This window comes from Streptomyces sp. NPDC017056 (assembly GCF_044332485.1).
In the GTDB taxonomy this organism is placed as follows: Bacteria; Actinomycetota; Actinomycetes; order Streptomycetales; family Streptomycetaceae; genus Streptomyces.
This window is the reverse complement of the sequence record NZ_JBIRPD010000017.1, coordinates 1-56,255: the sequence shown is the minus strand read 5'-3', so window position 1 is coordinate 56,255 and position 56,255 is coordinate 1. Positions and strand designations below refer to the sequence as shown.

The 56,255-nt window shown below is 72.4% G+C and carries 51 protein-coding genes and 2 pseudogenes; 36 read left to right on the top strand and 17 right to left on the bottom strand.

Going from position 1 to position 56,255, the window contains the following annotated elements; translation table 11 throughout:
* Positions 1-2: 2 nt before the first annotated feature.
* Positions 3-1,235, bottom strand: coding sequence for a substrate-binding domain-containing protein (locus ACH4OW_RS28220; protein ID WP_398030630.1), 1,233 nt, complete (start codon positions 1,233-1,235; stop codon positions 3-5).
* A gap of 584 nt (positions 1,236-1,819) precedes the next feature.
* Here ACH4OW_RS28220 and ACH4OW_RS28215 point away from each other — a divergent pair.
* The 9 genes and pseudogenes from ACH4OW_RS28215 (at position 1,820) to ACH4OW_RS28175 (ending at position 13,093) form a co-directional block, all read left to right on the top strand.
* Positions 1,820-3,232 carry an ABC transporter substrate-binding protein gene (locus ACH4OW_RS28215; RefSeq protein ID WP_398030541.1) on the top strand — a complete coding sequence of 471 codons (1,413 nt, stop codon included), beginning with the start codon at positions 1,820-1,822 and terminating at the stop codon, positions 3,230-3,232.
* Positions 3,233-3,844: 612 nt separating this feature from the next.
* Positions 3,845-4,720, top strand: coding sequence for a carbohydrate ABC transporter permease (locus ACH4OW_RS28210; RefSeq protein ID WP_398030629.1), 876 nt, complete (start codon positions 3,845-3,847; stop codon positions 4,718-4,720).
* 152 nt (positions 4,721-4,872) lie between these two features.
* On the top strand, positions 4,873-5,631 hold the full coding sequence (locus ACH4OW_RS28205) for a carbohydrate ABC transporter permease (protein ID WP_398030540.1): 759 nt from the start codon (positions 4,873-4,875) through the stop codon (positions 5,629-5,631).
* 17 nt (positions 5,632-5,648) lie between these two features.
* On the top strand, positions 5,649-6,929 hold the full coding sequence (locus ACH4OW_RS28200; protein ID WP_398030539.1) for a glycosyl hydrolase: 1,281 nt from the start codon (positions 5,649-5,651) through the stop codon (positions 6,927-6,929).
* Positions 6,930-7,086: 157 nt separating this feature from the next.
* A pseudogene (locus ACH4OW_RS28195) lies at positions 7,087-7,236 on the top strand (hypothetical protein); the annotation flags it as partial.
* Between the two features lie 132 nt (positions 7,237-7,368).
* Complete coding sequence (locus ACH4OW_RS28190; RefSeq protein ID WP_398030538.1) at positions 7,369-10,443, top strand: alpha-mannosidase; 3,075 nt, start codon at positions 7,369-7,371, stop codon at positions 10,441-10,443.
* Between the two features lie 263 nt (positions 10,444-10,706).
* Positions 10,707-11,186: a hypothetical protein gene (locus ACH4OW_RS28185; protein ID WP_398030537.1), complete on the top strand. Its 480-nt coding sequence runs from the start codon at positions 10,707-10,709 to the stop codon at positions 11,184-11,186.
* A gap of 6 nt (positions 11,187-11,192) precedes the next feature.
* Entirely contained in the window at positions 11,193-12,485 is a 1,293-nt protein-coding gene (locus tag ACH4OW_RS28180; RefSeq protein ID WP_398030536.1) for an ATP-binding protein, read from the top strand.
* Between the two features lie 104 nt (positions 12,486-12,589).
* Entirely contained in the window at positions 12,590-13,093 is a 504-nt protein-coding gene (locus ACH4OW_RS28175) for a DUF1269 domain-containing protein (protein ID WP_360129339.1), read from the top strand.
* A gap of 50 nt (positions 13,094-13,143) precedes the next feature.
* On the opposite strand, the gene ACH4OW_RS28170 is transcribed toward ACH4OW_RS28175, so the two are convergent.
* The 4 genes from ACH4OW_RS28170 to ACH4OW_RS28155 form a co-directional block, all read right to left on the bottom strand.
* Positions 13,144-13,542, bottom strand: coding sequence for a GntR family transcriptional regulator (locus ACH4OW_RS28170; RefSeq protein ID WP_360129336.1), 399 nt, complete (start codon positions 13,540-13,542; stop codon positions 13,144-13,146).
* Between the two features lie 64 nt (positions 13,543-13,606).
* Positions 13,607-14,620, bottom strand: a complete 1,014-nt coding sequence (locus tag ACH4OW_RS28165) for an ABC transporter permease (RefSeq protein ID WP_398030535.1) — start codon at positions 14,618-14,620, stop codon at positions 13,607-13,609.
* Positions 14,617-15,618, bottom strand: coding sequence for an ABC transporter ATP-binding protein (locus tag ACH4OW_RS28160; RefSeq protein ID WP_398030534.1), 1,002 nt, complete (start codon positions 15,616-15,618; stop codon positions 14,617-14,619). The genes ACH4OW_RS28165 and ACH4OW_RS28160 overlap by 4 nt, the downstream gene beginning before the upstream one ends.
* A 112-nt stretch (positions 15,619-15,730) precedes the next feature.
* Positions 15,731-16,249: a GNAT family N-acetyltransferase gene (locus tag ACH4OW_RS28155; protein ID WP_360129327.1), complete on the bottom strand. Its 519-nt coding sequence runs from the start codon at positions 16,247-16,249 to the stop codon at positions 15,731-15,733.
* Positions 16,250-16,439: 190 nt separating this feature from the next.
* Between ACH4OW_RS28155 and ACH4OW_RS28150 the strand changes: the two genes are divergently transcribed.
* The 3 genes from ACH4OW_RS28150 (at position 16,440) to ACH4OW_RS28140 (ending at position 19,028) form a co-directional block, all read left to right on the top strand.
* Complete coding sequence (locus ACH4OW_RS28150) at positions 16,440-16,763, top strand: hypothetical protein (RefSeq protein WP_360129324.1); 324 nt, start codon at positions 16,440-16,442, stop codon at positions 16,761-16,763.
* 195 nt (positions 16,764-16,958) lie between these two features.
* Positions 16,959-17,759 carry an exodeoxyribonuclease III gene (locus ACH4OW_RS28145; protein WP_398030533.1) on the top strand — a complete coding sequence of 267 codons (801 nt, stop codon included), beginning with the start codon at positions 16,959-16,961 and terminating at the stop codon, positions 17,757-17,759.
* Positions 17,760-18,170: 411 nt separating this feature from the next.
* Positions 18,171-19,028: a barstar family protein gene (locus tag ACH4OW_RS28140; RefSeq protein ID WP_398030532.1), complete on the top strand. Its 858-nt coding sequence runs from the start codon at positions 18,171-18,173 to the stop codon at positions 19,026-19,028.
* 9 nt (positions 19,029-19,037) lie between these two features.
* On the opposite strand, the gene ACH4OW_RS28135 is transcribed toward ACH4OW_RS28140, so the two are convergent.
* Both ACH4OW_RS28135 and ACH4OW_RS28130 read right to left on the bottom strand, forming a co-directional pair.
* Positions 19,038-19,247, bottom strand: coding sequence for a DUF397 domain-containing protein (locus ACH4OW_RS28135; protein WP_398030531.1), 210 nt, complete (start codon positions 19,245-19,247; stop codon positions 19,038-19,040).
* On the bottom strand, positions 19,244-20,089 hold the full coding sequence (locus ACH4OW_RS28130) for a Scr1 family TA system antitoxin-like transcriptional regulator (RefSeq protein WP_398030530.1): 846 nt from the start codon (positions 20,087-20,089) through the stop codon (positions 19,244-19,246). Before ACH4OW_RS28130 ends, ACH4OW_RS28135 begins: the two co-directional genes overlap by 4 nt.
* Before the next feature lie 239 nt (positions 20,090-20,328).
* Here ACH4OW_RS28130 and ACH4OW_RS28125 point away from each other — a divergent pair, with 239 nt between their 5' ends.
* The 3 genes from ACH4OW_RS28125 (at position 20,329) to ACH4OW_RS28115 (ending at position 21,910) form a co-directional block, all read left to right on the top strand.
* Positions 20,329-20,526 carry a hypothetical protein gene (locus ACH4OW_RS28125; RefSeq protein ID WP_398030529.1) on the top strand — a complete coding sequence of 66 codons (198 nt, stop codon included), beginning with the start codon at positions 20,329-20,331 and terminating at the stop codon, positions 20,524-20,526.
* 5 nt (positions 20,527-20,531) lie between these two features.
* Complete coding sequence (locus tag ACH4OW_RS28120; protein ID WP_398030628.1) at positions 20,532-20,714, top strand: hypothetical protein; 183 nt, start codon at positions 20,532-20,534, stop codon at positions 20,712-20,714.
* Positions 20,715-20,830: 116 nt separating this feature from the next.
* Entirely contained in the window at positions 20,831-21,910 is a 1,080-nt protein-coding gene (locus ACH4OW_RS28115; protein WP_398030627.1) for a methyltransferase domain-containing protein, read from the top strand.
* A gap of 40 nt (positions 21,911-21,950) precedes the next feature.
* Here ACH4OW_RS28115 and ACH4OW_RS28110 read toward each other — a convergent pair whose 3' ends face one another.
* Positions 21,951-22,718 (bottom strand): MerR family transcriptional regulator, encoded by a 768-nt coding sequence (locus ACH4OW_RS28110; RefSeq protein WP_398030626.1) that lies wholly within the window; start codon positions 22,716-22,718, stop codon positions 21,951-21,953.
* A 248-nt stretch (positions 22,719-22,966) separates the two neighbouring features.
* Between ACH4OW_RS28110 and ACH4OW_RS28105 the strand changes: the two genes are divergently transcribed.
* From ACH4OW_RS28105 to ACH4OW_RS28095, 3 genes are read left to right on the top strand one after another with little or no spacing between them, the layout of a single operon-like run.
* On the top strand, positions 22,967-24,493 hold the full coding sequence (locus tag ACH4OW_RS28105; RefSeq protein WP_398030528.1) for a flavin-containing monooxygenase: 1,527 nt from the start codon (positions 22,967-22,969) through the stop codon (positions 24,491-24,493).
* On the top strand, positions 24,493-25,437 hold the full coding sequence (locus ACH4OW_RS28100; protein ID WP_398030527.1) for an alpha/beta fold hydrolase: 945 nt from the start codon (positions 24,493-24,495) through the stop codon (positions 25,435-25,437). The genes ACH4OW_RS28105 and ACH4OW_RS28100 overlap by 1 nt, the downstream gene beginning before the upstream one ends.
* A complete protein-coding gene (locus ACH4OW_RS28095) occupies positions 25,434-26,315 on the top strand; it encodes an SDR family oxidoreductase (RefSeq protein WP_360127299.1) in 882 nt (293 codons plus the stop codon). Before ACH4OW_RS28100 ends, ACH4OW_RS28095 begins: the two co-directional genes overlap by 4 nt.
* A 60-nt stretch (positions 26,316-26,375) precedes the next feature.
* Here the strand turns inward: ACH4OW_RS28095 and ACH4OW_RS28090 are convergent, their stop codons facing one another.
* Positions 26,376-26,960, bottom strand: coding sequence for a L,D-transpeptidase (locus ACH4OW_RS28090; protein WP_360127296.1), 585 nt, complete (start codon positions 26,958-26,960; stop codon positions 26,376-26,378).
* 33 nt (positions 26,961-26,993) lie between these two features.
* A complete protein-coding gene (locus tag ACH4OW_RS28085; protein WP_398030625.1) occupies positions 26,994-30,311 on the bottom strand; it encodes a S41 family peptidase in 3,318 nt (1,105 codons plus the stop codon).
* Positions 30,312-30,536: 225 nt separating this feature from the next.
* Between ACH4OW_RS28085 and ACH4OW_RS28080 the strand changes: the two genes are divergently transcribed.
* Positions 30,537-31,109, top strand: a complete 573-nt coding sequence (locus ACH4OW_RS28080; RefSeq protein ID WP_360127293.1) for a TetR/AcrR family transcriptional regulator — start codon at positions 30,537-30,539, stop codon at positions 31,107-31,109.
* Positions 31,110-31,247: 138 nt separating this feature from the next.
* Complete coding sequence (locus ACH4OW_RS28075; RefSeq protein ID WP_398030526.1) at positions 31,248-33,455, top strand: MMPL family transporter; 2,208 nt, start codon at positions 31,248-31,250, stop codon at positions 33,453-33,455.
* A gap of 173 nt (positions 33,456-33,628) precedes the next feature.
* Here ACH4OW_RS28075 and ACH4OW_RS28070 read toward each other — a convergent pair whose 3' ends face one another.
* The gene (locus ACH4OW_RS28070) at positions 33,629-34,825 is read right to left on the bottom strand and encodes a serine hydrolase domain-containing protein (protein ID WP_398030525.1); all 1,197 of its coding nucleotides are present in this window, start codon (positions 34,823-34,825) and stop codon (positions 33,629-33,631) included.
* Between ACH4OW_RS28070 and ACH4OW_RS28065 the strand changes: the two genes are divergently transcribed.
* Positions 34,803-35,138: a Scr1 family TA system antitoxin-like transcriptional regulator gene (locus ACH4OW_RS28065; RefSeq protein WP_398030524.1), complete on the top strand. Its 336-nt coding sequence runs from the start codon at positions 34,803-34,805 to the stop codon at positions 35,136-35,138. The two genes, ACH4OW_RS28070 and ACH4OW_RS28065, sit on opposite strands and share 23 nt — an antisense overlap.
* Positions 35,135-35,356 (top strand): DUF397 domain-containing protein, encoded by a 222-nt coding sequence (locus ACH4OW_RS28060; protein WP_398030523.1) that lies wholly within the window; start codon positions 35,135-35,137, stop codon positions 35,354-35,356. Before ACH4OW_RS28065 ends, ACH4OW_RS28060 begins: the two co-directional genes overlap by 4 nt.
* 17 nt (positions 35,357-35,373) lie before the next feature.
* Here the strand turns inward: ACH4OW_RS28060 and ACH4OW_RS28055 are convergent, their stop codons facing one another.
* Entirely contained in the window at positions 35,374-37,416 is a 2,043-nt protein-coding gene (locus ACH4OW_RS28055; RefSeq protein ID WP_398030522.1) for an MFS transporter, read from the bottom strand.
* A gap of 149 nt (positions 37,417-37,565) precedes the next feature.
* Between ACH4OW_RS28055 and ACH4OW_RS28050 the strand changes: the two genes are divergently transcribed.
* The 7 genes and pseudogenes from ACH4OW_RS28050 (at position 37,566) to ACH4OW_RS28020 (ending at position 43,643) form a co-directional block, all read left to right on the top strand.
* Positions 37,566-38,720, top strand: coding sequence for an energy-coupling factor ABC transporter permease (locus ACH4OW_RS28050; RefSeq protein ID WP_398030521.1), 1,155 nt, complete (start codon positions 37,566-37,568; stop codon positions 38,718-38,720).
* A gap of 1 nt (position 38,721) precedes the next feature.
* On the top strand, positions 38,722-39,483 hold the full coding sequence (gene cbiQ, locus ACH4OW_RS28045; RefSeq protein WP_398030520.1) for a cobalt ECF transporter T component CbiQ: 762 nt from the start codon (positions 38,722-38,724) through the stop codon (positions 39,481-39,483).
* Entirely contained in the window at positions 39,471-40,277 is an 807-nt protein-coding gene (locus tag ACH4OW_RS28040; RefSeq protein WP_398030519.1) for an energy-coupling factor ABC transporter ATP-binding protein, read from the top strand. Before cbiQ ends, ACH4OW_RS28040 begins: the two co-directional genes overlap by 13 nt.
* 89 nt (positions 40,278-40,366) lie before the next feature.
* Positions 40,367-41,584 carry a serine hydrolase domain-containing protein gene (locus ACH4OW_RS28035; protein WP_398030518.1) on the top strand — a complete coding sequence of 406 codons (1,218 nt, stop codon included), beginning with the start codon at positions 40,367-40,369 and terminating at the stop codon, positions 41,582-41,584.
* 94 nt (positions 41,585-41,678) lie between these two features.
* Positions 41,679-41,843 carry a hypothetical protein gene (locus tag ACH4OW_RS28030; protein WP_398030517.1) on the top strand — a complete coding sequence of 55 codons (165 nt, stop codon included), beginning with the start codon at positions 41,679-41,681 and terminating at the stop codon, positions 41,841-41,843.
* A 73-nt stretch (positions 41,844-41,916) separates the two neighbouring features.
* The gene (locus tag ACH4OW_RS28025; protein ID WP_398030516.1) at positions 41,917-42,723 is read left to right on the top strand and encodes an SDR family NAD(P)-dependent oxidoreductase; all 807 of its coding nucleotides are present in this window, start codon (positions 41,917-41,919) and stop codon (positions 42,721-42,723) included.
* A 44-nt stretch (positions 42,724-42,767) separates the two neighbouring features.
* A pseudogene (locus ACH4OW_RS28020) lies at positions 42,768-43,643 on the top strand (IS5 family transposase).
* On the opposite strand, the gene ACH4OW_RS28015 reads toward ACH4OW_RS28020, so the two are convergent.
* Positions 43,598-43,993 (bottom strand): MerR family transcriptional regulator, encoded by a 396-nt coding sequence (locus ACH4OW_RS28015; protein ID WP_360127258.1) that lies wholly within the window; start codon positions 43,991-43,993, stop codon positions 43,598-43,600. The pseudogene ACH4OW_RS28020 and the gene ACH4OW_RS28015 overlap by 46 nt on opposite strands.
* A 62-nt stretch (positions 43,994-44,055) precedes the next feature.
* Between ACH4OW_RS28015 and ACH4OW_RS28010 the strand changes: the two genes are divergently transcribed.
* Positions 44,056-44,781, top strand: a complete 726-nt coding sequence (locus ACH4OW_RS28010) for an SDR family oxidoreductase (RefSeq protein WP_398030515.1) — start codon at positions 44,056-44,058, stop codon at positions 44,779-44,781.
* An 87-nt stretch (positions 44,782-44,868) separates the two neighbouring features.
* Here the strand turns inward: ACH4OW_RS28010 and ACH4OW_RS28005 are convergent, their stop codons facing one another.
* The 4 genes from ACH4OW_RS28005 to ACH4OW_RS27990 form a co-directional block, all read right to left on the bottom strand.
* A complete protein-coding gene (locus tag ACH4OW_RS28005; protein WP_398030514.1) occupies positions 44,869-45,714 on the bottom strand; it encodes an EamA family transporter in 846 nt (281 codons plus the stop codon).
* A 145-nt stretch (positions 45,715-45,859) separates the two neighbouring features.
* On the bottom strand, positions 45,860-47,521 hold the full coding sequence (locus tag ACH4OW_RS28000) for a penicillin-binding transpeptidase domain-containing protein (RefSeq protein WP_360127250.1): 1,662 nt from the start codon (positions 47,519-47,521) through the stop codon (positions 45,860-45,862).
* A 124-nt stretch (positions 47,522-47,645) separates the two neighbouring features.
* The gene (locus ACH4OW_RS27995; RefSeq protein WP_360127247.1) at positions 47,646-47,993 is read right to left on the bottom strand and encodes a hypothetical protein; all 348 of its coding nucleotides are present in this window, start codon (positions 47,991-47,993) and stop codon (positions 47,646-47,648) included.
* Between the two features lie 311 nt (positions 47,994-48,304).
* On the bottom strand, positions 48,305-50,029 hold the full coding sequence (locus ACH4OW_RS27990; protein WP_398030513.1) for a dolichyl-phosphate-mannose--protein mannosyltransferase: 1,725 nt from the start codon (positions 50,027-50,029) through the stop codon (positions 48,305-48,307).
* A 114-nt stretch (positions 50,030-50,143) separates the two neighbouring features.
* Here ACH4OW_RS27990 and rsmI point away from each other — a divergent pair, with 114 nt between their 5' ends.
* From rsmI to ACH4OW_RS27960, 6 genes are all read left to right on the top strand, one after another.
* Positions 50,144-51,013, top strand: coding sequence for a 16S rRNA (cytidine(1402)-2'-O)-methyltransferase (rsmI, locus tag ACH4OW_RS27985; RefSeq protein WP_398030512.1), 870 nt, complete (start codon positions 50,144-50,146; stop codon positions 51,011-51,013).
* A gap of 172 nt (positions 51,014-51,185) precedes the next feature.
* Positions 51,186-51,656, top strand: coding sequence for a hypothetical protein (locus ACH4OW_RS27980; protein WP_398030511.1), 471 nt, complete (start codon positions 51,186-51,188; stop codon positions 51,654-51,656).
* A 58-nt stretch (positions 51,657-51,714) separates the two neighbouring features.
* Complete coding sequence (locus ACH4OW_RS27975) at positions 51,715-52,593, top strand: TatD family hydrolase (RefSeq protein WP_398030510.1); 879 nt, start codon at positions 51,715-51,717, stop codon at positions 52,591-52,593.
* Between the two features lie 126 nt (positions 52,594-52,719).
* Positions 52,720-54,252 carry a ubiquitin-like domain-containing protein gene (locus tag ACH4OW_RS27970; protein ID WP_398030509.1) on the top strand — a complete coding sequence of 511 codons (1,533 nt, stop codon included), beginning with the start codon at positions 52,720-52,722 and terminating at the stop codon, positions 54,250-54,252.
* A gap of 28 nt (positions 54,253-54,280) precedes the next feature.
* Positions 54,281-55,192 carry a 16S rRNA (adenine(1518)-N(6)/adenine(1519)-N(6))-dimethyltransferase RsmA gene (gene rsmA, locus ACH4OW_RS27965; RefSeq protein ID WP_360127230.1) on the top strand — a complete coding sequence of 304 codons (912 nt, stop codon included), beginning with the start codon at positions 54,281-54,283 and terminating at the stop codon, positions 55,190-55,192.
* Entirely contained in the window at positions 55,189-56,088 is a 900-nt protein-coding gene (locus tag ACH4OW_RS27960) for a 4-(cytidine 5'-diphospho)-2-C-methyl-D-erythritol kinase (RefSeq protein ID WP_360127227.1), read from the top strand. The genes rsmA and ACH4OW_RS27960 overlap by 4 nt, the downstream gene beginning before the upstream one ends.
* Positions 56,089-56,255: the final 167 nt, after the last annotated feature.

The window sequence follows — 56,255 nt, the reverse complement described above, 5'->3', positions numbered from 1 at the left end:
GGTCAGGGGGCGTGGGTGGTGCTGTCGCGGAGTTCCAGGTGGGGCAGCTCGGCCTGGAGGCGGCGGGTGGGCGCGCCGTCGAGTAGGGACAGCAGTTCCTGGGCGGCCAGGCGGCCGAAGCCGGCGGTGTCGCGTACGAGTGAGGTCAGCCGGGGGTGGGTGACGCGGCACAGCGGGGAGTCGTCCCAGGCCACGATGGACAGGGCGGCGGGTACGGGGACGCCGCGCCCGGCGGCCACGGCGACGCCTGCCACGGCCATCACGTCGTTGTCGTAGACGATCGCGGTGGGTGGGCGGGGGGCGGCGAGGAGGCGGCGGGTCACCTCGGCGCCCTGTTCGTCGGAGTAGTCCGTGGACACGGAGCGGACGTCGGCCGGGTCCAGGCCGAGGCGGGCGGCCTCGGCGCGCAGGGCCGCGACGCGGCGGTCGGTGTGGGCGAGGCCGGGCAGGCCGGCGATGTGCACGATGTGGCGGTGCCCCAGTTCGTACAGGTGGTCGATGATCGACCGCATCGCGGCGGCGTCGTCGGCCCAGATGGTGGAGAGGGGGGCGGGGGCCGACACGGACGCGGCCGTTGCCCCGGCGGTGGTCCGGCTTGGCTCGTCGGTTGTGCCCGTGGTCTTGGCGGGTTCCGGGCCCGGTGTGTCGGCCGTGCCCGTGGTCTTGGCGGGTTTTGGGTCCGGCTCGTTGGTTGTGGCTGTTGCCTCGGCGGGCTCCAGGTGCGTTTCGCCGGTTGTGGCCGTTGTCTCGGCGGGTTCCAGGTCCGTTTCGCTGGTCGTGCTCGTTCTTGTGTCGCCGATGATGACCGTGGGCAGGGCGAGGGAGGCCAGGAGGGCGGGGCGGGGGTCGTGGGTGCGGGGGTCCACTACCAGGACGCCGTCCACGCGGCGTTCGGCCCACCAGCGGCGGTAGGTGGCGCACTCGTCCGCCAGGTCCTCGACGACCTGGAAGAGGAGCGCGGTGCGGTGGGCGGAGAGGGTCTCCTGGATGCCGGAGACCAGTTGGAGGAAGAAGGACTCGACGCCGAGGGTGTGGGCGGGGCGGGCGAGGACGAGGCCGACGCAGCCGGAGCGTTCGCCGGACAGGGCGCGAGCGGCGCTGTTGGGCTGCCAGCCCAGTTCCTCGGCGACCTCGCGGATGCGGGCGCGGGTGGCGGGGGAGACGCCGTCGCGGTCGTTCAGGGCGAAGGATACGGCGGAGGGGGAGACGCCGGCGCGTTCGGCGATGTCCTTCATGGTGGGGCGGCGGCGCGGGGGAGCCGTGGGGAGGCGGGAGCCGTCGGCGTTCGCGGCCGGCGTGCCGGTGGTCATGTCGTCCGTCAGCTCCTCCGGTCGGCCCGGTTCCCGTGGCGGGGTGCCCGTGGTGGGGCGACCCTGCGGCTAAACCGCATTAGTCGGCCGGGCTAAAACGCATTAGGTGGTTCAGGATCACGGCGCGCGTGCGGGAAGTCAATCGCTGTGCGTTAGGTGGCGGGAGGGGGGAACTCCCGTCTCTCGTTACGGAATTGAGATGGCGAGTGCGGGGTGGGTTGGCTTTAGCGCATTAGTGCAGGCGGGGAGGGGGGTGGGGGGAGGGGGCCGGGAAGTGAAGTGAAGGGGGCGGCGGGAAAGTTGGGGCTGGTGGATTGACGGGAGTGGGGGCGGACGACAACGTTGGCACCGCTATCCGGCGGCGCGGCCGGACATGTGCCGGTCCGTGCGTGGCTTTTCGCTGCTTCCTTGCTGTTTCCTTGCTGTTTTCGCGGTTTCCCGACGCGGGAGCGCTTCCTTACGGGGGCGCGCCTCCCGGGCACAAGCGTTTCCCCGACGCAGGAGTGACCATGACGCGCAAGCACTTGGCTCCCGTACGCAACGTCCGTCGCGACCGTCCCCGTACCGCCCTCACCTCGGCCCTCGCCGCCGCTCTCGCGACCGCCCTGATGTCGACGACGGCCGCGTGCGGCGTCGGCGGTGTGGAGGGTTCCTCGGCCGCCGAAGGGCAGCCGAAGCGGACCGGGAAGGTCTCCGGCGAGATCACCTTCCGCACGCTCCAGCTCAAGCCGACCTTCACCACGTATGTGCAGGGCGTCATCGACGCGTTCGAGAAGAAGTACCCGGGCACGAAGGTGACCTGGGAGGACGTGCCGGGCGACGGCTACAACGAGAAGCTGGTCGCGGACGCGCAGGCCGGCGGGCTGCCGGACGTGGTCAACCTGAACACCGACTCGTTTCAACTGCTCGGCGACCGGGGCATGCTGGCGGACGTCGCCAAGCTGGACCCGAAGGTCGCGAAGGAATACGTACCGGGCGCCTGGGAGCAGTACAAGCTGCCGGGCGAGGGGGGCGGCGTCTACGCGTATCCCTGGTACGTGACGCCGGAGATCCTCACGTACAACAAGGAGCTCTTCGCCGCGTCCGGGCTCGACGTGGACAAGCCGCCGACGAGTGTCGAGCAGTTCTTCGACTACGCGGAGCGGATCGCGAAGGCGTCGGGCGGGCGGTTCAGCGCGTTCATGGCGGATCCGAAGGGGCGGTTGCCGGGCGACTGGCAGAAGATGGGCGTGCCGGTCCTCGATCGGGAGAAGAAACGATTCACCTTCGATACGCCCAAGGCCGTCGAGTGGGTACGGCGGATGAAGAAGCTGTACGCGATGGGCGCGATGCCGAAGGAGTCGCTCACCAAGGCCGACGACCTCGCGCAGCTCTACGGGGCGGGAAAGCTGGTGTTCGGGCCCGGGTCGCCCGGTGTCATCAAGGACGTCCGGCGCAACTCCCCTTCGGCGTACGCGAAGACGCAGGTGGCCAAGGCCGTCACGGGGACGCTGGGGCACATCGGCATCTACACGCAGTCGCTGGGCATACGCAAGAACACCAAGCACCCTGACGCGGCGGCGGAGTTCGCCAAGTGGGTGACCAACGGGCCGAACCAGGTCGCGTTCTCGAAGCAGGTGACGATCTACCCGTCCAGCGCCAAGGGGCTCGCCGACCCGTACTTCGCGGACCGGGGCGACGGCAAGGACCCCGAGACCCTGGCGCGGAACATCGGCGCCGAGGAGCTGAAATCGGCCCAGCTGGACGCGAACACCCCCGTGGAGTGGACCACTCAGGTCGGTGACGCGGTGGTGCGCGAGATGCAGAAGGGAATCAAGGGGGAAGAGGCTCCCGAGGCGGCGGTGAAGAACGCGCAGGACGCGGCCAACAAGATCCTCGCGCAGCAGCAGGCGCAACAGCAGTCCGAGCAGAAGCGACAGTGATCGGTGATGGCAGACACCGAGCGCGTGCGGGGTGCCGCGGCGGGCGGGTCGCGGGCGGAGCCCCAAGCCCCGGCAGACCCGACAGCTCCTGTGCCTCCTACGTCCCCTGCACCCCCGAAGCCTCCAGCGGCCCAGATGCCTCCAGCAGACCCGACGTCCCCAGCAGCCCAGGTGCCTCCAGCAGACCCGACGTCCCCGGCAGACCTGACGCCACCGGCCGCCCCGAAGCCCCCGGCAACCCAGACGTCCCCCACAACTCCGGTCTCCCCAGCAGACCCGGTAGCTCCTGCGCCCCCTGCATCCCCGACGCCCCCAGCGCCCCCGGGACCTCCGACACCCCCGGCACCCCCGCCAGCCAAGACGTCACCCGCCCCCAAGACGTCACCCGCCCCCAAGACGTCACCCGCCCCCAAGATGTCACCCGCCTCCAAGATGTCACCCGCCCCCAAGACATCGCCCGCCTCCAAGACGTCACCCGCCTCCAAGACGTCACCCGCCCCCAAGACATCGCCCGCCTCCAAGACGTCACCCGCCCCCAAAAAGTCACCCACCCCCGCCCCCAGCCGTCGCGCCGCCCGGCGTCGTCGCAAGGAACTCGGTGCGGAGACCGGGCTGGTGCATCGCCGTTGGTGGGCGCCGTACCTCTTTCTGTTGCCTGGGCTGGTCATGGTGGTGCTGTTCAGCCTGTGGCCGTTCGTCAACACCGTCATCCTGTCCCTCACCGACGCGCAGATCCTCAGGGGCGGCCGGTTCGTCGGCCTGGAGAACTACGGCCGGGCGCTGGACGACCCCGACTTCTGGACCGCGACGCTCAACAGCGTCCTGTACCTGGCCGTTGTCGTGCCCTGCCTGGTGCTGCTGCCGCTGGCCCTCGCGGTCCTCGTGCAGCGCAAGGTTCCCGGGATCGGCTTCTTCCGCTCGGCCTTCTACACCCCCGTCATCGCGTCGGCGGTCGTCGTAGGGCTGATCTGGCAGTGGGTGCTGCGGAGCGACGGGCTGGTCAACACCGTGTTCGAGAAGCTGCATCTGATTTCCGGACCGGTCCCGTTTCTGACCGACTCCACGATGCTGCTGGTGTCCGCCATGATCGTCACGATCTGGAAGGGCCTGGGCTACTACATGGTCTTCTATCTCGCGGCGCTGGGGAACGTACCCGGGTCGCTGTACGAGGCGGCCGCGCTGGACGGCGCGGGTGCCGTACGCCGTTTCCTCAGCATCACCATCCCCGGCGTGAAGCCGATGATGCTGCTGGTCGGAACGCTGTCGGCGATCTCGGCGCTGCGGGTCTTCACCGAGATCTACATTCTCGGCGGGGAGAGCGGCGGCCCCGGCGGCGGCGCCCGGACGCTGCCGTTCCTGATCCGCCAGGTCGGCCTGGGCTTCGCGGGGGAGACCGGTTACGCGGCCGCCGTATCGATCCTGCTGTTCCTGCTGACGCTGGTGTTCAGCTTGCTGGGACACCGGTTGTCGAAGGGGGACGAGAGGTGAGCGCGCTGACCTCGCCAGATGTACGGGGAGCCGGTGGCCGCAGCAGTGGTCGTGGCCGCAGCCGTGGTCGAGGCCACAGCCGTGGCCGCAGTCGCAAGGCGGCCATCGGGCTGGCCGGCCGCTACCTGACGTTGTGCCTGATGCTCGTGGTGATGCTGGGGCCCATTGTCTGGCAGTTCCTGACCTCGCTGAAAGGGCGCGGCGAGGACGTCTACGGGGGCGTGCTGCCCAGTCAGCCCACCCTGGACAACTACGTACGGGTCGCCGAGTCCTTCCCCCTGGTGCAGTACGTCGGCAACACGCTGATCGTCGCGGCGCTGGCCGTCACCTCCAACTGCGTGTTCGCCGCGATGGGCGGCTACGCGCTGTCGCGGGCCGGGTGGCCGGGGCGGCGGGTGGTCTTCACGGTGCTGGTCGCGACGCTGATGTTCCCCTTCGAGTCCGTGATGATCTCGATGTTCCTGACGGTCCGCTCGATGGGGCTGGTGGACACGCTCATCGGGGTCTGGCTGCCCGGCGCGGTCTCCGTGCTCAACCTGATGATCATGCGCGCCGCGTTCCTCGCCGTGCCGAAGGAGGTGGAGGAGGCCGCGGTCCTGGACGGGGCCGGCGAATGGCAGCGCTTCACGAAGGTGTTCGTGCCGGCCGCGAAGGGCGCGCTGGCGGTGGTCTGCCTGACCAGCTTCATGGGCGCCTGGGACGACTTCCTGTGGCCGCTGATCGTGCTGACCAACAGCGATCACTACACGCTGCAACTCGGTCTGAAATCGCTGGCCGGAGCCACCACCGTCAACGACCAGCGGCTCATCGCCGCGGGGGCGATGGCCGCGCTGCTCCCGATGATGGCGCTCTTCTTCGCCCTCCAGAGGTTCTTCTTCCGGGGCGTGGGCGAAGGGGCGTTGAAGACGTGAAGGGAAGCGATGTGACGATGCCTGCCGGAGGTCCGCCGGCCGACCCGTCCGGTGCGGTGCCGCGCCTCGGGGCCAACTACACGCCCAGCCGGGGCTGGTTCCACCACTGGCTCGACTTCGACCTCGACGACGTACGCCGCGACCTGGACTCGCTCGCGGCACTCGGCCTGGACCACCTGCGCGTCTTCGCCCTCTGGCCGGTCTTCCAGCCCAACCGGTCCCTCGTACGCCCCCGCGCCGTCGAACAGCTCGGTCAGCTCGTGGACGCCGCCGCGCAACGCGGCCTGGACGTCGCCGTGGACGCCCTCCAGGGCCACCTGTCCAGTTTCGACTTCGTACCGTCCTGGCTGCGCACCTGGCACCGGCGGAACCTGTTCACCGACCCGGAGGCGTTCGAGGGCGCGGCCCGCTATCTGGAGACCCTCGCGTCCGCCCTCGCCGGGCGTCCCAACTTCCTGGGTATGACGCTGGGAAACGAGGTCAACCAGTTCTCGGGGCCGCCGCACCCGGACCCCGACCCGTGCACGCACGAGGAGGCCGGGCAGTGGCTGGCGCGGCTGCTGGAGGTGTGCGAGCGGGCCGCGCCGGGGCGGCTGCACACCCATGCCGAGTACGACGCGGTGTGGTTCCAGGACGGCCACCCCTTCACGCCCGCGCAGGCCGCGCGGCTCGGCCGGGCCACCACCGTCCACTCCTGGGTCTTCAACGGCACGGCCCAGCGGCACGGCCACGACGGGACGGCGACGGTGCGGCTGGCCGAGTACCTGATCCAGGTGGCCGGGGCGTGGGCGGACGACCCGGCGCGCCCGGTGTGGCTCCAGGAGGTCGGCGCGCCCGCCCCGCTCGTACCGCCGGAGCACGCCGCCGGGTTCGCCACCGCCACCATCGAAAACGCCCTGACCTGCGAGGGGCTTTCCGGCATCACCTGGTGGTGTTCGCACGACGTGTCGCGGGAGCTGGCGGACTTCCCCGAGCTGGAGTACGGGCTCGGGCTGCTCACCTCGGACCGCGAGGTCAAGCCGGCCGGGCGGGTGGTGGCCGAGGCGGCGGCCCGGTTGCGCACCGAGCCGCCGCGGCCGGTGCGTCGGAGCACCGCGCTCGTCCTGGACGCGGGGGAGGAGAGTGCGGCGCCGCACCGTTCGGTGTGCGCGCCGGGCGGCTCCTTCTTCGAGGCGTGGGTACGGCTGGCCCGCCAGGGCGTACGTGCGGCCGCCGTGCTGGCGTCCCGGGCCCGGGACGCGGCCTATCTGGAGCGCCGGGGGATCACGGAGGTGGTGTGGCCTTCGGACGTGAAGTGAGGCGGGGACGGGAGTGGGGACGGAAGGGGGCAGCCAACGGAGCCAAGCAGCGGAGCCAGGTAGCGGGGGCAGGCAGCGGAGGGAGCCAAGCAGTGGAGTCAGGTAGCGGGGGCAGGCGGCGGGCGGACCGGGGAGGCCGGTCGTCCCGGACAGGAAGCGGCGCTTCCTCGGCGGGACCTGCGGAACCGCCTACTACCTGCCGGCCTTGCGCCGTACGTCCGGCGAGCCGGGCACCCGCCTGGAAGTGCGCGTGGTCGGCGAGCTGTACACCGTGTCGGCAGCCACCACGGCCGTATTCACCTGGTAGGTGACGCGCCCGAAGGGCAAGAGACCCGCAGGACCCGCACGTGCCCTGTACCCGCACTCACTCACCCCGTACCCGTACCAGCTCACCCCGTACCCGTACCCGTATCCGCGACGCACCCATCGGAGCGCCTTCATGCACGACGACCGCAGCATTGTCGAACACCGCCTACGCCGTGTCCTGAAAGACCGCATCGTGCCCGCCGTCCGCAACCGGTCCGTGCCGCTGACGGTCGAGCGGTGGGAGGCGCCGGGCGAGCCGGTGCCGCCGGCCGAGGGGCTGGCCGCACCCTACGAACCGGCGAAGACCGGGCAGGAGTGGGGGCCCGCCTGGGGCACCACCTGGTTCCGGGTGACCGGGCAGGTCCCGGCGGAGTGGGCGGGACGTACCGTCGAAGCCGTACTGGACCTCGGTTTCGAGGCGAACATGCCCGGCTTCCAGTGCGAGGGCCTGGTCTACCGCGCGGACGGCGAGGCGGTGAAGGGCCTCAACCCCCGCAACGACTGGGTGCGCGTCGCGTCGCCCGCCGTGGGCGGCGAGGCGGTCGAACTGTACGTCGAGGCGGCCTCCAACCCGGTGCTGGTGGACCAGCGCCCCAGCTACGAGGGCGACAGGCTCACCGCGGGCCACGCGCCGCTGTACCGGCTGCGGCGGATGGACCTGGCCGTCTTCGAGACCGAGGTGTGGGAGCTGGTGCAGGACCTGGAGGTCCTCAACGGGCTGATGCTGGAGCTGGACGCGGCCGACGCGCGGCGCCACGGCATCCTGCGCGCCGTCGAACGGGCCCTGGACGCCGTCGACCTCAAGGACATCCCCGGCACGGCCGCGCGGGCCCGCGCGCAGCTCGCGGACGTGCTGGCGTCCCCGGCGCACGCCTCCGCCCACCGCATCAGCGCGGTCGGCCACGCGCACATCGACTCCGCCTGGCTGTGGCCGCTGCGCGAGACGGTCCGCAAGGTGGCCCGCACGTCCTCCAACATGGTCAACCTGATGGACGAGCACCCCGGGTTCGTCTTCGCGATGTCGCAGGCGCAGCAGCTCGCGTGGATCAAGGAGCACCGGCCCGAGGTGTTCGCGAGGGTGCGGGCGAAGATCGAGGCGGGGCAGTTCGTGCCGGTCGGCGGCATGTGGGTGGAGTCGGACACCAACATGGTCGGCGGCGAGGCGATGGCCCGGCAGTTCCTGTACGGGAAGAAGTTCTTCCTCGACGAGTTCGGGATCGAGACCAAGGAGGTGTGGCTGCCGGACTCCTTCGGCTACACGGCGGCCATGCCGCAGCTCGTGAAGCTGTCGGGCTCGACCTGGTTCCTGACGCAGAAGATCTCCTGGAGCCAGGTCAACAAGTTCCCGCACCACACCTTCTGGTGGGAGGGCATCGACGGTACGCGCGTCTTCACCCACTTCCCGCCGGTCGACACGTACAACTCCGACCTTGGCGGCAAGGAGATGGCGCACGCCGCGCGCAACTACCGCGAGAAGGGGCGCGGTTCGCGGTCGCTGGCGCCTTTCGGGTGGGGCGACGGGGGCGGTGGCGCCACCCGCGAGATGCTGGCCCGCGCCGCCCGGCTGCGGGACCTGGAGGGTTCGCCGCGGGTCGAGATCGAGCGGCCCGACGCGTTCTTCGAGAAGGCGCACGCCGAGTACCCGGACGCGCCGGTGTGGGCGGGCGAGCTGTACCTGGAGCTGCACCGCGGCACGTACACCTCGCAGGCCAAGACCAAGCAGGGCAACCGGCACAGCGAGTCGCTGCTGCGCGAGGCCGAACTGTGGGCCGCCACCGCCGCCGTGCGGGTCCCCGGCTACGCCTATCCGTACGACGACCTGGAGCGGATCTGGAAGACGGTGCTGCTGCACCAGTTCCACGACATCCTGCCCGGCTCGTCGATCGCCTGGGTGCACCGGGAGGCCCGCGAGACGTACGCGCGGGTACGCGAGGAGCTGTCCGCGATCGTGGCCGCCGCGCAGACCGCGCTGGCCGGGCCGGGGGACCGCGAGATCGTCTTCAACGCGGCGCCGCACGCGCGCGGCGGCGTCCCGGCGGGCGGCGCGGAGCCGGCGCCCGGCCGGGGCGGCGCACCCGTCGCCGTACGCCCGGTGACCGTCGAGCCGCTGACCGTGGACGGCCGGGCCACCGGCGGCTACCGCCTCGCCAACGAACGGCTGCGCGTCGACGTGGACGCCCGCGGGCTGGTCGTGTCGGCATATGACATCGAGGCCGAACGGGAGGCCGTGGCGCCGGGCGCGGCCGCCAACCTGCTCCAGATCCACCCCGACTTCCCCAACATGTGGGACGCCTGGGACGTGGACGAGTTCTACCGCCACAACGTCACCGATCTGGTGGCCGTGGACGCGCTGACGGTCGTCGACCCGGGCCCGGAACGCGTGCGCATCAGGGTCGCCCGGTCCTTCGGGCAGGGCTCCACCGTCGAGCAGACGCTGACGCTGCGGGCCGGCGCCAAGGTCCTGGACGTCGAGACGGAGGTGGACTGGCGGGAGACCGAGACGTTCCTCAAGGCGGCCTTCCCGCTGGACGTGAAGGCCGACCGGTCCGCGTCCGAAACCCAGTTCGGGCACGTGTTCCGCGCCACCCACACCAACACGTCCTGGGAGGCCGCCAAGTTCGAGATCTGCGCGCACCGCTGGATCCACGTCGAGGAGCCGGGCTGGGGCGCGGCACTGGTCAACGACTCCACGTACGGGCACGACGTGACCCGCGACATCCGCCCGGACGGCGGCCAGACCACGACCGTACGGCTGTCCCTGCTGCGGGCGCCCCGCTACCCGGACCCGGAGACCGACCAGGGGCACCACCGGCTGCGGTACGCGCTGGCCCCCGGCGCCGGCATCGGGGACGCGGTGCGCGAAGGCCACCGCATCAACCTGCCGGAACGCGCGGTGCGCGGCGGCGGCCCGGTCGCTCCGCTGGTTGGTGTCGACAACGACGCGGTGGTGGTCGAGGCGGTCAAGCTGGCCGAGGACCGCGGCGGTGACGTCGTGGTCCGGCTGTACGAGTCGGGTGGCGGGCGCGCGTCGGCGACCCTGACGGCCGGGTTCCCGGTGGTGGGCGCGGTGGAGACGGACCTGCTGGAGCGGGAGAGGGAGGACGTGGCGGGGCCGGCGGTCGGCGCGGTGCGCGACGGGCGGGTCGAGCTGACGCTGCGGCCGTTCCAGATCGTGACGTTGCGGCTGTCGCGGGGGACGGAGAGCTGACGGGCCGGGCGGGGCCCCGACCGGCCCCGCCCGACCTCACCGTCCCCCCCGGGGGCAAGCGGGGCCCCGGTGGCGGGTGTGGCCCGGCGGGCGCGTGGCCGATGCCGTACCGGGCACCGTGGACAGGGGCCCGGGGACGGCCAACGATGGGTTGCTGTTACACGGCCGTGTGGCCGCCGTGAAACGGGCTGCTTAGCGTGGGGGCAATCTGGGCGGAGACGGATACTTGTCGTAAATGCCCATGCCAGTCGACTGAGGTACCCGTGCGCTCACTCCCCGCGATAGCCGGCGCCGCCGCGCTCTCCGCCGCGCTGCTGCTGTCCGGCTGCGCCGACCCGCACGGCCTGCGGGTGGCGGGCCCCGCCGTGTCCCCCTCGCCGCCGTCCGGCCCTGCCGAGGTCACCGACCCCGTGTACGTCTCCGACGCGGCGCGCCGCCCGCTGCAGCGCCCGGCCTCCTTCGTCCTCAACGACTCCGTGAGCCTGACCGGCCTGCGCTGGGTGTCCTGGGGGGACGCGACCGCCCAGGCCACCGGCGGGCTCAGCGGCGTCTGGTGCGAGCCCGAGTGCGAGGAGCAGCCGTACGCGGTCAAGGTCACGCTCAGCGGCCTGCTCAAGCCGGAGCGGCGGGACCAGCGGGAACAGGGCGCGTTCTACTCGCGGGCCACGCTCGTCTCCGACCGGCTGCCGCCGGACAAGGCCGCCGAGCTGGGCAGGGTCAGCCTGCACACCCCGGAGTTCTAGTACGCCATGGGACTGCGCGCGAAGATCGGCATAGCGATCGCCGCCACGGCCGCCGTGGTCGCGGTGCTCATCGGCGTGCTCGTGCACAACCGGACCGTGGACGCACAGTTCGACCTGGCGGCCGAGTCGATCGACGGGCGGCTGCAGAGCCTGGTGCAGGACCGGGCGGCGGGCGTGGACACCGGCCGGGCGATCGTCGACCCGCCGGACCTGCCGGGCCCGTTGAAGAAGGCCGTCGAGCACGGCGAACGCGGCGTCTACCTGGAGCCCGGCGGCCCCGCCCCGCACCTGTGGGCCGCGAGCAAGCTGAACGGCGAGATCATCGCGCTCAAGCGCCCGTACGTACGGGAACGGGAGGTCCTGCGCAGCCTGGACCGCGTCCTGTGGGTGTCCGGCGTCGCGGGCACCGGCCTCGGCTGCGTCGTCGGCCTGCTGGTCGCCCACCGGCTCGGCCGGCGGCTGACCACCTCGGCGGGCACCGCGCAGCGGATCGCCGAGGGCGACCTGACCGCCCGGCTGCCGCGCGGCGGCAAGGACGAGATCGCCCAGCTCGCCACCGCGGTGAACACCATGGCCGACGCGCTGGCCGCCCGCCTCCAGGCCGAGCGCGACGTGACCGCGAACATCGCCCACGAACTGCGCACCCCCGTCGCCGGGCTGGTCGCCGCCGCCGGGCTGCTGCCGCCCTCGCGCCCCACCGAGCTGGTGCAGGACCGGGCGCAGCGCGTACGGGGCCTGATGGAGGACGTCCTTGAGGTGGCGCGGCTGGACGCGCGTACCGAGGAGGCCGACACGGAGCTGCGGTCGCTGGGCGAGCTGGCACGGCGGACGGTGGCGGCGATGAGCGCGGGCGCGGCGCCGGGCGTGGGGCCGGGGGCGGTGCCGGACGCGGGGTCGGTCGAGGTGCGGGTCGTCTCGGACGGGCTGGTGGAGACCGACCCGCGGCGGGTCGAACGCGTCCTGGTCAACCTGGTCGGCAACGCGCTGCGGCACGGCGCCGCCCCGGTGGCCGTCGAGATCGAAGGCGGCGTGCTGCGTGTCCGCGACAGCGGCCCCGGCTTCCCCGACGCACTGCTGGCGCACGGCCCGCAGCGGTTCCGTACGGGCGGCGGCTCGGACGGCCACGGGCTCGGCCTCGGCCTGACCATCGCGTCCGGGCAGGCGCGGGTGCTGGGCGCCCGGCTGACGTTCGCCAACCCGGCGGGGGGCGGCGCGGAAGCGACGCTGGACCTGAGCGGGGCGCTGCGGTCGTCCACCGAGGACGCTGCCTCCGACCGGCCGCGTTCCGACAGTCCCTGACGTGCGTACGGCTCCGGTCGCGCCAAGAGTGGTGTGAGAACGCCCGCCCCGGAGCAGGCGTTCAGGTACCTGACCATGGACAGCCGACCACTGGAGCCACCGCGATGGACGAGAACGTGCTCTTTCTGGACCTCACCGCCGCCGGTGAGGGCGCGGCGCGACGCGCCTTGGACGCGTTGCGCCACGAGGACGCCGAGCACCGGATCGTGCTGCGCGAGGCCACGGTGATCGCCCGTGACGCCGACGGCGACGTCACCTTCCCCGACAGCGAGGACCACACGGGCACCGCGCGCGGCTTCGCCGTCGGCGGCCTGGTCGGCGGGCTCGTCGGCCTGCTGGGCGGGCCCCTGGGCGCGATGGTCGGGTTCGGCGCCGGCGGGCTGCTGGGCGGCGCGCACGACGCGCGCCGGGCCAGCGCGGACAACGCGGCCGTGGACATGCTGGCCGCCGAGGTGCCGCCGGGCAGCACCGTCCTGGTGGCGGAGGTCGCGGAACCGGCCAAGGGGCCTGCCGACGCGGCGCTGGCGGGCTTCGGCGAGGAGATCGTCCGCTACCCGGCCGCCGAGGTGCGCAAGCGCGTGGAGGAGCTGATCGCGGAGAGCGGCTGAGCGGCTGAGCGGCTGAGCGGTGCGGGCGCGCCCTCGGCCGCCCCTCCTCGTCACGCGGGGAACCGGTCCTCCAGCACCGCGTTCAGCAGCGCCTGCACGTCCTCCCGGGCCAGGCCCTGCGCCCGCGCCCGCTCCATCCAGGAGCGCAGCTCTTCGCGCAGCAGCGCGTCCGAGTCGGCCGCGGACTCCGGCCGGGCCAGCGAACGGCTCACGAAGGTGCCCAGGCCCGGACGCGGTTCCACCAGGCCCTCGCGCTCCAGCTCCCGGTACGCCTTCAAGGTCGTGTTCGGGTTGACCTTCGTCGTGGCCGCGACCTGCGCCGCCGTCGGCAGCCGGTCGCCCTCCACGAGGATGCCCAGCCGCAGGGCCTGCCGGACCTGCTGGACGATCTGCAGGTAGGTGGCGACGCCGCTGCGCCGGTCGATGCGGAACTCGACCACGTTCACCACCTCCCCGTCTTCCGTTTCGGCTTGATGATCGGCCCACTCGTACGGGGTGTCAAAGCAGCGCCTCTCAGAGCGGCCGGCGCCGCGCCCGCCAGACGATGAACACCGTCACCGCGGCGGCCAGCACCACCAGAATCCCCGCGTCGAGCCACTGGATGCCTGCCATCTGGTCGTAGCCGTAGTAGTCGATGGCGCGGTTGACGATGCCCAGCTTCGCCCGGCACGCCTCGGTGTCGCCGTCGGTGCAGGTGCCGATGCCGAAGAGCCTGCCGTCCGCGGTGGCCAGCCAGGTGTCCATGCTCACGGCGCCGTCGGGCAGCATGCCCTCCGCGTCGTACGGGAAAACGATCCGGCGCAGCGGGGCCAGCAGCGGCAGCACCTTCGCCTCCCAGACGATGTTGAACCCGTAGCAGAAGACGAAGGCGACCGCCATCGAGGCGATGACGCGGCGCAGCAGCATGCCGACGGCGATGCCGACGACCGTGAAGAGCAGGGCCCGCGCGACCGGGGCGGGACCCGTGGTCTCCAGGATGCCGCCGTGGAACCAGTCGCCGAACGCGGCCAGCTCGTGCGCCGGCTCCCACATCCAGGTGAACGCGGCCGACATCAGCGAGGTGCACACGAACACGACGGTCAGCGGCACCGCCAGCTTCGCCGCGATCCAGCGGCCGCGGGAGACCGACTGGGTGGCGGCCAGCCGCAGGGTGCCCTGCTCCTGTTCGGCGGCGATCAGCGGAGCGCCGAGGAAGACGCCGAAGGCGATGGGCACGGAGAGCAGCAGAGAGGTGTCCCAGCTGAATATGGAGCTGAAGGCGTTCTGGAACTTCATCAGCGGATCGCCGTCCCCGCGCGCCACGGAGGCCCTCCGCTCCGTGTACGAGGCGAGGAAGTCCATCACGGCGGGACGCTGGTAGGCGAAGAGGGCGCAGGCCAGGACGGTGACGGCGAAGCCGACGAGGAAGGTGCCGCGGTGGCGGCGCCAGACCAGCCAGGTCGTGCCGTGCAGCAGACCGGCGCGGGCGGTGGGGCGGTCGCCAGTACGGTTGCCGTTGCGGTCGCCGGTACGGGAGAGCGTGTTCACGCGGCGGCCCCCTGCTTCCCGCCCGTACCGGTGCCCGCGTCCACGCGCGCTTCCTCGGCGATCAGCGGCGGTGCTCCCGGGGAACGCAGATAGGCCAGCAAGACTTCCTCCATGCTCGGTTCGGCCGTCTCCCAGGAGTCGGGGAGCGGCCCGCCGGGTCGGATCAGGGCGGTGAACTGCCGCCCGGTGACGCGGGACTCGACGACGGTGTGGTGCTCGGCGAGCCCGGCGGGCACCACACCGGCGCCCCCGGCCTCCGTACCGGCGCCCCCGGCCCCCGCACCGGCCGCCGCACCGCCCTGCTCCGCCAGCCCCGACACCAGCAGATGGCCCGGCACCAGCTCCTCGGTCTGCCCGGCCATCCGCAGCCGCCCTGCCGTGAGCACCAGCAGGTAGTCGCACATGTCCGCCATCTCGGAGAGCAGGTGCGAGGACATCAGTACGGTCGTGCCGTGCTCGGCGGCCTCCGCCAGCAGCAGCCCCGACAGCTCGTGCCGGGCGAGCGGGTCCAGGTCGGACATCGGCTCGTCCAGCAGGAGCAGCCGCGGCCGCTTGCCGAACGCGAGGGCGAGGGCGATCCGGGTGCGCTGGCCGCCGGAGAGGCTGCCGATCCGGGCGTCGAAGGGGACGTGCCCGGCGCGGACGATCCGCTCGGCCGCCTCCTGGTCCCAGCGCGGGTTCAGCTCCCGCCCCATGCGCAGGGTCTCGGCGACCGTGAAGCGCGTGTAGAGCGGCTTGTCCTGGGCGAGGAAGGCAACGCTTTCCAGTACGGCCGGATCGCTCACGGGCACGCCGAACAGCCGCAGCGTCCCTGCCGTGGGCTGTACGAGCCGGCTGGCGACGCCCAGGAGTGTGCTCTTGCCCGCGCCGTTCGGACCGACCAGCGCGCAGACGTGACCGGCCGGGAGACGGAAGGAACAGTCCCGTAGAGCCCAGCCGCGGCGGTACTTCTTCCCCAGGCCGTGTGCCTCGACCGCCCAGGGTGTCGGGTCGCCCACCCGAATCCCCCCTTTCACTAGTTCATTAGTGGAATGAGTATGGAGAGCGGCGGTGATCCGTGTCAACGCGCTCTTGAAGGCAGCCGACTCGGCGGTCGGCTCGGCGGTCGGCTCAGCCGCGCGCCCCCGCACGCTCGCCGCGCGGCAGCTCCTCGCCCCCCACCAGCGACTTCGCCATGCAGCGGCTCTCCTCGTACGTCCGGTACAGCCCGAACTTCGGCGCCGGCCGGTAGCCGCAGGACGCGTACAGCGCCAGCGCCTCCGGCTGCTTGATGCCCGTCTCCAGCACCATCCGGGTACGCCCGGCGGCGCGCGCGTCCGCCTCCAGCGCCGCGAGAATCCGCCGCGCCAGCCCCCGCCCGCGGGCCTCCGCGACCACGAACATCCGCTTGATCTCGGCGTCCCCGTCCGCGTACCCCTCGGGGTTCGCGTCCTGCGACCGCCAGCCGCCGGTCGCCAGCGGGCGCCCGTCCTCGTAGGCGAGCAGGTACACGCCGTGCGGCGGCCGGAACATCGCCGGGTCGAGGGGCGTGACGTCACCGTCGCCGTACCGCTGCGCGTACTCGAGCTGCACCAGCCGGTCGAGGGCGACGGCGTCGGCGTGATCGTAGGGAACGGCACGGATCTCCATCCGCCGAATCGTACGGACGTCCGGGCGCAGGGGCGAGAGTGCCAGGTGAGAGACGAAAGCGGTACCGGCAGCGACCGACTGGCGGAGCCAAAGCACCCGATGGGGGTGTGTCGGAGCCGGAACGGGCAGCGTGCCCCCGGGAGCGGGGAACGGCTGCTGCGCCACTGACGCCGAACCGAAGGAGCAAGACATGCGTCTGCGTCCCGTGCTGGCCACCGCCGCCGCCGTACTCTCCCTGTCCGCAACCGGTATGACCGGGGCCGCCGCGGCGGCGGCCCCCGCGGACCCGCCGCCGGTCAGCTTCGGCAGCCAGCCGAACGACGGCGTCAACGGCGACGCCCGCGGTGAGCAGGACTACCCCGGCACCATCGGGTGGGGCCACAAGCCGTACCAGCTGCTCGGCGACCGCGACGGCAGGTACGTGATCACCGCCGTGAACAAGGTCGGCACCGACCGGCTGCCGACCTGCTACCGCGACCTGTACGCGACCCCGGCCTCCTCGATCTGCCACTGACCGGACCGGACCACCGAGGTGCCCGGCGCCCACCGCGCCGGGCACCTCCGCGCGTGATCCCGCGTGATCCCGGAACCGTCCGTACCCACCCACCTCCGTGCTTGGGTGCCGCCCGGGCGGCCATAAGGCCGAATCGTCCCCGCCCGCCGTCATCGCGTAGGCTGCGCTGCCGCCAGCGCGATGAGGGAGCAAGTAGTGCTAACTGTGACAACCGTCAACGTCAACGGCCTGCGCGCCGCGGCCAAGAAGGGCTTCCTGCCGTGGCTGGCGGAGACGGACGCCGACGTCCTCTGCCTCCAGGAAGTACGCGCCGAGCCCGGCCAGCTCCCCGCCGAGGCCCGCGAGCCCGAGGGCTGGCACACGGTGCACGCCCCCGCCGCCGCCAAGGGCCGGGCCGGCGTCTCCCTCTACACGCGCCGCGAGCCCGAGCGCGTACAGGTGGGCTTCGGCTCCGCCGAATTCGACACCAGCGGCCGGTACGCCGAGATCGACCTGCCCGGCGTGACGGTGGCCAGCCTCTACCTGCCCTCCGGCGAAGTGGGCACCGACCGGCAGGACGAGAAGGAACGCTTCATGGCCGAGTTCCTCCCGTACCTCGCCGCCCTGCGCGAGCGCGCCGCCGCCTCCGGCCGCGAGGTCCTGGTGTGCGGCGACTGGAACATCGCCCACCAGGAAGCCGACCTCAAGAACTGGAAGGCCAACGGGAAGAAGGCCGGCTTCCTGCCCGAGGAGCGCGCCTGGCTGACCCGCGTCTTCGACGAGGCGGGCTACGCCGACGTCGTCCGCGGCCTGCACCCGGACACCGAGGGCCCGTACTCCTGGTGGTCCTACCGCGGCCGCGCCTTCGACAACGACGCGGGCTGGCGCATCGACTACCACGTCTCCACCCCCGGCCTCGCCGCTCGCGCCGTCAAGGGCTTCGTCGAACGCGCCGCCACCCACGACGCCCGCTGGTCCGACCACGCGCCGGTCACGGTTGTCTACGATCAAGGCTGACGCCCGCGCCACCGGGGCCGGGCGCCCACCGCAGGAGCAACACCCCTGAAGCACCACTGGCCGCCCGGCCTCCACCGCACCGACGTACCGGCATACGCGCTGGTCAACACCGACGACGACAGCACGTGGGGAGTCTGCGCCGACGTCGCCGGCCTGTACGCCGACCCACCCCGCCGGTCGTACGAACTCCTCGGCTGCGCCCCGACCGGCCCCCTCCTGGAAGCCGTACAAGCCTTCACGGCCACGAACACGGGCGCCGACCCCGGCACCGCCACCGACCCCCTCCGGCTCGGCGACCTCTGGTTCCGCCCAGAGGCCGACGACCAGTGCCCCGAAGGCTCCGAACGGCTGGACGCGTGGAGCCTCCTCGACGTACGCGTCACCGGCTGCCGACCCCACCCCGCCGACACCGTGCTCCTGGACATCACCCTCGACGGCGCCGAGGACTTCTACGGCGAACCCGAGGACCCCTACCTCGCAGCCGGCGTGTCCCTGCACGACGAACGCACCTGGCTCGGCCACTGCCGGAACCTGTCGATCGTCCTGCCGCCCGACGAGGACACGGAAGTCCCGCCCATCCGGCTCCTCGGCTGCGCCCCCGGCGCCGCACTCGGCACGGCCCTGGCCACCGGCACCAGCCACACCAGCCACCCTCTGCGCCTCGACGAGGCCGAACTCCAAGTCCTCGACTCCACCGGCGAGGGCACGAGCGAACGCCACATCTCCGTCGCCCTCATCACCGCCTGGCAGCCCTCCGCCCTCGGCGACGGCCTGCTCGACATCGACCTCTCCTACGGCCTCTGGCCCCAGGTCCCCACCTGGGCCCGCCCCATGTGGACCCGCTGGATCACCGACCCGCCCACCACCCGCAACCTCTGGGCCGCCTACCCCACCCGGGAACGCCAGATGTGGCTGGACATCGTCCGGCAGCGCGGCTGCCGCCTCCTGGCCCGCACCCCGGACCGCCCGCCCGGCGGCGTCTACGACCTCGACGGCCGCCACATCACCGACTTCCCCGGCCTCTACTGCGCCCTCGGCGAAGCGATGAACGGCCCCGGCGGCTACTTCGGCGGCGACCTCAACGCCCTGCACGACTGCCTCAACGGCAACTTCGGCGCCACCGCCCCCTTCACCCTCAACTGGCACCACTCATCAGTAGCCCACCACCACCTGAGCCACTGCCTCTCCCCAGACGGAAAGCCCTACGACTTCGTCGAGGAGGTGCTGTCCGTCCTGGAAGGGGGGCGGGTGGAGGTCGTACTGAAGTGAGGGGACGACTCAGCGGGAGAACGCTCCGGCCTTGACGCCGTCCACGAAGTCCGCGAACGCGTCGGCGGGGAAGGCGAGGACGGGTCCCTGCGGGTGCTTGCTGTCGCGGACGGGGACGGTACCTGTCGCCTCGGCGGTCGAGGGCGACCACTCCAGGCAGTTGCCGCCCTCCGCGCTGGTGTAGCTGGACTTGACCCACCGAGTCGGACCGATCTTCACGTCAGCTTCTCCATCTGCTCAGCGATCAGACGCGCGCTCTCCCGTGCGGACAAGGCGTCGCCGGTCAGTTCATCGTAGGTCCGCAATGCTGTTCGAACGTAGTCCGGTTCAACCACGATGCCAGCGGTTCGATAGTTCTCCACGCAAACGGAAACGGTGTGATTGGGGGCGGTGATGAGTGTCACCGGCCAGTCGCTGAACAAGTGGCCGGGTGCGTCCAAGGGGAGGATCTGTACCCGAACAGTGGGCCGTGAACCGGCATCGAGCAGGGCTTTCAACTGCCGCCCCATGACGTCGGGAGGACAGAACCGGCGGAGCAGGACGGACTCGCACAGCACTAGGCAGACGTCGGGCGGCATGTTCCCGTCGAGTGCGGCCTTTCTCGCCAGTCGGTCGCTCACGAATGCCGAGGTTTCCTTCGCGCCGGCTCGCGGGAAGCCGCCCTCGTACAGGCAACGCGCATAGTCGGCAGTCTGGAACAGTCCCGGGACGAGGGTCGGGGACCATTCCCGGATTGCTACGGCGGCGCGTTCCAGGGCCATGCGCTGCCGGTACAGCGAGGGGAACGACGACGCCACCACCTCCTCGTAGAGCCGCTTGAACAGGCCGTCCGTTGTGAAGATCTCGTCCAGTAGGGGTGGGAGGTCCGGTGGGATGGGGCCTTGGCAGGTTTCTACGCGCGAGATCGTGCTTTTGGATACGCGCACCATCCTGGCCAGCTGGGTTTGGGTCAGCTGGGACGGGTCGTGCAACTCGCGTGCACTTCGGCACTCTTCGGCGAAGGCCCTGCGCGGGTTATGTGCGCCCGGCGCGCCCCCTGTGCTGTCAGTCTCTTCGTTCACGATTCCCCCGACAGAAACTCTGGTCGTGGCTCTCCGGGGGGTCATTTCCCGTGGCCAACGGCGTGCGCATATGCCGCGATGACCAATACGGAGGTTGGGCGCCGCAACGCTCCCCAGCGTACCGAGGGGTGAGTCATTCTGTAACCGAAAGGACGCGCAGAGTGATGTAACGGGGGGCTTTCGCGGCGCGCTCCTGGCGGGAAAGTAGCTCAAGAGGGCAGGCAGAGGAGATGGTCACTATGGAAGCATCACCCCCCACCACCGCGGGCGCGGGAGCCGACGGGGAGCTGGACCCGGTACCCGTGCCGGGGTGTGACGTGTGCGCGTCCGCCCATGGGGACCGGGAGCCCGCCCGGACCGACGGTCGCACGCTCACCGTACGGAGCTGTAGCGGCGTCATCGAAGGTCACCCGCACGGGCAGGAGGGCCGGACGTGAACGCCATGCCCCGCCCTCCGGGCGCCGCCGGGGAGTGCGTGGGGTGCGTCGAGTTGGCGCGTGCCCTGGCGGTCGCCCTGGAGGCCGGGGACCGTTCCAGGGCCTCGGACTGCCGGGTCCTGATCCGTCGGCACCCTGAGCACGGATGCGTACCGGACGACGACAGCCAGGGGGTGCCCGAACGGTGACGACGATTCCCGGCGGCGACGAGGGCGATGAGGGCGACAAGCTCCCTGGTGAGCCCTACCCCGGCCCCCGCTGGCCGCCTGCCCTCTCCTCCGACTGGGCGTCCGCGTTCGCGGCCGTGCCCCGTGCCGCGTTTCTGCCGGATGTCATGTGGCCGTGGGACGTGGAGGCCGGGTGCGCTGTGACTGTCGACCGGGCGGTTGAGCCGGAGCGGTGGCTGGCGTATGCCGGGTCCGACTGTCCGGTCGTGACGCAATGGGTCGACGGTGAGCACGGTGACCGCGGCGGTACCGAGCCGGGGGAAAGTGCCACCAGTTCCGCGTCGATGCCGTCGGTGGTTTTTCGGATGCTGCGGGACCTGGACGTGCGGGTGGGGCACCGGGTGTTGGAGGTCGGTACCGCCACCGGGTGGAACGCCGCTCTGCTGGCCTGGCGGGCCGGGCGGGACCGCGTGGTCAGCGTGGAAGTGGACGAGGCGCTGGCGGACCGGGCCCGTATGGCGCTGGAGCGGTTCGGGAGTTCCGTCGGTGTGGTGAGCGGCGACGGGTTCCAGGGGTATCCGGAAGGCGCACCGTACGACCGGATCGTCTGTACGTGCGGTCTTCGGCGCTTTCCGTGGGCTTGGGTCGAACAGTGCCGCCCTGGTGGAATTCTCGTCGCGCCTTGGGGCACGCACTTCAGCAATGCCGACGGTGTGGCCCGGTTGGTCGTGGCGGATGACGGGCGCAGCGCTTCGGGGAAGTTCACCGGGCCGGTGGAATTCATGAAGTTGCGGGCGCAGCGGTTGCCACGAGTGGTGCATGGTGCGTATGTGCGGGGGAGTGTGGCCGACGGGGAGGAGTCGGCGACGGGGGTCGGGGAGGGGGAGTTCACCGGGGGGACGTTCGGGGCGCAGCGGTTTGTGCTGGGGCTGCGTGTGCCTGACTGTGTGCGGGTCGAGGCGGAGAAACGCGACGGCGCGCGGCCGGTGTGGCTCTACAGCCTGCGCGACCTGTCGTGGGCGTGTGTGTACTTCCGTGACGGCGGGGAAGCCCGCGTCTGGCAAAGCGGCCCCCGGCGGCTCTGGGACGAGGCCGAGGGCGCGTACCGGTGGTGGGTCGCCAACGGCCGGCCGGGGCATGACCGGTTCGGGCTGACCGTCACCGAGGAAGGCGAGCGGGTGTGGCTGGACGAGCCGGGCCGTTCGTGGGCGTTGTGAATTCGGCTGATGGCCCAGGGCGTCGTACGCGGGGTGGGTGTTATTTCTCCGGCGGCGTGTCGTCGCACCCGCCGCCCGATACTTTCTCGTCTCGTTCCCGGTGCCAGGTTTCCAGTTCCGCGCGGACGCGGCGGTCCATGGCCATGGAGAGTTCGGCGTCGACGATGCCTTTGGAGATGGGGCGGAGTTTTTCGATGGTCTGGGTGATGCGGGCGGCCTCGGTGGGGTCGAGGGGTTCGCCGGCCGCGGCGCGGTCGAGGACGTCGGCCAGTACGTGGGTGCGGATGACCGAGATGAACAGGTCGGCCAGGGCGTCGGCGTGGGTGCGGACCTCGCGGCCCGCTGCGAGGACGGCGGCCAGTGGGACGCCGTTGGCGACGAGTTCGGTGGAGGCGTCCAGCAGGCGGCGGCTGATGTGGACGAATGCGTCGCCGTCCACGGCCAGGTAGCCGATGTCGAGGGTGGTGGAGAGGTTTTCGGGGGTGACGTCGTCCTTGAAGTGGTCGGCGAGTTCCTCGGGGGTGAGGCGTACGGGGGTTTCCTCGGACCAGGGGGCGACGAGGGTGTTTTCCAGGCCGAGGAGTTCGCCGACGTCGCGGCCGTTGTCGAAGGCGGAGAGGAGTTCGGCGATGCCGCCGAGGGTGTGGCCGCGTTCGAGCAGGCCGGCGATGGTGCGCAGGCGGGCGAGGTGGTGTTCGTTGTACCAGGCGATGCGGCCTTCGCGGCGCGGTGGCGGGATGAGTTTGCGCTCGCGGTAGAAGCGCAGGGTGCGGACGGTGATGCCGGCTTCCTTGGCCAGGTCGGCCATGCGGAGTTCGCGGGGTCCGCTGCCGGGGGTGTCCGGTTCGGCGGGGGGTCCGGGGTCGCCGTGCGTGTTCTCTGCCACGGACTCACCCTATGTCGGCCGACCGGGCCCAAGCCGAGGTGCAACCAGCGGTAACTTCCCGCCGCGCACCCCCTACCGCTCGGTACGTACGTGTCCTACTCTCAATCGTGCCAGTGATTGCTGGCGCGATTGAGCCGAAGGATTGTCGGTCGAACTCGGGAGGCGGCGGCATGGCCGAGCGCGAACACGAGCACGTACGGGTGGCGGTGATCGGATCGGGGTTCGGTGGTCTGGGGGCGGCCGTACGGCTGCGACGCCAGGGCATCACCGACTTCGTGGTCCTGGAGCGGGCCGGCTCGGTGGGCGGCACCTGGCGTGACAACAGCTATCCGGGATGCGCGTGCGACGTGCCCTCGCACCTGTACTCGTTCTCCTTCGCGCCGAACCCCGAGTGGCCGCGCAACTTCTCCGGGCAGCCGCACATCCGCGCGTACCTGGAGCGGGTCACCGACACCTTCGGGCTGCGCCCGCACCTCCGCTTCGACTCGGAAGTGCGCAGCCTGCGGTGGAACGGGGACGGGCTGTACTGGGAGATCGAGACGGCGAGCGGGGCGCTCACGGCGGATGTGGTGGTGTCGGCGACCGGGCCGCTGTCGGACCCGAAGGTGCCGGACATACCGGGGCTCGACGCGTTCCCGGGGAAGGTGTTCCACAGCGCGCGCTGGGACCACGACTACGACCTGCGCGGCAAGCGGGTCGCCATGATCGGCACGGGTGCCTCGGCGATCCAGATCGTGCCGTCCATCCAGCCGACGGTCGACCGGCTCACGCTGTTCCAGCGCACCCCGGCCTGGGTGCTGCCGCGCGCCGACCGGAAGATCAGCGGCCTGGAGCGCTGGCTGCACGCCAAGGTCCCGGCGACCCGGGCCGCGCGCCGCGGCCTGCTGTGGGGAATCAGGGAGTTGCAGGTCAGCGCGTTCACCAAGCGGCCGAACGAGCTGGGCATGATCGAGGGGCTGGCCAAGGGGCACATGAAGCGGGCCGTGAAGGACCCGGCGCTGCGGGCCAAGCTGACGCCCGACTACCGCATCGGCTGCAAGCGCATCCTGCTGTCGAACACGTACTACCCGGCGCTGACCCGGCCGAATGTGGACGTGGTGGCGGGCGGCCTGCGGGAAGTCCGGGGGAACGTACTGGTCGCCTCGGACGGTACGGAGACGGAGGCCGACGCGATCGTCTTCGGCACCGGGTTCCACGTGACCGACATGCCGATCGCACACCGGGTCACCGGCGCCAACGGCACCACGCTGGCCGAGGAGTGGAAGGACGGCATGGAGGCGCTGCGCGGTACGACGGCGGCCGGCTTCCCCAACTTCCTGACGATCATCGGGCCCAACACGGGCCTGGGGAACAGCTCGATGATCCTGATGATCGAGTCGCAGCTGAACTATCTCGTGGACTTCATGCGGCAGTTGGACGTGCTGGGCGGGAAGATCGCGCTCAACGCACGCCCCTCCGCGGTGCACGCCTGGACGCGCGGCATCCAGAAGCGGATGGAGCGCACGGTGTGGACCACCGGCGGCTGCGACAGCTGGTACCTGGACTCCAACGGCCGCAACACCACCGCCTGGCCCGGCACGACGGCCGAGTTCCGCAAGGTCACGCGGCAGGTGGACCTCGCCGAGTACGAGGTGCTGCGCGTCCCGGCAGCGCGCGCGGGCGCACGGCCGGAGCAGGCCGCGAAGGCGGTGGCGTGATGCCGGTGACGCCCATGACCCGCGGCCGGTACGCGCCGCCCGCGCCGCGCAGGGAACTGAGCGCCACCTCGGCCGACGGCTCCCGGCTGCATGTGGAGATCCACGGGCCCGGGGAGCCGGGCGCTCCGGCCGTCGTGCTGTCGCACGGCTGGACCTGCTCGACCGCCTTCTGGGCCCCGGTCGTACGGGCCCTGGCCGCCGACCACAAGGTGGTGCTCTACGACCAGCGGGGGCACGGCCGCACTCCGGCGGTGGGCCCGCGCGGCTACACCACCACCGCGCTCGCCGACGACCTGGTGGCCGTGCTGGGCGCGGCCCTGGAGCCGGGGGAGCGGGCGGTGCTGGCCGGGCACTCCATGGGCGGTATGACGATGATGGCCGCGTCGGAGCGCCCCGAATTCCGGGCGCGGGCCGCCGCCGTACTGCTGTGCAGCACCGGCAGCGCGAACCTGACGGCGGAGTCCATGGTGATACCGATGCGCTCGCCGGGCGGGCGGCGCATCGCGCATCAGGTCGTCCTCGGTTCACGGGCGCCGCTCGGGCCGGTCACCGCGGTCGCCAAACGGATATTGAAGTACGCCACGATGGGGCCCGCGGCGACCCCCGAGCAGGTGGAGGCGTGCGCGCGCATCGTGCACGCCTGCCCGGTGGGCGTGCGGTCGAGGTGGGGCAAGGTACTGGCCGGACTGGACCTGACCGGGGGCGCGGCGCGGCTGGAGGTGCCCACCGCCGTCATCGCGGGCACCGCCGACCGGCTGACCCCGGTCGTGCAGTCCCGGCGGCTGGCCTCCGTACTGCCCCGGTTCGAGGGGCTGACCGAACTGGCCGGAGCCGGGCACATGACGCCCATCGAGGAGCCCGAGGTGGTCGTGGACCGCATACGCGAGCTGGTCGGGGGCCATTTGCGTACCGCGGCGGGGGAGAAGAAGGAGAAGACCGCATGAGTGTGCGCAGAAGCCTGGAAGGGCAGGTCGCCGTCGTCACCGGCGCGGCGCGCGGCGTCGGCGAACTCCTCGCCCGCAAGCTGTCCGCGCGCGGCGCCACGCTCGCGCTGGTCGGCCTGGAACCCGAGGAACTGGCCAGGGTGGCCGCCTCGTTGCACGGCGAGGCGGCCCACTGGCACGCCGACGTCACCGACCACGAGGCGATGGCCGAGGTGGCCCGCGAAGTGAAGGCGCGCTTCGGCAAGGTCGACATCGTGGTTGCCAACGCCGGGGTGGCCACCGGCGGCCCGTTCGTCGACTCCGACCCGGTGTCCTGGCGGCGGGTCATCGAGGTCAACCTCATCGGCGGCGCGGTCACCGGGCGGGCGTTCCTGCCCGTCCTGATGGAGTCCCGCGGCTACTTCCTCCAGATAGCCTCGCTCGCCGCCATCACACCGGCACCGATGATGACCGCGTACTGCGCCTCCAAGTCCGGCGTCGAGGCGTTCGCGCACAGCCTGCGCGCCGAGGTCGGCTACAAGGGCGTACGGGTGGGTGTCGGCTACCTGAGCTGGACCGATACGGACATGGTGCGCGGCGCCGACGCGGACGACGTGATGCGCGAGCTGCGCCAGCGGCTGCCCTGGCCGTCGAACAAGACATACCCACTGGGCCCGGCCGTGGACCGGATCGTGGCAGGCATCGAGCGCCGGTCCTCGCACGTGTACGGGCAGTGGTGGCTGCGCGGGATGCAGTCGGTGCGCGGCTATCTGCCGTCCGTCATCGGGACGGTGGGGCAGCGCGAGATGCGCCGCTTCGGCGACCGGCTGGAGGGGATGCGCGTGGGGCTGGTCGGTGCGGGCGGGGAGGCGGACGAGAAGGCGCGGACGGACCACTGAGGCCGGGCCGGGGCGCACCCGAACCGCCGGGTGCGCCCCTCAACCCGTGCGGTGCACGCGCTATTTGACGACCTTGAGCGTCGTCGGCCACCCTTGCCGCTCCGCCTCCGCGAACAGGTCCTTGATGTCGGCGGGGGCGAGCTTGACGCAGCCCAGCGACCGGTAGTCGGAGTCGCCGTCCCAGCGGTACGGGGCGTCCCGCCCGGGGCGCGCCGGGCCCTGGGTGCCGTCGGGCCGCATCTCGCTGTGCAGGAACAGCGCGGTGCGCCGGGTACGGCCGTCCCGGCACGTCTTGTCCGCGAGCCGGATCGCGTACCCGTTGATGCCGTCGCGCCCGCCCTGCTTGCGCGTGGTGTGCCCGAGCACCCGGTACGTGCCGTCCGGCAGCCAGCCCTTGCTTCTCGCGCACTCGTCGCGGCCCGCCGTACCGCCCTGGCCGGAACCGGCGCGGTAGTCGGCCAGCACCTTGCCCGTGCCGGACTGTACGAGGCGGACCCTGGAGGCGGCCGGGTCGCGCTGGTTCTTGTCGAAGAGGAGGTACGTCCCGGGTGGTTCAGCGGCGTGGGCGGGTGTCGCGGTGGTGGCGAGCCCGGCCGTCAACGCTGCGGTGACGGCCAGTGACGCGGTGCATATGCGTGATGCCATGCGGCTGCTCCTGTCGGGTGGTGCGGTCGGTGTTCAGCCGTTGCGCGGCGGCAGTGCGGGGCGCTGCCGGTCGGGGACGTCCGACAGATCGGGCGGGGTCGCGGCGGGGTGGCGTTCCAGCAGGTCCAGGGCGGTGCGTACGGCGACGCCGAGCTGCGGGTGGCGGCCCTCGGCCCAGTCCAGCGGCGAACGCGGCGCCTCGATGTCCGGCTCGACGCCGTGGTTCTCCACGCCCCAGCCGTACGCGTCGAACCACGCCGCGTTCATCGGCACCGTGATGTACGTACCGTCGCTGAGCCGGTGCCGCCCCGTCATGCCGACCACGCCGCCCCAGGTGCGCAGGCCCACCACCGGGCCGATGCCCTGGAGCTTGAACGCAGCGGTGATCATGTCGCCGTCGGAGGAGGTCATCTCGTCGGCGACGGCCACGACCGGGCCGCGCGGCGCGTTGCTGGCGTACGAGACGGGCCGGGCGTCGCGCGTCAGGTCCCAGCCGACGATGGTGCGGGTCAGCTTCTCGACGACCAGTTCGGAGATGTTGCCGCCCGCGTTGCCCCGCACGTCCACGATCAGCGCCGGGCGCGACACCTCCATGCGCAGGTCGCGGTTGAACTGCGCCCAGCCGGAGCCCCCCATGTCGGGGATGTGCAGGTAGCCGCACCTGCCGTCGCTCAGCTCGCGCACCACCTCGCGGCGCTTGGCGACCCAGTCCTGGTAGCGCAGCGGCCGTTCGTCGACCAGCGGCACCACCGCCACCCGCCGGGAGGGCCCGCCGCCCTCCGGCGCGAACGTCAGCTCCACGGTGGTGCCGCCGGCCGCGGCCAGCAGCGGGTAGGGGCCCGCCACCGGGTCGACCCGCCGGCCGTCCACGTGCGTCAGCGCGGCGCCCTCGCGGATGCCCGTACCGGCCAGCGGCGAGCGGGCCCGGGAGTCCGAGGAGTCGCCGGGCAGGATGCGCTGCACCACCCAGTAGCCGTCGCGCAGCACGAAGTTGGCGCCGAGCAGACCCATGGCGCGCTGGTAGTGCGGCGGGCCCTCGTTGCGCTTGCCGGGGGTGACGTACGCGTGCGAGGTGCCCAGCTCGCCCAGTACCTCGCGCAGCAGGTCGGCGAACTCGTCGGGGGAGGCGACGCGTTCGACCAGCGGCCGGTACTGGTCCAGTACGGCGTCCCAGTCGAGGCCGCACAGTCCCGGGTCCCAGAAGTACGCGCGGGTGATCCGGCCCGCCTCGTCGTACGCCTGGCGCCACTCGGCGGGCGGGTCCACGTCGTGCAGGATGCGCCGCGGGTCCAGGAAGACCGTCGAGTCGGCGTCCGGCGGCTCCGTGGCGGGCACCGCCCGCAGGTCGCCCTCGTCGTTGACGACGAGCCGGGACCCGTCGCCGCTGAGCGCGAAGGAGTCGATGGCGCCGGTCAGTTCGGTGCGTTTGGCCTTGACCAGGTCGAAGTGTTCCAGCGTGGGCTGGCCCGAGGTGTTGTCGGGGTTGGCGAAGGTCTCGCCGAGCGCGCCGGAGATCGGCCAGCGCAGCCAGACCAGCCCGCCGCCGCTGACCGGACGCAGCGCCGAGTACTTCGACGCCGAGACCGGGAACGGCGTCACCCGGCTGGCCAGGCCCTCCACCTCCACCAGCGCCGTGCCCTCGGCCGTGCCGGGGGCCTCCGCCGGGTCCAGGCCGCCGGCGGCGGGCCGCCCGTCGGCGGAGAGCTGGAAGGGGGAGGGCGTCGCGGAGGACAGCGGTACGAGGTAGGGGCGGCAGCCGAGGGGGAAGGACAGGTCGCCGGTGTGCACGTCGTAGACCGGGTCGAAGCCGCGCCAGGACAGGAAGGCGAGGTAGCGGCCGTCGCGGGTGAAGACGGGCTGCTCGTCCTCGAAGCGGCCGTTGGTGACGTCCACGACGGTGCTGGCGGCCTCCGTACCGTCTCCGGAGCCGTTGCCGGTCAGCCGGGCGATCTTGATGCTGCGCAGCGTCCGGCCGATGCCGGGGTGTGACCAGGTCAGCCAGCCCGAGTCGGGGGAGAAGGCCAGGTCGCGCACGGGCCCGTTGTCGGACCTGATCAGCTCGGTGACCCCGCCGTCGCCGTCCGCCGAGGCGTCGACCAGCAGCAACCGCCCGTCGTGCGCGGCCACCGCGAGCCGTTCGCCGTCGGGCGCGGAGACCAGTTCGTGGACGCGGCCCAGCCGGCCGGCCGCGATACGGCGCGGCTCGCGCGGGATGCCGGCCTTGGGCAGGTCGGCGATCTCGACGGCGTCCTCGCCCTCGGCGTCGGTGACGTAGGCGATGCGGCCGGTGGAGCCGAGCATCTCGGGCAGCCTGACCCGTACGCCCGGCTCGTCGTGGATGGTGCGCGCCGGGCCGTCGCGGTGGGTGAGCCAGTACAGGCTGCCGCGGACGCCGACGGCGCTGGCCCGCCCGGTGGTGTCCACCGCGAGGGAGGTGATGTGCGAACCGGCCGGTACCTGGTAGGTGCGGCGGCCGGCCCGCGGACCGCCCAGGCGCACCTGGAGGCGGCTCGGTTTGCCGGTCGGGCTCAGGTCGTCCACCAGCCACAGGTCGCCGCCGCACTGGTAGACGATGCGCTGCCCGTCGGTGGACGCGTGCCGGGCGTAGAAGTCGGCGTGGTCGGTGTGCCGCCGCAGGTCCGTGCTGTCCGGCTTGCAGGAGTAGACGTTGGCGACGCCTTCGTGGTCGGAGAGGAACGCGATCCGGTCGCCGACGAACATCACCGCGTCCAGGTGGCCGCGCAGGTCCGGCAGCAGCCGGGTGCCGTGCAGCCACATCCGGCCCATCGCGCCGCCGCGGTAGCGCTTCCAGGAGGCGGGCTCGTGCGGCGGCTTGCCGGTCAGCAGCAGCGTCCGGCGTTCCACCGTGTCGTCGTGGTTGCCGTCGGGGCCGCCGTCGGCGACGTTCCCGTACGGGTGGCCGTCGCCCTCCAGCCGGTGCCCGTCCGCGGTGAAGTCGGCGACCGCGAGGTCGGAGACCGGCCCCCAGGGGAGCCGGCCGCCGGGGCTGCCGTCGGTGGGGACGCTGTAGGCCCAGGAGTAGTACGAGAAGGGCTGGCCGTGCGAGGAGACGGCGAGGATGTGGCCGTCCGGGGTCCAGCCGCAGACGCGTGCGTCGGTGCTCCCCCAATAGGTCAGCCGGCGGGCCGGGCCGCCGGCCACGGGGGCGAGGTGGATCTCGGGGTCGAGGCTGCGCCAGGTGGTGAAGGCGATGTGTCTGCCGTCGGGGGAGAACCGCGGGTGGCTCACCCGGGTGCGGTCGACCGTGAGCCGCCAGGCCCGGGGCGCCGCGCCGCCGTCGGTCGTCAGCGGGGCCACCCACAGGTCGTCCTCGGCGGCGAAGCACAGCATCTCGCCGTGGAGATGCGGGAACCGGAGATACGCGCCGTCACTCACGCACCCATGTTTTCGGCGTGCGCGTACGGCGGCAACTCGGCCGGTGGTGGTGATGCGTGACGCACACCACCATCGAAACGTTTCCGTTTCGCTTGTGACCGGATGTACCGTCGAGCCGTACCGAAGCTGTACGAAACCGTTTCGTTCATGTCGATGCGTTCACCGAGGAGGTGTGCCGCGATGGGCCGCAGCCGGCTGACCCCCGAGCGCGAGGCCGAGCTCTACGCGGCCGTGCTCGACCTGCTGCGCGAGGTCGGCTACGACGCCCTGACCATGGACGCCGTCGCCGCCCGCACCCACGCCAGCAAGGCCACCCTCTACCGCCAGTGGCAGGGCAAGCCCGAACTGGTCGCCAAGGCGCTCCACCACCACAAGCCCGTCCGGGTCGCCGACATCGACACCGGCAGCCTCCGCGGCGACCTGCACGCCATGGTCTCCCGCGCGGACGACTGCGAGATGGAACGCGACTGCGCGCTGCTGCGGGGCCTCGCCCGGGCCGCGTACGACAACCCCGACCTCCACCAGGCGCTGCGCGACCTGATCGTCAACCCGGACATCTCCGGGATGGACGCGATGCTCGCCCGCGCCGTCGAACGCGGCGAAATCCCCGCCGACCGCCCCGCGCTCGCCTACGTACCCCACATGCTGATCGGCGCCTTCGTCGCCCAGCAGCTCATCGAGGACCGGCCGCCGGACCGCGCCTTCCTCGCCGACTACGTGGACGCCGTGGTCCTCCCCGCCCTAGGCGTCTGACCGGCTCCGGCCCCCGGCGGGCCGGACCGGACGTCCCCAACACTCCCCATAACGGCAGCTCTCGACGCGCCGCTCTCGTCGTCGGGCCGGCTCCGCACGCCCTTGTACGTCCCTGACCCGACGGGAGCACCCCTTCTCGTGGCCACATTCCTCTACAAGCTCGGACGGTTCGCCTTCAGGCGACGCCGGTTCGTCGCCCTCATATGGGTGGCGCTGCTGGCCGTCGCCGGCGTCGGCGCCGCCACCGCCTCCTCACCCGCCGCCGACTCCTTCTCCGTACCGGGCACGGAGTCGCAGAAGACCTTCGACCTGCTGGGCGAGCGCTTCCCCGGCACCAAGGCGGACGGCGCGACAGCGCGCGTGGTCTTCAAGGCGCCCGACCGGCAGAAGGTGACCGCGCCGGAGCACAAGAAGGCCGTCGAGAAGGTCGTCGGCGAGCTGAAATCCTCCTCGCCGCAGGTCGCCTCGGTCTCCGACCCGTACCTGGCCAAGGGCGTGTCCCAGGACGGCACCACCGCCTACGCGCAGGTCACCTACAAGGTCTCCGGCTTCGAGCTGAAGGACGACGCGCGCGACGCGCTCAAGGACGCGGCGCAGGACGGCAGGGACGCCGGGCTGACCGTCGAGATCGGCGGCAACGCGCTCCAGGCGATGCCGGAGACCGGCGCCACCGAGGTCATCGGCATCGTCATCTCCGCCGTCGTCCTCGTCATCACCTTCGGCGCCCTGATAGCCGCCGGACTGCCGCTGCTGACCGCGCTGATCGGCGTGGGCATCGGCGTCTCGTCCATCACCGCGCTCGGCAGCGTCCTGGACCTGTCCAGCACGACGTCCACCCTCGCCATGATGATCGGCCTCGCCGTCGGCATCGACTACGCGCTGTTCATCGTCTCCCGCTACCGGGCCGAACTGGCCGAGGGCCGGGAGCGCGAGGAGGCGGCCGGCCGCGCGGTCGGCACCGCCGGTTCCGCCGTGGTCTTCGCCGGGCTGACCGTCGTCATCGCCCTGGTGGGCCTGTCGGTGGTCAACATCCCGATGCTCACCAAGATGGGCATCGCGGCGGCCGGCACGGTCGTCATCGCCGTCCTCGTCGCCCTCACCCTCATCCCCGCGCTGCTGGGCTTCGCGGGCAAGCGGGTCCTGAGCCGCAAGGCCCGCAAGGGTGCCACCACCCCCGGGGAGGCCGAGGGCGGCAAGCCCAACATGGGCACCCGCTGGGCGCGCTTCGTCCTGCGCCGCCCGGTCGCCGTGCTGCTGGCCGGGGTCGTCGGCCTGGGCGTCATCGCCGTACCCGCCGGCTCGCTGGAGATGGGCCTGCCGGACGACGGCGCACAGCCCACCAGCACCACCCAGCGCAAGGCGTACGACCTGCTCTCCGACGGCTTCGGGCCCGGCTTCAACGGGCCGCTGATGCTGGTCGTCGACGGGCAGGGCAGCAAGGACCCGAAGGCCGCCGCGGCCGGGGTCGCCGCCACCGTCTCCAAGCTGGACGGCGTCGCGGCCGTCACCCCGCCCACCTTCAACCAGGCGGGCGACACGGCGCTGCTGAACGTCGTACCGAAGTCCAAGCCGAGCAGCACCGAGACCGAGGACCTGGTCCACGAGATCCGCGGCAAGGCGGGTGACGCGGCGCGGGACGCCGACGCGCAGGCGCTGGTCACCGGCACCACCGCGATGAACATCGACGTCTCCGAGAAGCTCAACGACGCGCTGCTGCCCTACCTGGCGCTCGTCGTCGGCCTGGCCTTCCTGCTCCTGATGGTCGTCTTCCGCTCGGTGCTGGTGCCCCTGAAGGCCGCCCTCGGCTTCCTCCTCTCCGTCGTCGCGGCGCTCGGCGCGGTGGTCGCGGTCTTCCAGTGGGGCTGGCTGGCCGGCCTGTTCGGCGTCGAGCAGACCGGTCCGGTCATGAGCATGATGCCGATCTTCATGGTGGGCGTGGTCTTCGGCCTCGCCATGGACTACGAGGTCTTCCTCGTGACGCGGATGCGCGAGGCGTTCGTCCACGGGGAGCGCCCCGGACAGGCGGTCGTCACCGGCTTCCGGCACGGCGCGCGGGTGGTCACGGCCGCCGCGGTCATCATGATCTCGGTCTTCGCGGGCTTCATCGGCTCCTCCGAATCCATGATCAAGATGATCGGTTTCGGGCTCGCCGTCGCCGTCTTCTTCGACGCGTTCGTGGTCCGCATGGCCATCGTCCCCGCCGTCCTCGCACTCCTCGGCCGCGCCGCGTGGTGGCTGCCCAAGTGGCTCCAGCGCGCCCTGCCCAACGTGGACGTCGAGGGCGAACAGCTCCAGAAGCACCTCGCACCCGAGCCGGCCGCGCAGCCGGAACTCACCAAGGTGTGACACGCCCCGGGGCGGCCGCGTGAGCGGCGCCGCCGCCCCGGCACGCGCCGCCCCGTGGGGACGGGGCGCGGCGCGGACAGAGGCCCGGCGGCGGGCGCCCGTACGAAACGGGCCCTGCCGCCGGGCCTCTGCCGTAAGTCCGGGACCGGGGTCTGGATCGGGGTCGGGCCGGGTCAGCCGGTGCGCCCGGCGAGCGGCGGCGCCGCGTACACCGCGTCGACCAGCGCGAGGTTGCGCAGGTCGCCGCCCGACGTGCCGCCCCCGAACTTGTTCATCGTGTACGCGTACGACAGCCGGTTCTCCGGGTCGGCGAAGGCCAGGGAGCCGCCCGCGCCGCCGTGGCCGAACGCGGCCGGGTTGGTACCGAAGTACCCGGCCGAGTTGACCATGTACCCGGTGGCCCAGGCGAACGGCAGGTCCTTCGACACGATGCCGCCGAGCACCAGGTCGGTCTCGCCGGGGCGGCTCTGCGGCTCCCGCATCGCGGCGAGCGTGCCGGGGTCGACCAGCCCGCCGCCGGCCAGGGCCCGGTAGACGGCCGCCAAGCCGCGGGCGGTGGCGTTGGCGTTGCCGGCGGGGATCTCGGCGGAGCGGCAGGCCGCGCTGTTCACGTCGCCCAGCGGCAGATGGTTCATGGCGAGGGCGAACGCGGCCATCGGGTGGGCGTCCAGGGACCGCACCGGCCCCTCGGGCAGCCCGGCGATGGCGCCGTTGAGAGTGCCGCCGCCGTCCGGGCCGATCAACTGGGCACAGCGGGCGTGCTCTTCGGCGGGCGTGCCGATGTACAGGTCGGCGCCGAGCGGCCCGGTGATCTCCGTACGCAGGAAGGTGCCGAGCGAGACGCCGGTGATCCGCCGCACCACCTCGCCGACCAGGAACCCGAAGCTGACGGCGTGGTACCCCTGCGCGCTGCCCGGCTCCCACCACGGCTCGGTGGCCGCCAGCGCCGCGCAGGTCCTCTCCCAGTCGTACACGTCCTCGGGCGTCAGGCGCTCACGCGGCCCGACCAGGCCCGCGCGGTGCGACAGCAGCCACCGCACCGGCACGTCCGCCTTGCCGGCCTGCGCGAACTCGGGCCAGTACCGGGCGACCGGCGCGTCGAGGTCCAACTCGCCCCGGTCGACGAGCAGGTGGGCGCACAGGGCGGTCATGCCCTTGCTGGTGGAGTACACGTTGACCAGGGTGTCGCGCTGCCACGGCCGGGCGCCGCCGGCGTCGGCGTACCCACCCCACAGGTCGACGACGAACTCACCGTCGAGCGTCACCGCGACCGCCGCGCCGACCTCCCCCCGCTCGGCAAAATTACGCTCGAACTCGCCCCGCACACCCTCGAACCCGGGCGCACAGATGCCCTGCACGGTTGCTGTCACGGTCGCCGTTCCTCCCGAGAGGGTGGATGGTTGCCCCAGCAACCTAACTCCGCCCCTCGACCCCGGTCCAGAGCCCGTCGGGGCGGCCCTGGCGCCCTGGGCGCCCGAAAGGGCAGCGACGCCTGTGACGCCCTCGTCCACGAGTCACGATGCGGGCCCGATCGGCCAGGGCGAGGGGCTGACCTCGGCCCTGTACATCGAGGAACCTGACAAGGTGGCGGCTCACCGGGACGCTTGGCAGCGGCTTACCTCCGCCGCGCTCCCGGTCGGGGCGTCGGCGGACCTGATCACAGAGATAAGGAAGAACACATGAGCCACGTTGACGACGCTTCCGCCCTTTCCGTGACGTGGTGGAAGTCCACGTACAGCGACAGCGGAGCCCAGTGCGTCGAATGCGCCATCGTCGATGCCGGCACCGTTGCCATACGGGACAGCAAGAACCCGACCGGGCCCGCGTTGCGGTTCGAGCGTGGGCGGCTGGTTGCGTTTGTTTCTGCTGTGGCCGCGGGGCGGTTTGGTGGGCTTGGGTAGGGGGCCGCGCGGCACGTTCACACCGCTGTGCGCTCCCGCCGGGAGGAGTCCTCGTCCAGCAGGCGTGCCGCCACGTTGTCCAGTGCGCGGGCCAGCCGGGCGCGGTCTTCCGGGTCGTCGGCGGTCCAGCCCTCCAGCCGTTCGTCCAGCCAGCCGCGCCAGGCCACGATCAGGCGGTCGATTTCGGCGCGTCCCGCCTCGGTCAGGACCAGCCGCCCGGCGTCGTGCCGCGCGTACCCGGCCGACACGGCGCGGGTGAAGACCGGCTCCAAGACCTCGTCCGGCATCCGGTGGGCCTGCGCGATGGCGGCGAGCGACGTCTCGCCGTGGATGCGCGTACGCCAGTGGATCTGGCCCAGCGCCCACGCCTGGCCGGGCGTGAGCGGGCTGCCGGACGCGGCCAGCACTTCCAGGCTCACCGGGCCTTCCGCCTTGCGCATCGTCCGGGCCACCGCCCGCTCCAGCTGCTGGTCGGAGTCGGTCGAGTCGGGCGCGGCGAAGCCCTCGCCCAGGTCGCCCGCGGCGGCCCGCGCGCTGTCGCGCAGCGGCACCTCCTTGAGGAACCACGCCATCAGGAACCCGGCCACCGCGACCGGCACGACCCACTGGAAGACGTAGTTGACGGTGTCGGCGTACGCGTCGATGACCGGCCTGGCCTGCGCGGCGGGCAGTTGGTGCAGGGCCTGCGGGCTCGCGGCGGCCTGCGGTGGTACGCCCGGTGCCTCGGCCAGCGCCGACTTGAGGTTGGGGTCGAGCCGGTTGCTGTAGAGGGTGCCGAAGACGGCGGTGCCGAAGGACGAGCCGAGGGTGCGGAAGAACGTCACGCCGGAGGTCGCGGAGCCCAGCTCGTGGTAGTTGACCGTGTTCTGTACGGCGATGGTCAGCACCTGCATGGCCAGGCCGATGCCGAGGCCGAGGACGAACATGTACAGCGATTCGAGCCAGACGCCGGTGTCCGCGCCCATGGTGGACATCAGGTACAGGCCGAGCGTCATCACGCCGGTGCCGACGATGGGGAAGACCCGGTAGCGGCCGGTGCGGCTGACGACGACGCCGGAGAGCATGGAGGTGCCGAGCAGTCCGGCGACCATCGGGAGTGTCCGGACGCCCGACATCGTCGCCGAGACGCCGTCGACGAACTGGAGGTACGTCGGCAGGTACGTCATCGCGCCGAGCATGGCGAAGCCGACGATGAAGCTCAGGGCCGAGCAGACGGTGAAGACCGGGTTGCGGAAGAGGTGCATGGGGAGCATGGGCTCCTTGGCCCGTAGCTCCACGAACACGAACGCGGCCAGCAGCACCACCGACCCCGCGAACAGGCCGATGATGACGGCCGAGCCCCAGGCGTACTCGTTGCCGCCCCACTCCAGGCCCAGGACCAGCCCCGAGGCGCCCAGCGCGACGAGGACGATGCCGGTGTAGTCGATGAGCGGGCGCACCGCCGAGCGGACGACCGGGATGGTGCGGGCCGCCATGACGACCATGACGATCGCGATGGGGATGTTGACGTAGAAGCACCAGCGCCAGGACGCGTGGTCGGTGAACAGGCCGCCCAGTGTGGGTCCGACGACCGTCGTTACGCCGAAGACGGCGCCCAGCGCCCCCTGGTACTTGCCGCGTTCGCGCAGCGGGATGACGTCCGCGATCAGCGCCATGGCCGTCACCATCAGCCCGCCGCCGCCGATGCCCTGCACCGCGCGGGCGGCCACCAGCATCAGCATGGAGGTGGAGGCGCCGGCCAGGATCGAGCCGGCGACGAAGACCACCGCGCTCACCTGGAAGATGATCTTCCGGCCGAAGAGGTCGCCGAACTTGCCGACCAGGACCGTGGCGACCGTCTCGGCCAGCAGGTACGCGGTCACCACCCACGCCATGTGCCCGCCGCCGCCCAGGTCCGCCACGATCGTGGGCAGCGCGGTGGACACGATCGTCTGGTCCAGGGCGGCCAGCAGCATGCCGAGCACGATCGTGGTGAAGACGAGATTGGTGCGGCGGCGGCTGAGCGCGGGCGGAGCGCTGCGCGCTTCGGGTGCGGAGGCTTGCGCGGCGGCCGTGGTCATGGACCAAGCCTTTGCGCCAATGCCCCGCTTCGCCACCTTTTGCTGCTGTGGGGGTGACGTCCCGTCGCCGTTTCGCGCCCCGAGCGCTCTTGCGACCCATTTGCAGTACGGCCACGATGAAGGAGTTGCGCGGCTGAGCGGAGACCCTCATGCACGTACCCGACGGATTCATCGACGCCCCCGTATCGGCCGCCACCGGCGTCTTCGCCGCGGTAGCCGTCGCCGTCAGCCTGCGCGGCGCCCGCCGCGAACTGGGCGCGTCCGGCCCGTACGCCGGACCCGGCGGCCCCGGCGAGCGCACCGCGCCGCTCGCTGGCCTGGTCGCCGCCTTCATCTTCGCCGTCCAGATGCTGAACTTCCCCGTCGCCGCCGGAACCAGCGGCCACCTGCTGGGCGGCGCGCTGGCCGCCATCCTCGTCGGCCCGTACACCGGCGTGCTCTGCGTGTCCGTCGTGCTGCTCATGCAGGCCGTGCTCTTCGCGGACGGCGGGCTGACGGCGCTGGGCGTCAACATCACCGACATGGCCGTGGTGACCACCGTCGTCGCGTACGGAATCTTCCGCGGCCTGGTCAAGGCGCTGCCGCGCGGCCGCCGCTCGGTCACCGCCGCCGCCTTCGCGGCCGCCGCCGTCTCCGTACCGGCAGCTGCCGCCGCCTTCACCGGCCTGTACGCGCTGGGCGGCACCACCGACGTGCCCATCGGCACGGTCTTCGCGGCCATGACCGGCGTGCACGTCCTCATCGGACTCGGCGAGGCCGTCATCACCGCACTGACCGTCGGTGCGGTCCTCGCCGTGCGCCCCGACCTCGTGTACGGGGCGCGGGGCCTGGCCAGGCCGCTCGCTCTGCGGACTTCCCCCTTGGCCGGGCCCGCGGAAGGAGCGCGGGCGCGGGAGCCCGCCGGGGGGCCGGAACCGGAGCCGGAGACGGCGCCGGCGGGGACACCGCGGCCCGGCGCCCGGCGCTCCACCCGGCGGATCTGGCTGGCCGGCGTCGCCGCCGCCCTCGTCTGCGCGGGCGGCGTCAGCTACTACGCCTCCGCCAGCCCGGACGGCCTGGAGAAGGTCGCCCGGGACCAGGGCCTGGACGCCAAGGCCGAGGAGCACGCCGCCAAGGACTCGCCGCTGGCCGGCTACGGCGTCCGGGACGTCGCCGACCCGCGGATCTCCGGCGGGCTCGCCGGGGTGATCGGCGTGGGCGCGACGCTCGCCGCCGGCACCGGCGTCTTCCTGGTCGTACGGCGCCGCCGCCATGCGGCAGCGGACGCCGCGGCGGCACCCCGGCACACGCCGGAATCGGCCTGACATGGGCGCCGGACACGCCCACCGGCTCTACCGGCACGGGCACTCGCCGGTGCACGCGCTGCCGCCGCACTGCAAGATCGCGGCGGTCCTCGGCTTCGTCCTGACCGTGGTCGTCACGCCGCGCACGGCCGTGTGGGCCTTCGCCCTGTACGCGCTGCTGCTCGCCGCGGTGGCAGCGGCGGCCCGCGTGCCCGCCGGTTTCCTGCTCAAGCGGATGCTCGTCGAGGCGCCGTTCGTGGCGTTCGCCGTCCTGCTGCCGTTCGCCGCCACCGGGCCGCGGGTGCACGTCCTGGGGCTGGCGCTGAGCGAGTCCGGGCTCTGGGGCGCCTGGAACATCCTCGCCAAGGGCACGCTGGGCGTCGCCGCGTCCGTCCTGCTCGCCGCCACCACCGAACTGCGCGGCCTGCTGCTCGGCCTCCAGCGGCTGCGGATGCCGCCGCTGCTCGTCCAGATCGCCTCCTTCATGATCCGGTACGCCGACGTGATCACCGACGAGCTGCGGCGGATGCGCGTCGCCCGCCTCTCCCGCGGCTTCGAAGCACGTGGCGTACGCCACTGGGGCGTGCTCGCGAAATCCGCCGGCGCCCTGTTCATCCGCTCCTACGAACGCGGCGAACGCGTCCACCTCGCCATGGTCAGCCGCGGCTACACCGGCACCCTGCCGGCCCCCGACGCCACCGCCGCGACCGGCGCCCAGTGGACCCGCGCCGCCGCCCTGCCCGCCGCCGCCCTCGCCGTATGCCTGCTGGGATGGACGCTGTGAACAACCCCCTGACCACGCTCGCCGACGGGCCCGTACCGGCCCACGGGCCCGCCCTGGAGATCGCCGGGCTCGCCTACGCCTACCCCGACGGCCACCAGGCCCTCTTCGGCGTCGACCTGACCGTGGCCCGCGGCGAGCGGGTCGCGCTGCTCGGGCCCAACGGCGCCGGCAAGACCACCCTCGTCCTGCACCTGAACGGCATCCTCGCGCCGGGCGCCGGCACGGTCACCGTCGCCGGGCTGCCCGTCGGCAGACGGCACCTCGCCGAGATCCGCCGCCGCGTCGGCATCGTCTTCCAGGACCCCGACGACCAGCTGTTCATGCCCACCGTCCGCGAGGACGTCGCGTTCGGGCCCGCAGCGGCCGGGCTGCGCGGCGCCGAGCTGGCGGCACGCGTCACCGAGGCGCTCGCCCGGGTCGGCATGGCGGACTTCGCCGACCGCCCGCCGCACCACCTCTCCTTCGGGCAGCGGCGCCGCGTCGCGGTCGCGACGGTCCTCGCGATGCGCCCGGACATCCTCGTCCTGGACGAGCCGTCCTCCAACCTCGACCCCGCCTCCCGCCGCGAACTCGCCGACATCCTGCGGGCCTTGGACGTGACGGTACTGATGGTCACGCACGACCTGCCGTACGCGCTCGAACTGTGCCCGCGCGCCGTCGTGCTGTCCGGAGGCGTCATCGCCGCCGACGGGCCCACCCAGGAACTGCTGGGCGACGCGGAACTGATGGCCACGCACCGACTCGAACTGCCCTTCGGATTCGATCCGCGCTCTGTGACGATCCCCACGCCCTGACGGCACCCCCGTACCCCGCGTTCGCCGGCGGCCCTGGTCACCAGCACTGATCCGCGCGTTGCACCATTGATAGGTCACAAACGCGACGGATGAGTGGGAAGCGGGAAACAGTGGTGGACGTCCAGGGCACGGTCGCGGACGGCTTCGAGCCGGTCCGGGACGCCTTCGCGGCCAACTTCGCGCAGCGCGGCGAGCGCGGCGCGGCTGTCGCCGTCTACCGGCACGGGCGCAAGATCGTCGACCTGTGGGGCGGCGACCGGGACGCGGACGGCACCGAGGCGGGCGCGCCGGGCGCCGGCACGCCCTGGGAAGCGGACACCGCCCAGGTCATCCGCTCCGCCACCAAGGGCATCGCCGCCGTCGTGCCCCTCCTGCTGCACCAGCGCGGACTGCTCGACCTGGACGCCCCCGTCGGCACGTACTGGCCCGAGTTCAAGGCCGCGGGCAAGGACCGCGTCCTCGTCCGCCACCTCCTGTCGCACCGCGCCGGACTGCCCGTACTGGACACCCCGCTCACCCCCGAACAGGCCGTCGACGGCGTCAGCGGCCCCGCCGCCCTCGCCGCCCAGGCCCCCGCCTGGACGCCCGGCGCCGAACACGGCTACCACGCCCAGACCTACAGCTGGCTCCTGGCCGAACTCGTGCACCGCATCACCGGCCGCACCATCGGCGGCTGGATCGCCGACGAGATATCCGGGCCGCTCGGCCTGGAACTGTGGGTCGGCGCACCCGCCGACGCGCGCGCCCGCACCGGCCGCCTCGCCGACGTCGAGGCACCGGCCCCGCCCGCCGCCGCCGGACTGCGCGTCCGCCCCAAGCGCAACGTCTCCGACGCCTACAGCGACCCCGCCTCCCTCACCCGGCGCGCCTTCGGCGCCATCACCCCGGCCCCCGACGAGAACGCCGACGCCTACCGCGCCGCCGAACTCCCCGCCTCCAACGGCATCGCCACCGCCCGCGCCCTGGCCCGCTGCTACGCCGCGCTCATCGGCCCCGTCGACGGCCACCCCCGTCTCTTCGCGCCCGCCACGCTCACCCTGGCCCGTACGGAGGAGTCGGCAGGCCCCGACCGCACCCTCGTGGTCAACACCCGCTTCGGCCTCGGCTACATGCTGCACGGCCCCGCCTCGCCCCTCCTGGCCCCCGGCTCCTTCGGCCACCCCGGGCGCGGCGGCTGCCTGGCCTTCGCGGACCCCGAGTCCGACACGGCCTTCGGGTACGTCACCAACGGCATGCAGCAGAACGTCACGGCGGACCCGCGCGCCCAGGCCCTGGTACGCGCCCTGCGAGCCTCCCTGGCGGCCTGACGACCGCGCGCCGCCGCGCGCCGGAAGTGTCACGAGGGACGCGAGGGGCACCCGTACGCCCTGACCATCCGCCGACCGGCACGAAGGAGTCGACATGGGCGACGAGCGCAGGACGAAGGACCCCCGGGAGGCCGCTTCCGGACGGGACGAGAAGCCGCGGGACCGGCGCGGCGAGCGGGACCGCAGCGCCGAGGAGGTCAACGCGGACCAGCCGCCCGTACGCGGCGAGAAGCCGAAGCCGGCGCCGAAGCGGTACTGAGTACGGGCCGGTCCGGACCCACGGCCCGTACCGCGGTCTGTTGCTTCCGGGGCCCGTGCGCCAAGCTGGGCGCATGAGGCGATTCGACGGCTACCGCGTCATGATCACCGGCGCGGGACGGGGCATCGGCGAGGCCACCGCCCGGCGGCTCGCCGCCGAAGGGGCACGGGTCCTGGTCACCGACCTCGACGGGGACCGGGCCGAGAAGGCGGCCGCGGGCATCCGCGAGGACGCCGGCGTACGCGGCAGCGGCGGCACCGCCGATGCCCTCGCCTGTGACGTCGCCGACCGCACCGCCGTAGAAGCGGCCGTGGCCCACGCCGTCCACCGCTTCGGCGGCCTCGACGTCCTGGTCAACAACGCGTGCCGGTGCTCGCCCGACCCCCCGCTCTTCGAGGACCAGACGGACGAGAACTGGCACGGCGACCTCGACGTCACCCTCGGCGGCGCGTTCCGCTGCGCCCGCGCGGCCCTGCCCCACCTGGCCGCCGCCGGCGGCCGCGGCGCGATCGTCGGCGTCGGTTCCGTCAACGGCGTACAGGACTTCGGCAACCACGCCTACAGCGCGGCGAAGGCCGGGCTGGCGAGCCTGACCCGCACGCTCGCCGGCGAGGCGGCGACGCGCGGCGTACGGGTCAACCTCGTCGCCCCCGGCACGGTCGACACCCCCAACTGGGCCGGCCGCCCCGACGCGCTGGAGCGGGCCGCGGCCGCCTACCCCCTCGGCCGCGTCGGCCGCCCCGAGGACATCGCCGCCGCCGTCGCCTTCCTCGCCTCCCGGGACGCCGCCTGGATCACCGGCGTCACGCTCCCGGTGGACGGCGGCATCCTGATCGCCAACACGTCCCTGCGCGCGGCACTGCGCGGCGACCCGGCCTAGGGTCCGTTGCGAAAGTGGATCTTGTTCGTTGATCATCAAGTCCCGTGGGGCGTGGGGATCTGACGAACGGCCAGTGGGCCCGGCTTGAGCCCCTGCTGCCGACGGGCATCAAGTCGGGTCGGCCGCAGGTATGGACGCGGCGACAGCTGATAGACGGCATACGGTGGCGGGCCCGAACCGGTGCGCCCTGGCGGGACGTGCCCGAACGTTATGGGCCGTGGGAGCGGGTCTACGACCTGTTCCGGCGCTGGCAGCGGGACGGTACCTGGGCAAGGATCCTCACCCAGTTGCAGGCCGAGGCGGACGCGAAGGGCCTGATCACCTGGGACGTCAGCGTCGACTCCACCGTCTGCCGGGCCCACCAGCACGCCGCCGGGGCAGCGAAAAAGGGGATCGTCAGAGGGAGCCGCCCGGCGGCATCTTCGTCGAGCCGGCAGGCCACGGTCTCGGACGCTCCCGCGGCGGACTGACCAGCAAAATCCACCTTGCGGTCGAACAGGGGCAGAAACCCTTGTCCGTCATGATCACGGCCGGGCAGCGGGGCGACTCCCCGCAGTTCGAAGCAGTCCGGGAGGCCATCCGGGTACCTCGCCTGGGGCTCGGCAGGCCGCGCAAGCCCCCGGGCCGGGTCCGGGCCGACAAGGCGTACGACTCGCGCGGGCAATCGCTCCTACCTGCGCAGACGCGGGATCAAGGCCACCATCCCGGTGCCGGCGGACCGGGTCCGCAACCGCCTCAAGCGCGAATCGCGTGGCGGGCGGCCACCGAAGTTCGACAAAGACGACTACAAGCAGCGGCACTCGGTCGAGTGCGGGATCAACCGGCTCAAGCGCCACCGGGCCGTCGCCACTCGGTACGACAAGCTCGCCGTCCGCTACGAAGCGACCGTGCTGGTCGCAGTCCTCGACGAGTGGCTGTGAGCAGCCCCGCCGCGGTGGTCGGCGGCGGTGATGAGCTGGTCGAGTCGGCGCAGTGTCTGGGTCATTTCCTCGACCCTGGCCGCGAGGCGGTCGCGTTCGGCGTGCAGCGTTCGGCGCTGGGCGGCGGTGACGTGCCCGTTGTTCACGCAGGGCAGCAATGTCGCGATGGAACGGCTGCTGAGGCCGGCCGCGTAGAACTGCTGGAACAGGCGCACCACCTCGACGGTGCCCTCGGTGTAGCGGCGCTGTCCCGACGGTGTGCGCTCCGGGCTGAGCAGACCTTGTTCCTCGTAGTAGCGCAACGCGCGCACGCTCACACCGGCCCGCTGCGCGAGCTCTCCGATCTTCATCGCCCCGTCCTTCCTCCCGACGCTTGCCTCTCACGTCAGCGTGAGGTTTTAGCGTAGCGGGCATGGACATTCGAAACGAGATCGCACTGGTCACAGGCGCGAACCGTGGTATCGGGCACAGCTTCGTCACCGAGTTGCGACGCAGAGGCGGCAAAAAGGTCTATGCGGCCGCCCGCCGGCCGGAGACCGTCCCCCGGATGCCCGGTGTCGTCCCGTTGATGCTGGACGTCACCGATGACGCGTCGGTGACCCGGGCCGCGGCCTTGGCCGACGACACGACACTGCTCGTCAACAACGCCGGCGTCTCGACCTTCGCTCGGCTCACCGACGGCGCGGAGGAGGACATCCGGCTGGAGATGGAGACCAACTTCTTCGGCACCCTGCGCATGGTGCGTGCCTTCGCGCCGGTCCTGAGTGCCAATGGCGGCGGTGCCGTGTTGAACGTGCTGTCAGTCATGGCGTGGATGGCGTACGAGCACTCCAACAGCTATGGGGCGTCCAAGGCCGCGGCCTGGGCGCTGACCAACGGCATCCGGTACGAACTCGCCGGTCAGGGGACCCAGGTCACGGCGCTGGCCATGGCCAGCGTCGACACCGACATGATGGCCGGCGTTGAGGACGAGAAGTCGGACCCCGATGTGATCTCCAGGGCGGCGCTGGACGGTCTTGAGGCCGGTTCCCTCGAAGTACTGGCCGACGGGCGGACGGCCCAGTGGAAGTCCCGGCTCGGCGAGGACCCGGCCCTTCTGTATCCGCAGCTGTCCGCGCACGACGCCGCCAAGCCGTAAGCCGATGCCGGCCCGGGACGGAGGTGGATGCCCTCACCCACGTCCCGGGCTCGGCACCACTCCCCAACCGCATTTTCGCAACACGCTTTAGCGCAGCATCAAGGCGATCCCCGCCACCATCAGCCCCGCCGCCGCCAGGCGTGGGGCGCCGAAGCGCTCCTTGAAGAAGAGGGCTCCGATGGCCGCGCCGACGATGATCGAGGACTCGCGGAGGGCGGCGATGGGAGCCAGGGCGGCCTGCGTCTGGGCCCACAGGACCAGGCCGTAGGCGAAGACGGAGAGGGCGCCGCCGGCCAGGCCGCGCAGGGCTATCGGCTTGAGCTGGGTGAGCAGCGCGCGGCGCCGGGTGGCCAGCGCGTAGGCGGGGATGGCCAGACCTTCGAGGATCATCAGCCACGCGATGTAGCCGAGCGGCGTGCCGGAGGCGCGTACGCCGACGCCGTCGACCGTCGTGTACGAGGCGATGGCCAGACCGGTGGCGAGGGCGGCGGCGAGGGCCGGCCAGTGGGGCTTCGCGCCGGAGCCGCGGATGCCCCAGAGGGCGATGCCGACCAGGCCCGCCGAGGCGAGGGCGACACCGGCCAGGGCCCAGGCGCCCGGCACCTCGCCTACGAAGACGGCGGCCAGGACCGTGACGACGAGCGGCGCGGTGCCGCGCGCGATCGGGTACACCTGCCCGAATTCGCCCAGCCTGAACGACTGCATCAGCAGGGCCTGGTAGACGACGTGGAGGACCGCCGAGCCGATGAGGGGCACCCAGGCGCCGGGCGCCGGGAGCGGCGCGAAACAGGCCAGGAGCGCCCCGCAGACCGCTCCGCCGCCGCCCACCAGCGTGAAGGCGAGCAGCTGGTCCTTGATGTGGTGGGCGATCGCGTTCCAGCCGGCGTGGGTGACGGCCGCGACGAGGACGGCGGCGACGACCAGCGGGCTCATACGGCCCGCTCGCCGGGCAGGAGCGGGCGGGCGGCTTCGTGACCGTACGGTGAAGTGCGCATGGCCCGCACGCTAGCTGTAGCTGTACGGGCCACGCGATGGTGCCGAGGAGGGAGAGGTCCAGATCACCCGGTGCGGGGGCGGCTCACCCGGCGCCGAGGATGGAGCGGACGACCGGGCCGGCGTTCGAGCCGCCGTGGCCGCTGGCCGGGACGACGGCCGCAGCGGCCATGTCCCCGCGGTAGGCGGTGAACCAGGCGTTCGGCTTCTCCTGCCCGTCGACCTCGGCCGAGCCGGTCTTCGCGCCGATGTCGCCGCTGAGCCCGGACATCGCCTCCGCCGCCGTACCGGACGTCGCGGTCAGCTTCATCAGGGACTTGAGCGCGGACGCGGTGCCCGGCTTCATCGCGCCGGGGGCCTTGGCCAGGGCCCGGTCGTCGAGCGAGGGGGCGACGATGTACGGCTGGCGGAAGCCGCCGTTCTGGACGGTCGCCGCGACCGAGGCGACGGTCAGCGGGTTCATCCGGACGCCGCCCTGCCCGATCAGCGAGGCGGCCATCTGCGCGTCGCTCTGCACCGGGACCGCGCCGTCGAAGGTCGGGATGCCGGTCTGCCAGTTCAGGCCGATGCCGAAGACGTCGCGGGCCTCCTTCGTCAGGTCGTCGTTCTGCAGCTTCTCGGCCATGGAGATGAACGCGTTGTTGCAGGAAGCGGCGAAGCTCTGCGCGAAGGTGCCGTTCTTGATCTCGGTCTTGTTCAGGTTCTGGAACTTCCAGCCGCCGACCGTCACGAACTTCTCGCACGGGTGCGGCTTGTCCGGCGCCGTCAGCCCCTTGTCGATCAGCAGCGCCGCCGTGACGATCTTCATCGTCGAGCCGGGCGCCAGCGACCCCTGGGCGGCCGTGTTGAAGCCCTTCTCCGGCGAGTTGGCGATGGCCAGGATCTCGCCGGTGCTCGGCTTGAGGGCCACGGCGGACGCCTTCGGCTTGCCCTTGACCGCCTTCTCGGCGGCCTCCTGCACCTTGGCGTCCAGCGTGGTTTTCAGCGTGCCCGGCTTGCCCTTGGAGAGCACCTTCAACGTCTCGTCGGGCCGCTGGGTCGCCTTGTCGCCGGCGGCCCGGTGGATCGACAGCTCCACACCGGGCTTCCCGTCGGTCTTCTTGCCGAACTTGTCGCGCAGGCTGTCCAGCACCCCGGCCAGCGCCGGGTGCGCCTCCTTGGTCAGCTCGGCGCCGTTGCGGTCCACGGCCCTGATGGGCGGCGCCTCGGACTCGCCGGTGCGCAGCACGTCCCCCTTGCCCAGCTCGGGGTGCAGGATGCTCGGCGCCCAGGCGACGCGCGGCTCACCGGTTTCGGGGTCCCGCTTGACGGTCAGTGAAGTGCCGTAGGAGACCGGTGCCTTCATGCCCTTGTAGGAGATCTCCGCGGCGACCGTGTAGGCGACCTTGTCGCCCGCGGCCTTGCCCTGGGTCAGCTTCAAGCCGGTGAAGTGGGTCTGCTTGGGGTACGCGGTCAGGCCGGCGGTGGCGGCCTTGACGTCGTCGGTGAGCGCGGCGGCCTTGTCGGCGGCCCCCGACTTCCAGGCGGCGAGGAACTCCCCGGCGGTGCCGGTCACTTCCCCCGCGGACAGCGGGCCGGACTTGACCTCGGGCTTGCCGGCGCCGCCCTTGCCGTCCCCGGCCGCGCGGACCTCCTGCGGCTTGTCGTCGCCGGATCCGCCCAGCAGCGCGTAGCCGCCGACGCCGACGCCGCCCACGGCCAGGGCCACCGCCCCGCCGATCAGCCCGTTCCTCACCTCACGGCGCATGTCGCCGATCCCCTCCCGAATCCTCGTTCTTCAGCACGCACACAAGAACGTGCAGCGCACTCTATGGGACACGGGGTGCCGGAGTGAGTATCGGTCGTGTGACGTACGCGTCCCTGGTGGCGGCTCAGGGCCGCCGCGGGCGTCCGGTGCCCTGCGGCGACCCGTGGCGCGGGGCGACCACCTGCACGGCCGAGACCCGGAAGACCGTGGTCTTCTGGCCGTCGACCTCGGTGGTGGCCGTCAGCCCGACCGCGTCACCGAGCAGGGGGTTGTTGCTCTCCTGCCAGGTCAGGCCCGGGTAGTGCTGCCGCTCCGCCCAGATCTCGGCTTCCTCCCTGGCCTGTTCGATGTCGAGGAACGCGGCGAGGGCCAGCTCCTTGCAGGCGGGCGCGACGGTGCGCAGCGATCCGTGGTCCTCGACCTGTTCGGGCTTGTTGTGCTCGATGACGTATACGAAATTCGGCGTACTCAATTGCGGTCCCTCCCTGGCCGCCCGGGGCCGTAGGACGGCGATTGGCATTGGCCGGCATTGCTCGATGACGACCAAGTATGACCACCACCCCTCCGGGGGACGGCGCTTTCGGCGTACGAGTCCGGACCGTGTCGTTCCCCGGTGCCGGCCCCGGCCCGGGCCGTCGCGCCACGCCCGGCAGAGCGGGTGGCGCGGTCGGCGATTCGCTCCATGGAGAAACGAGTGCCCAGGGCGGAGCGTTGGACGCCCACGGGCCAGTACGATCACCTGCCCCGACCTGAGGAGCGCACCGCCGTGGCCTCCGGAGCGCCCTAGACCCAGGTGTCGAACCACATCCGGTTGTGCCACGCGCTCTTGGGGATCGGCTGGCCCGTGTAGAGCGGGTAGAAGTAGATGAAGTTCCAGACGATGAGCAGGACGAGGACGCCCGCGCCGACGGCACCGATCGCGCGCCGCCGCTCGGTCGAGCCCGGCGGCCCGGCGATCGCGCCGATCATCATCGCCAGCGCCAGGCAGACGAACGGCACGAACACCACCGCGTAGAACAGGAAAATCGTCCGGTCCTGGTACAGGAACCACGGCAGATAGCCGGCGGCGATGCCGCAGGCGACGGCGCCCGCCCGCCAGTCCCGCTTGAACACCCAGCGGTAGAGCACGTACAGGATCGCGAAGCAGCCGGCCCACCACAGCAGGGGAGTGCCCAGCGCCAGCACTTCCCGCGCACAGCCCTCGGCGGCGGTGCAGCCGTCGTGCCCCACCTTGGGGTCCTCGTAGAAGTACGAGACGGGACGGCCCTGCACCAGCCAGCTCCAGGGGTTGGACTGGTAGGTGTGCGGCGTGGACAGGCCCTTGTGGAAGTCGTAGACCTCGGTCTCGTAGTGCCACAGGCTGCGCAGCCAGTCCGGCAGCCACTGCCCGCCGCCGGCCCGCCCCTCCGGCGTGGCGGTGGCCCAGTCGCGGTAGTAGCCGCCCTTGGTGACCAGCCAGCCCGTCCACGTCAGCAGGTACGCGGCCAGCGCCACCACGACCGTCGAGAAAACGGCGGGCACCAGGTCGCGGCGGAGCACCGCGCGTACGGGATGCCGGGCGCCCGCGGTACGCCGCCCGGCCACGTCCCACAGCACCAGCAGCACGGCGAACGCCGCGAGGAAATACAGGCCGTTCCACTTGCTTGCCGCCGACAGGCCCAGGCACACCCCGGCCGCCAGCCGCCACGGCCGCCACCCCAGCCGCAGCCGGTCGCCCACCTCCGCGTCTGGCCGCGCCAGCCCGTCCTCGCCGACCGGCAGCGCCGCCGCCAGCCGGGCCCGGGTACGGTCCCGGTCCAGCAGCAGGCAGCCGAACGCCGCCACCACCCAGAACATGACGATGAGGTCCAGCAGCGCGGTACGGCTCATCACGAAGTGCAGCCCGTCCACCGCCAGCAGGACACCCGCCAGGCAGCCCAGCGCCGTGGAACGCAGCAGCCGCCGGCCGATGCGGCAGACCATCAGCACCGACAGCGTGCCCAGCAGCGCCACCACGAACCGCCAGCCGAACGGATTCATCCCGAACGCCCACTCGCCCAGGGCGATCATCCACTTGCCGAGCGGCGGATGGACGACGTACGAGTGCTCCGGCGACAGCAGGATCTCCGGGGGATGCGCCACCAGCGCGTCGTTGGCGTTCTTCGCCCAGGTGCCCTCGTAGCCGTACTGGAGCAGCGACCAGGCGTCCTTGGGGTAGTACGTCTCGTCGAATATCACCTTCGCCGGGCTGCCCAGGTTCCAGAACCGCAGCAGACCGGCGAAGAGCGCCACCAGCAGCGGCCCGCCCCAGCCCGACCAGCGCGCGAGCCGGTCCGCCGCGCCGGGACCCACGCCCAGCACCGACCACACCCGCGTCCCCGGAGCGGGGAACGCGGGCACCAGCCGCTCCCTGACGTCGGCCTGCGGGCGCCCGGCGTAGCCGAACCGGCGCAGCCGGCGCTGCCACCGGCGGGCCCCGCCCGCGGGCTCCTCGGCGCTGTGGGCGTCTGTCGCGGTGTCACTCGTCACCGGCCCATCGTAGGGAAGCGGTCTGTGCCTGACGCGGGGGCCGCGCGGCCCGATCCGGGTACGCCCCGCCGCCACCGGGCGCACCGCGGTCCGCGCGGCTGGGAGGATGGGGACGTGACTGGAACGCTGGTACTTGCAGGGACGCCCATCGGCGACGTCGCGGACGCCCCGCCGCGGCTCGCCGCCGAACTGGCGGCCGCCGAGGTGATCGCCGCCGAGGACACCCGGCGGCTGCGCCGCCTGACCCAGGCGCTCGGCGTGCACACGACCGGCCGCGTCGTGTCGTACTTCGAGGGCAACGAGGCGGCCCGCACGCCCGAACTCGCCGACGCCCTCGAAGCGGGCGCCCGCGTCCTGCTCGTCACCGACGCCGGCATGCCCTCGGTCTCCGACCCCGGCTACCGGCTGGTCGCCGCCGCCGTCGAGCGGGGCGTCAAGGTCACGGCGGTGCCGGGACCCAGCGCGGTGCTCACCGCGCTCGCCGTCTCCGGGCTGCCCGTGGACCGGTTCTGCTTCGAGGGCTTCCTGCCCCGCAAGGGCGGCGAACGCCGCTCCCGGCTGCGCGAGGTTGCCGAAGAGCGCCGCACCCTCGTCTACTTCGAGGCTCCGCACCGCCTCGACGACACCCTCGCCGCCATGACCGAGATCTTCGGCGCCGACCGCCGCGCCGCGGTCTGCCGCGAGCTGACCAAGACGTACGAGGAAGTGCGCCGCGGCCCCCTCAAGGACCTGGCCGAGTGGGCCGCCGAGGGGGTGCGCGGCGAGATCACCATCGTCGTCGAGGGCGCCCCCGAAACCGGCCCGCAGGACCTCGGCCCCGCCGAGCTCGTGCGCCGCGTCCAGGTCAGGGAGGAGGCCGGGGAGCGCCGCAAGGAAGCCATCGCGGCCGTCGCGGCCGAGACCGGCCTACCCAAGCGCGAGGTGTTCGATGCGGTCGTGGCGGCAAAGAATGCGGCGCGAACGGGACCAGCGGAAGGTAAATGACTAGCCTGGAAGGTAAAACGTGGGCCGCGCAGCGGGGCACATCCTCTACCCCCCGCCAAATCTGCGCCAACAGCTAGATGGCCCTGCTGCGCCACCGCCGGGAAAGGCGTCCACTGGGAGGTGGGACGTTCGTCCCCGGAGACCTTGTCTTTAGCGGACAAGAGGAGCGGCTATGAGTGACATCGCGCGTACGCCGGGTACCACCACCGGCGCCCACCCCACGACCCAGGCAGACCCCCCGGCACACGAGGCGTACGCCTTCGCATGCATGCGGTGCGGGCACGGCTGGGAGCAGTCGTACGAGATAAGGCACCACGTCGACGCGGACGGGCGCACGAGCTGTGTGTACTACGCCGACGGCGAGCGCGTACCGTCACCTCTGACCCGGCCCACCTGCCTGAACTGCGGCGCCAACGTCGTCCGCATCATGCGGGCCGGACAGGTCTCGATGGTCTCCAAGGCGATAGCCAGCCTGCACCAGCAGCCCTCGGCGGGCGCCGCCGAAGCCATCGCGGGCGCGGGCGCGGGAACCGTGCCGCAGCAGGCCCAGGAGCCCGTCGGCCGCGACGGCGACGGCGCGGGCCGCGAGCGCCACCACTGGCACCTCTCGGACCTGCTGCACCCCTTCCAGCACCGCAGGTGAGACCGCGGGCCGCGTTCCCGCCCGGTGGCTGTCACCGGCCCCTCGTAGGATCGCGGCCATGAGCAGCAGCACCAAGGACGCACCGCCGCCGCTGCCCGAACCGCTTCGGGTACCGGTCGCCGACTCGCACACCCACCTCGACATGCAGGACGGCACGGTCGAAGAAGCCCTCGCCAAGGCGGCTTCCGTCGGCGTGACCACCGTCGTCCAGGTGGGCTGCGACGTAAAGGGCTCCCGCTGGGCCGCCGAGACGGCCGCCGCCCACGAGGCGGTGCACGCGACCGTCGCCCTGCACCCCAACGAAGCCCCGCGCATCGTCCTGGGCGACCCTGGGGGAGGGGGGTCGCGGCAAGGCGCCCGCGAGCCCGGCGGCGACGCCGCCCTCGACGCGGCACTCGCCGAGATCGACGCGCTGGCCGCGCTGCCCCACGTACGCGGCGTCGGCGAGACCGGCCTGGACCACTTCCGCACCGGGCCCGACGGCATCGCCGCCCAGCAGCGCTCCTTCCGCGCCCACATCGAGATCGCCAAACGGCACGGCAAGGCCCTGGTCATCCACGACCGCGAGGCCCACGACGACGTGTTGCGGATCCTGCGCGAAGAGGGCGCGCCGGACACCGTCGTCTTCCACTGCTACTCGGGCGACGCGGAGATGGCCAAGACCTGCGCCGAGGCCGGCTACTACATGTCCTTCGCGGGCAACGTCACCTTCAAGAACGCCCAGCCGCTGCGCGACGCGCTCGCCGTCGCCCCGCCCGAACTGGTCCTCGTCGAGACCGACGCGCCCTTCCTGACCCCCGCCCCGTACCGCGGACGGCCTAACGCCCCGTATCTCATTCCGGTCACGCTGCGGGCCATGGCCGAGGTCAAGGGGATGCCGGAGGACGCGCTGGCCACCGCCGTGGCCGCCAACACGGCGCGCGCTTTCGGCTACTGAGCGGCCCCGCCGCGGCGGCCCGGTACCCTAGCGCGACGACACAGCGTGGCGGGCCCGCTTTGGAGAGTCACCGACGCTCCGCTACATTCCGGGCCGACAACCCGTACCTGTGGCATGTGGAGCGTCGTGACTCAATCGCAGGGCAGCCACCGCGTCGCGCACGGCGGATACGGCCCGGCCGCCGAGCCGCCGCGGGCCGGCGCCGTCGAGGCCCCCGACCCGTACGGCAGGTACGCCTCGTACGGCGCGTACGGGGAGTACGGGCCGTACGACATCTACGAGACGTACAACGGGTACGAACGCCACGACCTGCACCCGGCGTACGACACCGCCCCCGCCCCCCAAGAAGCCCCCGACGCATACGAGGCATGGCAGCCGCAGGCCCCCGCGGCACAGGCGCGCGTACCCCACCAAACGCCGCTGGTGCCCCTGCGCGACGACCTGGCCGACATCCCCCCGCCCCCGGGCGGCCGGGCCGCCGCCCGGCGCGCCGCACGCGGCACCGCCCACCGCCGCGGCGTGGTCGACCGCCGCGGACCCGCGGCCCGCGGGGGCACCGCCGACGGCCCCGAAGCCCGCCGCCGCCTGCTGCCGCAAGCCCTCGTCGTGGCCTTCCTCGCCGGCGGCACCGCCGCCTTCATCGCCCACGACAAGGCCGTCCGCATCGACGTCGACGGCGAACCCCGCACCCTGCACACCTTCGCGGGCGACGTCGGCGGCCTGCTCGCCGACGAAGACGTGGAAATCGGCGAACACGACCTCGTCCAGCCCGCCGCCGACGCCGAACTCGCCAGCGGCGACGAGATCGTCATCCGCTACGGCCGCCCCGTCCGCCTCACCCTCGACGGCGAACACCGGCAGGTCTGGACCACCGCCGACACCGTCGCCGGCGCACTGCGCCAGTTCGGCGTCCGCGCCGAAGGCGCCCACCTCTCCGCCGCCCGCTCCCAGCGCATCGGCCGCAACGGCATCGACCTCGACGTCCGCACCGAACGCAGCGTCGTCTTCGTCGCCGACGGCCGCGAACACACCGTCCGCACCAACGCCGCCACCGTCCGCGAAGCACTCGACCAGGCCGGCATCGCGCTGCACGGCGAGGACACCACCTCCGTGGCGCCGGAATCCTTCCCCCGCGACGGACAGACCGTCTCCGTCCTGCGGATCACCGGCGCCGAAAAGGTCCGCGAGGTGACCGTCCCCTTCGACACGGTCAAAAAAGCCGACCCGACGGTCTTCAAGGGCACCGAAACGGTCGTCCAGCAAGGCCACCCCGGCGTACGGCGCCTCACCTACGAGGTACGCACCGTCAACGGCGTCCAGCAAAAACCCAAACTGCTCGGCTCCGAAATCGTCCGCGAACCACAGGACCGCGTCGTCCACGTCGGCACCAAGCCCATGCCGACCGGCGTCGACGGCGCCGACCACCTGAACTGGGACGCCCTCGCCCAATGCGAGGCAGGCGGCCGCGCCGACGCGGTCGACGCATCCGGCACCTACGGCGGCCTCTACCAGTTCGACACCGGCACCTGGCAAGGTCTCGGCGGCAGCGGACGCCCCCAGGACGCCCCCGCCAGAGAACAGACCTACCGCGCCAAAAAGCTCTACATCAGCCGCGGCGCCAGCCCCTGGCCGGTCTGCGGACGGCGGCTGCACGGATGAGCGGCACGGCGGGCCGTAAGCTGCACGGGTGAGCAACAGCAGCACCACCGATGAGCCCGGCCCCCTCCTGGGCGCCGCCGATATCCGCGAACTCGCCGCCGCGCTGGGCGTACGCCCCACCAAGCAGCGCGGCCAGAACTTCGTCATCGACGCCAACACCGTCCGGCGCATCGTGCGCACCGCCGGCGTACGGCCGGACGACGTCGTCGTCGAGGTCGGCCCCGGGCTCGGCTCGCTGACCCTCGCCCTGCTGGAGGCCGCCGACCGGGTCACCGCCGTCGAGATCGACGAGGTCCTGGCCGCCGCCCTGCCCGCCACCGTCGAAACCCGGCTGCCCGCCCGCGCCGACCGCTTCGCCCTCGTACACAACGACGCGATGCAGGTCACAGACCTGCCCGGCCCCGCGCCCACCGCCCTCGTCGCCAACCTCCCCTACAACGTCGCCGTGCCGGTGCTGCTCCACATGCTCGCGACGTTCCCCACCATCGACCGCACCCTGGTCATGGTCCAGTCCGAGGTCGCCGACCGGCTCGCCGCCCGGCCCGGCAACAAGGTCTACGGCGTCCCCTCCGTCAAGGCCAACTGGTACGCCGAGGTCAAGCGCGCCGGAGCGATCGGCCGCAACGTCTTCTGGCCCGCCCCCAACGTCGACTCCGGCCTGGTCTCCCTCGTCCGCCGCGAAAAGCCCGTCGAGACCACCGCCACCCGCGACCAGGTCTTCGCCGTCGTCGACGCGGCATTCGCCCAGCGCCGCAAGACGCTGCGCGCCGCGCTCGCCGGGTGGGCCGGGTCCGCCGCCGCCGCGGAGGCGGCGCTGGTCGCCGCCGGAATCTCGCCACAAGCGCGCGGCGAGGCGCTCACGGTCGAGGAGTTCGCGCGCATCGCCGAGGCCAAAACCGGTCTTGCGACCGGCGGAGAAACCGAGGAGACCACCGCGTGACCGCGTCCGTCACCGTCCGCGTCCCCGCCAAGGTCAACGTGCAGCTCGCCGTCGGCGGGGCGCGCCCGGACGGCTTCCACGACCTGGCCAACGTCTTCCTCGCCGTCAGCCTGTACGACGAGGTCACCGCCACCCCCGCCGCCTCCCTCCGCATCACCGCGACCGGCCCCGACACCGACCGCGTCCCCCTCGACCGCACCAACCTCGCCGCCCGCGCCGCGGAACTCCTCGCCGCGCGGCACGGCATCGCGCCCGACGTCCACCTCCACATCGCCAAGGACATCCCCGTCGCCGGCGGCATGGCCGGCGGCAGCGCGGACGCGGCGGGCGCGCTCGTGGCATGCGACGCGCTGTGGGGAACCGGAGCCACCCGCGAAGAACTGCTCGCCCTCTGCGCCGAGCTGGGCAGCGACGTACCGTTCAGCCTGGTCGGCGGGGCCGCGCTGGGGCGCGGACGCGGTGAACTACTGACGCCGCTGCACGTGGGCGGGACGTTCCACTGGGTCTTCGCGGTGGCCGACGGCGGGCTGTCCACGCCGGCCGTCTACCAGGAGTTCGACCGCCTCCACGAAGGCCGGCCCGTGCCGGCCCCCGAGGCGTCACCGCTCCTCCTCGACGCCCTCCGCACCGGCGACGCGACCGCGCTCGCGCCCGCCCTGTCCAACGACCTCCAGGCCGCGGCCCTGTCCCTGCGGCCGTCCCTGACCGCAACCCTCGACGCGGGCACGGCAGCCGGAGCCCTGGCCGCACTGGTCTCGGGCTCGGGCCCGACGACGGCCTTCCTCACGAAGTCCGCGGAGTCCGCGAAGGCGGTGTCGGAGGCGGTGCTGGCATCTGGGACGTGCCGTGCGGTGCGGGTTGCGTGTGGGCCGGTGGCGGGGGCTGTGGTCGTTTAGGGGTGCGCGCGGTGCGCGCTGGCGCGCGGTTGTGCGCTTGCCTGGTTCGCGCTTCGCGCGATTGCGCCCACGGTCCGGTGGGTGGGGGGCCGGGGCCCCGCAGGGGGCACTCCTCACCGCAGTCGCGGAAGCCTTGTCTTGAACGCTGAACCTGGTGTTGCGACGTG

Bases quoted from the DNA above. Each gene is read 5' to 3' on its own strand.
- ACH4OW_RS28220 (WP_398030630.1), bottom strand. From the start codon at position 1,235: ATGAAGGACATCGCCGAACGCGCCGGCGTCTCCCCCTCCGCCGTATCC.
- ACH4OW_RS28215 (WP_398030541.1), top strand. From the start codon at position 1,820: ATGACGCGCAAGCACTTGGCTCCCGTACGCAACGTCCGTCGCGACCGT.
- ACH4OW_RS28205 (WP_398030540.1), top strand. From the start codon at position 4,873: ATGCTGGGGCCCATTGTCTGGCAGTTCCTGACCTCGCTGAAAGGGCGC.
- ACH4OW_RS28200 (WP_398030539.1), top strand. From the start codon at position 5,649: ATGCCTGCCGGAGGTCCGCCGGCCGACCCGTCCGGTGCGGTGCCGCGC.
- ACH4OW_RS28190 (WP_398030538.1), top strand. From the start codon at position 7,369: ATGCACGACGACCGCAGCATTGTCGAACACCGCCTACGCCGTGTCCTG.
- ACH4OW_RS28180 (WP_398030536.1), top strand. From the start codon at position 11,193: ATGGGACTGCGCGCGAAGATCGGCATAGCGATCGCCGCCACGGCCGCC.
- ACH4OW_RS28175 (WP_360129339.1), top strand. From the start codon at position 12,590: ATGGACGAGAACGTGCTCTTTCTGGACCTCACCGCCGCCGGTGAGGGC.
- ACH4OW_RS28155 (WP_360129327.1), bottom strand. From the start codon at position 16,249: ATGGAGATCCGTGCCGTTCCCTACGATCACGCCGACGCCGTCGCCCTC.
- ACH4OW_RS28150 (WP_360129324.1), top strand. From the start codon at position 16,440: ATGCGTCTGCGTCCCGTGCTGGCCACCGCCGCCGCCGTACTCTCCCTG.
- ACH4OW_RS28125 (WP_398030529.1), top strand. From the start codon at position 20,329: ATGGAAGCATCACCCCCCACCACCGCGGGCGCGGGAGCCGACGGGGAG.
- ACH4OW_RS28120 (WP_398030628.1), top strand. From the start codon at position 20,532: ATGCCCCGCCCTCCGGGCGCCGCCGGGGAGTGCGTGGGGTGCGTCGAG.
- ACH4OW_RS28110 (WP_398030626.1), bottom strand. From the start codon at position 22,718: ATGGCCGACCTGGCCAAGGAAGCCGGCATCACCGTCCGCACCCTGCGC.
- ACH4OW_RS28105 (WP_398030528.1), top strand. From the start codon at position 22,967: ATGGCCGAGCGCGAACACGAGCACGTACGGGTGGCGGTGATCGGATCG.
- ACH4OW_RS28100 (WP_398030527.1), top strand. From the start codon at position 24,493: ATGCCGGTGACGCCCATGACCCGCGGCCGGTACGCGCCGCCCGCGCCG.
- ACH4OW_RS28095 (WP_360127299.1), top strand. From the start codon at position 25,434: ATGAGTGTGCGCAGAAGCCTGGAAGGGCAGGTCGCCGTCGTCACCGGC.
- ACH4OW_RS28090 (WP_360127296.1), bottom strand. From the start codon at position 26,960: ATGGCATCACGCATATGCACCGCGTCACTGGCCGTCACCGCAGCGTTG.
- ACH4OW_RS28085 (WP_398030625.1), bottom strand. From the start codon at position 30,311: ATGCTGTGCTTCGCCGCCGAGGACGACCTGTGGGTGGCCCCGCTGACG.
- ACH4OW_RS28080 (WP_360127293.1), top strand. From the start codon at position 30,537: ATGGGCCGCAGCCGGCTGACCCCCGAGCGCGAGGCCGAGCTCTACGCG.
- ACH4OW_RS28065 (WP_398030524.1), top strand. From the start codon at position 34,803: ATGCCCTGCACGGTTGCTGTCACGGTCGCCGTTCCTCCCGAGAGGGTG.
- ACH4OW_RS28060 (WP_398030523.1), top strand. From the start codon at position 35,135: ATGAGCCACGTTGACGACGCTTCCGCCCTTTCCGTGACGTGGTGGAAG.
- ACH4OW_RS28055 (WP_398030522.1), bottom strand. From the start codon at position 37,416: ATGACCACGGCCGCCGCGCAAGCCTCCGCACCCGAAGCGCGCAGCGCT.
- ACH4OW_RS28050 (WP_398030521.1), top strand. From the start codon at position 37,566: ATGCACGTACCCGACGGATTCATCGACGCCCCCGTATCGGCCGCCACC.
- cbiQ (WP_398030520.1), top strand. From the start codon at position 38,722: ATGGGCGCCGGACACGCCCACCGGCTCTACCGGCACGGGCACTCGCCG.
- ACH4OW_RS28040 (WP_398030519.1), top strand. From the start codon at position 39,471: ATGGACGCTGTGAACAACCCCCTGACCACGCTCGCCGACGGGCCCGTA.
- ACH4OW_RS28035 (WP_398030518.1), top strand. From the start codon at position 40,367: ATGAGTGGGAAGCGGGAAACAGTGGTGGACGTCCAGGGCACGGTCGCG.
- ACH4OW_RS28030 (WP_398030517.1), top strand. From the start codon at position 41,679: ATGGGCGACGAGCGCAGGACGAAGGACCCCCGGGAGGCCGCTTCCGGA.
- ACH4OW_RS28025 (WP_398030516.1), top strand. From the start codon at position 41,917: ATGAGGCGATTCGACGGCTACCGCGTCATGATCACCGGCGCGGGACGG.
- ACH4OW_RS28015 (WP_360127258.1), bottom strand. From the start codon at position 43,993: ATGAAGATCGGAGAGCTCGCGCAGCGGGCCGGTGTGAGCGTGCGCGCG.
- ACH4OW_RS28010 (WP_398030515.1), top strand. From the start codon at position 44,056: ATGGACATTCGAAACGAGATCGCACTGGTCACAGGCGCGAACCGTGGT.
- ACH4OW_RS28005 (WP_398030514.1), bottom strand. From the start codon at position 45,714: ATGAGCCCGCTGGTCGTCGCCGCCGTCCTCGTCGCGGCCGTCACCCAC.
- ACH4OW_RS28000 (WP_360127250.1), bottom strand. From the start codon at position 47,521: ATGCGCCGTGAGGTGAGGAACGGGCTGATCGGCGGGGCGGTGGCCCTG.
- ACH4OW_RS27980 (WP_398030511.1), top strand. From the start codon at position 51,186: ATGAGTGACATCGCGCGTACGCCGGGTACCACCACCGGCGCCCACCCC.
- ACH4OW_RS27975 (WP_398030510.1), top strand. From the start codon at position 51,715: ATGAGCAGCAGCACCAAGGACGCACCGCCGCCGCTGCCCGAACCGCTT.